Source organism: Dulcicalothrix desertica PCC 7102 (assembly GCF_003991905.1).
Lineage (GTDB): Bacteria > Cyanobacteriota > Cyanobacteriia > Cyanobacteriales > Nostocaceae > Dulcicalothrix > Dulcicalothrix desertica.
In genome coordinates this window covers 98,031-155,701 of the sequence record NZ_RSCL01000013.1, presented here as the reverse complement: position 1 = coordinate 155,701, position 57,671 = coordinate 98,031, and the positions used below count along the sequence as shown (strand labels likewise).

The following is a 57,671-nucleotide window of genomic DNA, read 5'->3' as shown; positions in this document are numbered from 1 at the left end:
ATAACTGTCATAAAAGTGTGTTTTTCTGATTTTCGCGCTCCAATGGCACTATACTAACGGACACCTATAACATCATTCAAAGCCCTTAACACCCTCATCGTTTCTACAAAAATTTATTATTGACGTACAAACACTTAATAAATTTGTAATTTTTATAACTTATATTGAATCAAGGCGCCTGTGTAAAAATGTATGTATAACAATCCTAGGCACTAGGTGTTGAATTCATCGTCTATAAGTATACGATGAATTCAAACGAACATGATAATCGTCATCATTTAAGTCAAAATTAAAAGTCAAAATTAAAAAATTTGGTTTAATCATGAAAAAAAGCATCGTTATTACTGGTATAGCATTTTTCATTGCTGGCATGGGTATGAAACCTTTAATCGTAGCCAATGCTAAAACTCCTGCGGTCAAACCAACTATTAACACGCAACAAACTAATACACCAGTTAATACACCAAAAATTACCCCTACTGCTTCTTCCAAGGTTGAATTAATTTCCGCAGGCGCTGAACCACGTCAAGAACTACGGATAAAGCCAGTTGTGGGCACAAGAGAACTCGCTGATATGAAGGTTAATGTTGACATGGTAATTTCTATTGAGGGTAAACCTTCACCAGCCTTTAAAATGCCTGCAACAATAATGAAAACTGATGTTGTGGTAACAAAGGTTGAACCAAATGGTGATGTGCATTATGAGTTTTCTTATAAAGACGTTGATATTCAAGGTGATACATCATTACCACCAGCAGCTATTAGCAAAATGCGTGGAGAAATTAAAAAACTGACTGGAATGAAAGGTACAGCAGTAGTTGATAGTCGTGGGCAAACCAAACAAACAAATCTTACCCTTCCCCAAGGTCTAGACAACAGCCTTAACCAATACATCGACCAATTCTCAAATTCTATGCAGCAACTGTCTACACCTTTTCCACTAGAAGCTGTAGGTGTTGGCGCCAAATGGCGTACGACCGAAAGTGTTAATGTCAGTGGAATGACAGTTAATCAAAGTGCATTGTACGAGTTGGTTAGCATTAAAGATAATCTTGCGACTTTCAACGTTACAATCGAACAGCAAGTACCAGGACAACAAAAATTAAACTTGCCGCAGGCGCCTGCTGGAGTGACGATGACTGTTAAGTCATATGACGGTAAAGGTCAGGGACAAGCGCAAATCAACATGAATAAATTAATGCCAGTTAGTTCTAATGTATCGATAACTGCGAACTCGTTGTGGGGAATGACACCTGCCAATAGTAAGAAAGAAATAACGATGAACCAGCAAATGTCAATCCAAATGACTATTGACTCAAAATAATTACACCCCTATTTCTTTAGAGTAGTTGAGCTTGGGTCATGAAATCGATAATATTTACGATTATCAGTCAACAACTTCAATCCAAAACACTAATCTAAATTATTAGGGGAGGGGTGTCTTAAATGTCCGACGTAGAAACCAATGAAACTCGTGAGGAGCGCATCAAGAACGAAATACTTGTTGATGCTGAAGACAAAGAAGACCGCGCGATGGGCTGGTATTATTACCTAGACGATTGCCTAAATTTTCCATTTAATGCTAAATGGGCAAAAAAGGGACGTAAAGGAACTGCACCAGAAAAGGATGTCGAAGTTTTAGCGATGGCAACCGAAGAAGAGTGCTTACGCGATATGCTCGTGGAAGTAGTCGAGGTTGGTGGTAAGGACGAGGACGTTGACATTGCGCGGTTAACTGATTTGAAGGTGCTTGATGCTGATGAAGATACTCAGGAAGCGCTAGATGACTGGTACTACTGGGTAGCAAAAGGTTACAAGTTCTAATTTAATAATTTATAGAAACCGGGTTTCTAGCAAAAACCCGGTTTCTTTTCGTGTAAATACAATTTATAATAAATATTAATTTATGTCATTTAATATTTTAAGTTTAGATGGGGGTGGAATTCGCGGAATTGTTGCGGCGAAAATGCTATCTATTATCGAAAAACAAATTGATAAACCATTAAATGAGTATTTTCAGCTAATTACTGGAACTTCTACTGGTTCTATATTAGCGGCAGCTATAGCAAGTGGGCGTAGTAGTCAAGAAATTGTTGATTTATATAAACAGCAAAGTTCGATTATTTTTCCTTATAGAAAGCGTTTTAGTCTTAAACGTTTACCTTTACTTTTTAAACATGGCATATCGGCGCCTAAGTACTCAGATAAAGGTTTAATTCAAGTTTTACAAGGTGTTTTTGGAGATACAACGCTTTTTGATATTACTTCGCCGTTATTATTAATAATATCTTTTGATACTATTGAGCGTTCGCCTATCTTTTTTAAAAGCTGGCGCCAAGATAAAGGTTATGGCAACGTGCCATTATGGGAAGTATGTGTTTGTTCGGCATCGGCGCCTACTTATTTTCCTGCACACAAACTTAACAGACGAATTGGTGGAACCGCGCAAGATGGATATAGTGATGCAATTATATTAGATGATGGCGCCGCTTCAGTCGATAATATCTATAACAACATGCAAATCAGTATTATCGACGGTACAGGAATTTCACAAACCCGCACAATTAAAAAATATATCGGCTCAACTCGCACCTGCACAATATACCCAGCTTGGGAAAAAGTTCCTGATAAAACTTCGATTTACTCAATCAAATCACAATACTCAGCTATTGATGGAGGAGTTGCGGCAAATAACCCCTCAAGTTGTGCAGTTGCAGAAGCATTAAGATTAGGATATTCCATTCAAGACATTCGCGTTCTTTCCATCGGAACAGGAGAACGCACACGCATAATTCCATTTGAACAAGCGCAACATTGGGGTTTAATACAATGGGCACAACCTTTAATTGGTATACTTTTTGACGGTTCATCTGAAATATACGAGTATATAACTAAGCAAATAGCTCATCAGCGTATACTCAGACTACAATTTAAACTCGATAGAGAACTTACAGGAAAACGTCTTAGCGACGATATCGACGACGTAAGTCCAGAAAATATTAGCAACTTGCTTGAAGCTGCCCAAGTTTATATGCAGCAACCTAACATACAAACATCACTACATAAATTTTTGAGCAATTAGCAACTTCCAAATCAAAAAATCTCCAAAATTCTATTGTGGGGTGGGCATCCTTGCCCGCCCTGACCCACCGGACGGGCGAGGACACCCATCCCACAAGATGGTTAATCTAATTTTTGGAAAACTCTTAGCAGTTGTGCGAAAAATTCTTCCATTCTGTACTCAAAAACAGTTTCCCAGAGTAAAGACCCGTTGTATCTTATTTCATACACACCAGAGCCTAACTCTCGGAAATCCGCAATTAATCCTTCACGTTTTGCATGACTTAGCCTTTTTATGGTGCAAGGTGTAATTTCCATGACTCTCTCCCGTTCTGTTCGTGTCAGAGCCTTCCAAGCTGCTTGCTTACAATCTTCATAAGCTCTAAGTGCTTTGCTAATCTCTTCCCATGAGTTAGCTGTTTGGAAAATTTGAATCAATAAATCAACTGACGCCAGTTGATTTACCTCAACCTCTACAGAGGATGTTAAAAATTCGTAATCATCGATTGAATCATCTTTTTCCTCTGGTTCAAAACTCCAAGCACCTTGAACATGTTCATCTTCATCACACTCGTGACTATAGTCCGAAGTTTCCGACTCCGTTAAATCAGGTTCTGCGGTTACTTGGTCAGCATCCCAAGATTCATACAAGTTTACAGGCGCCGTTTCTACTTCGTTATTAGGCGCCGAATATTCAGTTACTTCTAGCTCTTGGGTAACGTTATCTGATACAGAACTAGCTTCTTGTAGAAATTGATATTTAGATTCATAACGAATTACCACCGCATCAGAGATAATTGCTTGTGCAGTTCTACTTTCAGCGTTCATCATGAATTCCAATATGACTCCTATCGGTTGGTCATATATAGGACCAATTTGACAAGCGCGCTTTCCATCTATCAGTTGCCAAATAGTTGATGTATCTTCTTCTGTTTCTTCCCTTTTAGCTCGCGGTTTACGACACTGTTTCAAATAACCACGAACTTTGTCCTGAGTAATAGTAGCCAAGGTCTTCATCTGACTAATAACAGAACTATATTTCTTTAGGTTCCCAGCTATCTGAAACAGTGTATGTAGTTCAACTTGTGCTAACTCATATGGAAGAAAGTTGTTAAAAGCTGCTTCCAACTTTAGGTAACGCTTCTCTTCCCCCTCCCAACCTAACTTTTTTAACAATTCTTTATATTCTTTTCTAGCCAACGTTGCTTTTTGCTTTGCTAGCCAGAACGCATAATGTATAACACGCACGGTTGACGTATATAAGGCGCAGAAAGGATGCGGACAATCGTCAGCATTAGTCATGAAGTCGCTAAACTGTGCTGAAGATATAACAAGTTCGTCCAAACTGGTAGTGCTAAAACCTTGGAATTGTGTCATCATAGTATTTTGGAATTAATTCAAAGTGGCTGTACTAATCTTGCCGGACGTGTGCAGCCGCTTTATTTTGACAATATTTATTTTACTGCTAATTGTAGCTTATAGTTACATATAATTGTTAAATATTTTTGCGGAATTAAAAAAAGCACTGATATCCACCTTGAATGCTTTGCAAAGCACTTGTACTACTTCAACAGAGACGGTTAAGTTGTCGCTTTTGAGGCGTCTTACAAATATATGAGGCTGTTCTAGCTGCTGTATATATTGATGCGTAATCTTGTGTCCTAAGTTTTCAGTTACTTCTGATAGGTATCGGCGAGACATTTCACCCCGTAGTGCTTGTAGGGTTAACGCTTGCTGAGAAGTCCACTTCAAACTATAAATGTGGTCTATATCTATCATGACCATTTCATTTTTACTGTTGATAGTTGCCACCATTGTAATTTTTATACGTTGTTGCTAGCAGTACTAACCTAACATTGCTTAGGGGACATATGAACAGCAATGTGGTGTGAATCCCAGGTACTGCCCCTATAAGAAGTATGGGTGCTAGGGGGTTGTATCGGCACCGGAGCATAACAATTTACTGTTACTCTCAGTAGGACACGCTTACCAATTTGTTTAAACGAAGAAACACTATAGCTTTTAGATGCACTTATACTCCAAACGGTTAAAATGTAAACTTATGTCATGAGTCACGAACTTAAACGGAGTTTTCCTGCTTTCTTGGCATCTTAAAGATTTTGATGCTTGTTTAAAAGTAAAGTTCTAACCCGTTTTGAGTATAAACATCAAGGAGCAGACTTCAATGTTCGGCGCCTATCTCACATCTTGCAGCATTCAAGGGCAAGCCAAAAGAAACCGGGCATATGAACGATAAATTAAGGTTTTATAGCGAAATTTTTGTGACTGTTGCCCGGTTTCTAAGCCTGGTGCATTCCGGTGAGCTATGAACGTGCAACTGTACCACGTGTAACACCAAGTTGATTTTGTAACTTTAACTGGCGCCACAATTGCGAACCAGTTATTTTACCTTGTAACAACTGTTGATAGTTTTGTATTATTTGAGCCACCTCTTCGGGTTTTTCATTTACAAACTCAATCCGAAAACTTTGCAAACCAAGCTCAATTAATCGCTGTACGTACTCGGCGCCAGTTTGAGCAGTGGCATTAAATACCGTATTGCGACATCCTAAGTCAGCTTGGAGAATATGCTCGCTTCCGACTCTATCACGTAACTTAACCTCATGTTTTTCACATGGGCGCCCGCAATCACGAAAATCTTTGCCATCAGAAAGAAACGCGCAAAATACACAATGCTCCATATGGAACATAGGCATATGTTGATGTATAGTGACTTCGTACCAGTTAGGAGGTGAGGTTGTAAGTAAATCTTCTAACTGATTAATATTTAAGTCATAAGAAGCAGTTAACCGTTCTAAGCCAAAATTATTCTTGAAATAATCTGCTGTTAATGGGTTCGCGACATTAAGCGAAAAATCTCCTATACATCTATCATTGGCAAAGAATTGAAGATGGTCATAGTTACGTATTAAATACCCATCAGCATTACACGCACGTACCTGCTGTAAAATCCAGTTTTCCCCAGGTTTGGTAATTCGTGGTGGTGCAACAAAAATTGTCGTGGGTGTAGAGACGCGTTCACGCAGTGTCCCGCAGGGAATAATCGCGTCTCTACGGATATTATTGCTTTTAACGATTTCTACTGCTTCGCGATATTTTTTGGGGTCTTCAAACTCACAATATACCGTCTCAATTCCTGCATTGAGTGCAGTTTGTAGCTGTTCGAGGTTACGAACTAAGACAATTAGAGAAACAGAAGGTAGAGACGCGTTCACGTAGTGTCCCGCAGGGAATAATCGCGTCTCTACTTGTCGTGTAGGTAATAAATCTTTTAGCGAAGCATTTGCTTTTAATTGCCAGCGTTTCGGTTTTGCTCGTTGTTCTTCTAACTTTGCGACAATATCTCGACGCATTCGGTTTAATTCGCTGACTGGAACAATTACCTCACCTTTAAGATTATTCGTTAAATTACCCAACTTAAACGGTGTATTACCTAAACGTCCAAATTGTTCTTCTAATTTTTCTTGCGTTAACGGTTTATTGCGGGCAGTTTCTAATGGAACTGAAGATTCAACTAAAACTATATTACCTATTTCATCGCGACAAACGGCGCCTAAACAAACTCCACTTTCTCCATGAACTTCAATATCAAGGGGACGCTGGAACTGTGGTATATCTCCAGCATAACTTTGTCGTACCTGCTTATCTAATTCAGGGTCGCTAGTTTTCCATAGCTTATCCCCTATATAAATTCGGCGCCAGTTTATATTACCGCGTCCAAAGCTAATTACTGTATCTTTACCTTGTTGCTGTACAGCATATACTCGTCCACCTTCTTCTTTTACTTCTGGATGTCCGTTGTCAAATACAATACCGTCACCTGGTTTTAGTGGCGCCTCTAATTTAACTACTACTTCTTCGTTATTTACACGTTTAACTCTACCTAAATATACTCCGCGCTTCTTGCCAAATTTAGCATGTACTAACTCTTGATTGTTGATTCCACGGAACCAGCCTGTATATAAACCGCGCGAAAACGCCATTTCTAAATTATATTCTTCTTCTTTTGAAGTATTTTCTACTATTTCTTCTTCTGGTGCCTCCATTAATTTATCTAATGCTTCACGATAAACACGAGTAACGTTTGCTACATATTCAGGTGCTTTTAATCGTCCTTCAATTTTAAGACAGCTAGCTCCAGATTTAACTAAATCGGGTAAAACGCTTAAACCAGCTAAATCTTGTGGACTAAGTAAATATTTTTTATCTTTTAAATTTAATACTTCACCATCAACTACCATTTCATATGGCATTCTACAAGCTTGGGCACATTCTCCTCGGTTTGCAGAACGTCCTCCTAATGCTTCAGATGTTAAACATTGTCCTGAATATGCCACACATAAGGCGCCGTGAACGAATACCTCTAAAGGTAAAGTGGCACCGCGATATTGCATTCTATTCTGAATTTTGCTAATTTCTGATAGCGAACATTCGCGTGCGAGTACAACTAAATTACATCCTAATTCCTGGGCAAACTCTACACCAACTTCGCTGGTAATAGTCATTTGAGTCGAAGCATGAATAGGAAAGTCTTCGGAAATGTGGCGAATTAAACGACAAATACCAATGTCTTGAACGATTACCGCGTCTACACCTGCGCTAATAATTGTACGTAAATATTTCTCAGCTTCGCGTAACTCTTGGGGAAATATTAATGTGTTAAGAGTAACGTATCCTTTAACACCACGACTATGTAGAAACTCCATTAACTCAGGCAAGTCAGCTTCGGTAAAATTTTCTGCACGCATTCTAGCGTTGAACTTGTCTAAACCGAAGTATATTGCATCGGCGCCGTTTTCTACAGCAGCTTTCGCACACTCCCAGTTACCTGCTGGCGCCAGAAGTGAGGGACGATTTAAAGTATGCGCGTTTTGTTGGGTAATTTGGAGTTCGGCTTGCATGGGTTTGTAAGGAGGAGAGTGACACCTTACTAATGATATCGTTTAGAAAGCTGCAATTGTAGCACAGGCCGGAAAGCCTGTGCAGTGATGTATTTTATTTACCACAGAGACACAGAGAACACAGAGAGAAGAGAAGCAGAGAGATTTACGCTGCAAACTCGTAAAATCTAGATTTAATACATGAAAATTCTGAACTCAAATTATCTTGCGCCGATAGATGTATAATTTGGTCATAAAAGCGCAAGGTTAGCAAAGGCAGTATATAAATGCTTTAAGCTAAGTTTTGCCCGGAATTATGAGGTATTAATCATGTCTGCTGATACAGCTAATTATACCCTTGATAACAATATAGCTACACAGGTATTTGATTGGCAAAATTGCTGGTATCCAATTACTTTTGTGCAAGACTTGTTCAACAATCACAAACCTTATAGTTTTTCCCTGTACGATGAACCTTTGATTTTATTTAGAGATATAGAAGGAAAACTAGTTTGTTTAAAAGACCTTTGCCCACATCGTGCAGCAAAATTATCTGATGGGCAAATAATAGATGGTAGAGTTGAATGCTTATATCATGGTTGGCAGTTTGGCGCCTCGGGAGAATGTCTTCATATTCCTCAATTACAAGACAAAGCGACAATTCCTAAACAAGCTTGTGTAAAATCGTTTGATGTGGTGGAATCTCAAGGCATAGTTTGGGTATGGTTAGGTACAAAGCACGAAAATAACAAGAACCTCATTCCCAATGTACCTGAAGTTGAAAAACCTGGATTATTTGTTGTAGACACAGTAACTGACTTGCCCTATGACCAAAACTTTTTAGTAGAAAATTTTCTAGACCCTGCTCATGTTCCAATTAGTCATGATGGTACAGAGTTAGGAATGAAGCGCTCATTAGCGTCACCTTTGGAAATGGAAGTATTATCATCTTCATTAAATGGTTTTATTAGTCGATACAGACGACCTGGTGGTGCTTGGGCTTCAACAGAATTTATTGCTCCCTGTTTGGTAAAGTATAATTTTAACAATGAAGCGGCTGGAATATTTGGTGGATTTGCATTGTATGCTGTTCCTAATGGTCAAGGTCAATGTCGAGTTTTAGTTAGAAGATACGGTAATTTCTTCAAGTGGTCTTTTCAACTAAAACCTCGCTGGTTTGAGCATTTACGTCAAAATAAGCTTTTAGAAGAAGATTTACCTTTTATTGTCAAACAACAATCATATATTGAGCAAACAGGTAAAAGCCTTAAAGAAGTTTATTTACCTCTTAAAACTTCAGATATATTTGTTATCGAACATCGAAAATGGCTAGATAAATTTGGTCAAAATTTACCTTTTTACCAAGGTTATATGACAGCGAAACAAACTAGCAGTAAGCGCTTAGAACCGATGCCATTCGATAGATTTTCGCGCCATACTCAAATTTGTAGCTCTTGCTATCGTGCTTACCAAAGAATAAATATACTCAAGCAAGTTCTAATTACAGCAGCTATCATTTTGGCTGGTTTAGGGATAATAGCAGAAGACAGCATTATTAAAATAATAGTTGTTTCTAGCTCTATTTTAGCAGCAGCAATGGCAGCAGGCGCCCAAAAGCTAAAAACCCACTTTGAACGCACTTACAATCAGCATGATTAATTTTGGCAGATTGGCGCCTGCTCTACAATATCTCTCCCAAACTTCTCTCTGTGTTTCTGTGCCTATATGGTAAAAATAGTTACATAAATACACAAGCAGGGATGCCTGTGCCACAATTTGCATAAATGAATATAAAAAATATTTAAAGTATTTATTTAGTCTAAGTATTATCACAGGCAAATTTCCAATCAAGCGCTAAAATAACAAATGTAGTCAACGCGCGCGAAACCAGATTGAGTGAAACTTCCGTAAAAGTTATACCTGGGCAGAAACTTCAGCCTTTAGAAAAAAAGGGCTTAGAATTGGTATCTCGGTTGCAGTCAGGACGCGATGTAGTACTGGCTATCGATTTAACCGAGAGTGTAGGGTTGAATGATGAGGGTCGTATTCGACTCCGGCAAATTGTTGAAGATAGTTTAAAGCCAGGGGATACAGTTTATGTTGTCGCTTTCAGTACGGATGTTGTTATCTCTGAAGCCAGGACAGATGTAAAACCATTTGGAACTCCTATAAAATTTATCAATAAAGATAAAGAGAATATTGACAAAGTTTTAAATAAAATACCTTTTGTTTCAGACCCAAATCGTTATGGTACGGATATACAGCGCGCGGAGCTAATTATTTATCAAGGTGTTGCTCAACTTAATCAAAATCGTTTGCGGCAAAATCAACCAGTTAAACAGCAATCTGTAATTTGGATTAGTGATGCACCTCTGTTGACTTCACCGGGTATTACTTCTGATGTTTGGATAGAAACTCCCGCGTCGAGTCCTTTTCGGATAGCAAATTCAAAAGAAAGTCAAGAACGACAGGCTTGGACAAAAGATGCTTTGCCATTGATTAAGCGGTCAAAGCCTATTAAAACTGAGGATAATAAAAATTATAATCTTTCTGTTGTTGATATTGCCCCTACAGTGCAGGAATTTTGCACTCCGGCGCCTGGTGGTGAACAAACTTGTTTAGTAACACCTTATTTAATTAAGCAGTTGTGGTTTCCTGGGTTAATATTTTTGTTATTGTTAGCAGGTTTAGTGTTTGGGGCTATTAAATTTAGTCGTTTGTGGAAGAAGTGGGAGTTAGTAGTTGATTTTAAAGCGACAGGAGACTCCGAAGACCAGGTATGTCGATTATCTAATAATAAGCGGATAGCTATTGGTGAGTACGATAGCACCTGTGAAGATTCTATAGATTGCCCAGGAGCAAAAGTAAGAGGTTATTTAGAAAGAAAAGGTGAAAAATTATATCTGGCGCCAGAGTCAGCATCTATTTATTATAACGGTAAAGAAATTACATCACGAACTGCCATATCTAAGTCTCAATTCCGGATAAATTGTCCTGATGGTAAACGAGACTATGAGATTTCTATTAGAGTTAAAAAATAAATGATTAGGGAGCAACCTATGGTTCAAGCACCGGGCAATGACCTGCAATATCGTGGAATCAATCGCACTGTTTGTATAGGTTTAGGTGGCACTGGACGAGATGTATTGATGCGAATCCGACGGTTGGTAGTTGACCGTTATAACGATTTGAGTCATTTGCCAATTGTTAGTTTTGTTCATATCGACACAGATAAAGCTGCAACTCAAGTTAGTGGTATTCGTAGTGGAAGTAGTTATCGCGGTGTTGACCTTAGTTTCCGTGAAGCTGAGAAGGTAAGTGCTACTATGTCCACTAATGAAGTAACAATGTTTGTAGAAGGTTTATCACGACGTTCAGAATATACTCGTCACGGTCCCTACGACCATATTGGTAGATGGTTTCCTCCACAATTATTGCGAAATATTAAAGCTGTTGAAGAAGGTGCCAAAGGTATTCGACCTGTAGGTAGATTGGCTTTTTTCCATAATTATCAAAAAGTTAGAACGGCAATTGAAACCGCAGAAAGACTCACGCGCGGTCATGATTCTTTGATGCTAAAGCAAGGTTTAAGAGTTGACCCAGGACTAAATATTTTTGTTGTTGGCTCTTTGTGCGGTGGTACTGGGAGCGGTATGTTCTTAGATGTTGCTTACGCTCTTAGACATCTTTACGGTAGTGAAAGTGTTCAAATTGTTGGCTATTTTGTCGTTAGTCCTGAATTGTATGGCAACACTCCTAATATGGGCGCCAATACTTATGCTGCGCTGAAAGAATTAAATTACTATAGTACTCCGGGAACAAAATTTGAAGCTTGCTATGATATTGATAATTTAGCAATAGTTCAAGAAAAACGTCCTCCATTTGACTATACTTATTTAGTTTCTAGTCAAACAAAAGGTGAGTATCAAATACTGTCACAAGGCAAACTATGTAACGTCATTGCTTATAAAATCGCCTTAGACTTTTCTGGTGAACTGGCGCCAACCGTTAAAGGACAAAGAGACAATTTTCTGCAACATTTAATTCAGTGGGATAAGCACCCACGTCCAAATGGACAACGATATTTAACATTTGGATTAGCGGCAATTTACTTCCCTCGTGATATTATCGTTCAAATTGCTTTAACTTGGATTAATCTAGATTTAACAAAATTCTGGTTGAATGGTAAAGGTCAAAGTCCTGAACCTCAACATTTATTGGAAGAGTTTTTAACTAGAAATAGCTGGCAAAATGACCGAGCAAAAAGTTATGAAATTGCTAGTAAATTATCAGAATCTATAGAAGAATCTAATAAAATTTTTACTAAAACTATTACAGATTGGAAAAATAAATTAGAACAGGTAATTTCTCGATGTCAAAATCGGGAAGAACGCAACTCGCTTCGTGGACAATTACCAAGAGAATTTAGAGAGCAGTTTCGCAAAGTTCAACCAGGTGAAACTGAGAATGTACGTGGTACTTGGTTGACTAAATTGCAACAAAACCGTCCTAAAGTTACTCAGCAACTCATAGCACATATTTATGAGTTTTTGGCTCGCTTGCTTACTCCTAGTGAACCCAATTTTTCTATTAAGAATACTCGTAACTGGTTAGATGCTTTGCAATATGATTTGCGTAAGTACCAATCTTCATTACAAGAACAAATATCTGAATATGGCGGAATGAAACGTTTAGAAGATATAGAAAAACAGTGGCGTGATGCTGAAGAATTGATTCAGGAGATAGAAGACAAACCTAGTATACCATTTGTAAATAATAAAAATCACCAATCACAAGACGAAGCTAGAAAAGCTTTACGAACTGCTACAGAGAGTATCAAGCATAACTTTGAGTTAACTGTTTTGCAAGAAGTAGCAAAGATTATTGATGATTTACAACAAATACTTCAAGAAATAAGTACTAAAGTTGCTGCGTTTAATAATTTAGTCGAAAATTTGATGCGTGCTTATGAAAAACAAGAAAGCGATTTAAAACAATTGAACTTTGATGAAATGAGTGGTGAGGCAATATTTGAAAACGAGGATATTGCTCGTTGCTATGAAGTGATGTTACCAGAAAATGATATCAAGAGCCAATTAGTGCTAGCGAGTTCAGTAATTATAGAACCAACTGGGCAAGAAAAATCTTTGGTTTGTTTTATTGACGAACGCACCTCCTTGCAGCAGCTGAAAAAAGATATTGATATTAAAGTTGATAGTTTATTTGCTCCAAAAAGTATTAATATCGTCAACTCTGTTATTAAACGCTTTATGCAAAAATATTCACAAGGAGCGCGCTCGACACGTCTAGCACAAATTATGCAGGAAGCTGAACCATTGCTGCGTTTAAACCTAAGCGACCCATATTACCGCGATGACCTAGCTAAAAGTAGTAAGTTAATTGGTTTTAAAGATACAGATGAGTCTGAAGTACAACAATTTAAAACATTGCTAGATAAAGATTTAGGAATTCCAGCAAGTGTACTTAAACCAACCCAAGCTGGGGACGAAATTTTAATAGTAAACGAGTACGCAGGGTTTCCACTCAGACTTGTAGGTTCTTTAGAAAAAATGCGGAACCCGTACCTACGCGAACAAAATTCTGCAACATCTTTTCTTCACAACGACTATAGCGCCTCTTTTCCTGATATCATTCCTCCAGATGCCATGCAAATGGAAAAATTAGAAGATATTTTTTATCCTTGCCTAGCGCTTGGTTTATTGTCAGACAGTCAGGACAATAAAAAATGTGAATTCCAATTTTATGATACGTTGCGCGATAGTTATCATATAGCTGCTTTAAGTAAAGAATGGAACCAAGCTTTAGAAGAACTTGCTAACCGTTCGGATATGACTCAAGCTTTAGAAAAACTTTTGGATGAAGAAATTGCGGTTATCGAAAAACAACCTGAACTTTGGGATCAGGAGTATCTATTAAAATTGCGCGCTTTTATTAAGCAAATAGATGATTTAGCACCAGATAGTCCCAATTATCCTTTTAAGTCAACAGTCATTGGCAGTAATGACGCTAGCGCAAAGGAGGGTATAATTCCACGCTTTCGTAGAAAAATAGAAACACGATTAAAAACTTCTCAACCAGTAATTTCTGATTCAAAAAAGAATTATGGACAAGTTTTGCTTCCAGAAATAGTTAATGATTCAATTCAGGATTCAACTCATACAACTAGTACTATTGATAATAGAGCAAAACGTCGGCAAGAACTGGAACTTCTACAGAAAGATTTGTCAAATGGTATTATTACTCAGGATGAATACGAATCTGAACGCCAAAAAATATTGAAAGCATATCCCTTAACTTAATTCTTTTGGATGGGCGCCTGCTTGAATATGAATACAAGTACAAACACTTAAGGCATTATAATGGAAACAATACCACCATACTTAATTATTCTTATTATCATTCTTGTAATTTTACCATCTTGTATTACTATATACTTACGCTGGCAACTTTACCAAAATTTAATTGATTTAGAAAAACAAGTAAGAAGATTAATCGACCTAAACATAGCAGGAATTAAACCGCGAATAATAGAAAAGTTAGAAACAAGATTTGAGGTAGCAAGCCGAAACTTAGAGCAAGTTAATACAGGAGCATTAATAAATCAAATTTACAGTCAAGAAAAGTTAGGAAAAATTACTTACGACCAAATTGAATATTTGTGTAGATTATTGCCTAATTTACTGCTTGCATTCGGCTTATTGGGAACTTTTTTAGGTATCACAATTAATTTATCATCACTTAGCCAAACGCTTAATCAAACAAGTGCTAACAATATCAGTAATTTAGTACAGGAATTACAACAACCATTGCAAGGCATGAGTATTGCCTTTGTTACAAGCTTAACAGGGCTTTTTTTTAGTGCAGTAATTACAGTAATATCTTGGATTAAAAACACTAGCTTTGCCAAATATAGATTAATTAATTGCCTAGAAGATTATCTAGATAATATTTACCAACCACAATTACAAGGTGATACTCGACTTGACAAAATAGTTAATCGAATGGTTCAGCAGCAAGATGAGTTTTTAACTAACTTTGGCAAAACCGTTCGTGAAGCAGTTGAGTCATCTATGGGACGTGTCGCACAGCAAATGATTGAAGGGAACCGGGAAGCAACTAAGCTAGCAAAACAAGTTTATGAACAATTTTACAATGCCGCTGGAACTATTAATTCTGCTGCTACTAGATTTGACCAAGCAATGGAAGCGTTGAGTAAAAATTCTGAAGTATTTACACAAGCAGCAAAAACTTTTGAAAAAAGTGATTTTCCACAAAAATTATCAACAGCTACGACGCAGTTATCCACCACACAAGAAAAATTCACTCGTTCCGCAACAAGTCTAGCTGAAACAATGAGTGTGCTACTGTCTTGTATTCAAGAATTAAGCGACTTAGGTAAAGGTATTAAAACCTTAAATGAAACCTCTATTGATATACTAGTATTACATCAAAATAATCAACACTCACTTAAAGAGATTATTCCTCAGCTTAAGCAAGGCGCAAATAATTTATCTAGAACTTTAAATAAGATAGAAAAACTAGAGCAAAAAATTACCGATAAAGCAGATAGTTTGGAGAAAGTAGATACTTCTTTAGTACAGTTATTGCAAGTAGTAAGAAGCTATACAGAAGGTCTTAGTTTGGGTATTGAGTCTTTAACAGACCGCATCAATTCATCTGTTTCTCAGCAAATCATCTCTAATAATCAAAAGATTGATAAATTAACTAGTGAGCTTAAAGATATTGTAACCAAAAATAATATCCAATCTGTTGAAAATTATCAAAACATAGGCGCGCGCTTTATAGAAGGTATTGATAAACTCACTACAAATAATCGCACAATGTATCAAGAATTGGTTGCAACTCAAATTCAACAATGCATAAAACAGCTTCAGGAAATGAAACAATTAATTGCCCAATCTAAATAATTATGGCGAAAAATTTACGACAAGATACTGACATTGAAGACTTGAATATTTGGCCTGCTTTTACAGACTTAATGTCTAATGCCTTCATGATATTATTACTATTATTGTTAATAGCTCTGACCAAATATACAATATCTAATAGCGCAAATACAGGTACCCCACCAATTCTACTTATTCCAGATGAAAATTATAGATTTGACCCTGGTAGCGCGGTAGTTCCACGTGCAATGTTAGATTATATTAAAACTAAACTAGTCCCAAACATTAAAAAAACAACCAAAGATTACAATATAAATACAGTTGAAATTATTGGTCATACTGATGAACAACCTATTGGTACTAGTACAAGTAATTTAGATAATTATTTAGAAAGGGCAGCTAATCTCAAGGGTTCAATGAGCAACTTGAAAGCAGGTTCTAATGCTGACTTAGGGCTGATGCGTTCTCTTGCTGTAGTCCAAGAGCTACTAAGAATTCAACGAAAAGACAAAAGCATGGCAGGAATTAAGTTTCGCGCTTATTCCGCAGCACAATTAATTTTACCTAATGGTGACTTTGCCCCCATCCCACAACAACAGCGTCAGTCTGAAGCTAAACGGCGCCGTATCGAAATTCGCTTTACCCGTCTAGGTGAAGTGAAAGAAGTTAGGTAGGGTGGGCTTAAGCTACCTTACTATCAAAATATATCTTGCGACTGACTATTTTATCTTTCCTAAGTGGCAATGTTGTATTGTTGGCATGATTTCAACTTCGGAAGACGGTTATTACTACCCTTTGTATTTAAAGAGTTGTTACAGTAGAAGAGTAATTACTTTAAGCGCTTATACGGAATTGATAAGTAAATGAGGCTGCATCTAAAATAAGTTTTCTTTAAATATGTATATAGAGCTTGAAGTCTGATTTTTTAGTCAAGACGCTTCACACTTCATTGCTTTATTGTTTTATATTTTGCTCGCTAAATTTAGCTAGGGTTTATGTTGGGTTCCGCAAAGCCTCCACCCAACCTACGATTGTTTAACAAGTTTTATTTTTGATCAATTTCTCACTTATTTGACAGTGAAAAAGCTCTTTTTTACGGTAATAATTGCTTTACTTAGTTTAATTATGGTTTTAGTTACATCTTCATTACACGATAATATCAGTGCGCGTACTATCAATCAAATATATGTTTTTGGTGATAGTCTTTCGGATGTCGGAAATATGTATCGCGCAACGAATAGAAACTATCCACCGAATCCTCCCTATTTTCAAGGACGTTATTCTAATGGTCAGGTGTGGGTTGAGTATCTTGCCTCAAAGTTAACGCTTGATGCTAAACAAAGTGCAAATTTTGCTTTTGGTGGCGCCATGACGGGTAAGGTTAGTAATAATGGTATCCCTGGTTTACTAGGACAAGTTGAAAACTTTACTAAACAGGCAGATGTAAACGATAATGGACTATATATAATTTGGGCTGGTGCTAATGACTATATATATGGTATTGCTGATTCGACGGCGCCTGTTATAAACATTACTCAAGCCGTTGAGTCTTTACTGAAGGCAGGCGCCAAAAAAATCTTGGTTGCGGATTTACCAGATTTGGGTGATTTACCAGCGACTAAAAGCAGTGCTAGTTCTCAAAGTTTAAGTGCAGTCACAAAAGCACATAATCAGGGTTTAACCAAATCATTATCGCAACTGCGGCAAAAATTTGACTCTAATTCACAAATCATTGAGTTAGATGTAAGTTCACTCTATAGGGATGCAATTTCTAACCCATCTAAATATGGTTTTACAAATGTGACAAGTGCTTGCTTAAATCAAGGAGCAACTTGTAGTAATCCTAACCAATTTTTATTTTGGGATGGTATTCATCCAACAACTGCCGCACATCAAATTATTGCCGAAAAAGCCTTTACTGTTCTTAATACTCAAACTTCTCAATTACAATTAGGCGCCGTTTAACTCTTTGCTTTGTGTACTTTGTGTCCTTTGCCGCCTTATATTGGGAACGGGCAGGGATGCCCATTCCACAAAATTGCCCATTTCACAGGTGTTTAAAAGTATTCTACGCGGGCGTCGAAACCTCTATCGCGTAGTTGGTCACTTAGTCTTTCAGCTTCGCTACGTTCGTTAAATGAACCTGCATTTACATAGTCACCCAAACCAGATTTTGCTGCAAATGCTTGTGGTAATACTTGACGAACACGGTTTAATGTGTCGTTGGCAAATATAGGAATAACTACTACATAACGATTATTCCTTTCGGGTCGCTGTACTGCGGGTGGCGCCGGGTTGTTACTTAAACCTAGTGCTTGCCATGTATTAAAATCTACAAACCCTGTTGGCGCCAGTTGTCTTGCACGTTGGAACTGGGCAACTGCATCTCTGGTTGCTGGTCCATAAAACCCATCTGCATTACCTCCGAAAACTCCCCACTGCTGCAAGCGTTGCTGTACAATTATGACTCGCTGGCTGCGTTCTCCAAGACATATTTCACCACGCGCTGTTGAACAATCGTTATTGTTTGGGTTAGGGTTTGGATTGTTAGGGTTAACAAGAGCTTGAGATATTAATGTTAAGGTTTGTGTGTCGGCGATACCATTTGGAATAAGTCCATTATTGCGTTGAAAGTTAGAGACAGCATCGCGTGTTGTCGGGCCAAAAGTACCTGTTGGGTTGACAGGAAAGAAACCTAACTGGCGTAAATCTTCTTGTAATCTTCTAACAAGAAATCCTTTGTCACCATAATTTAAAGCGTTATCCAAAGGACCGCCAACACTGCCTGAACCACCACCAAAAGTTCCAGCAGTGCGAATAGCTTGAAGAGTTCCAGCACCAACTACTCCATCTGCACGCAAACCGTTCGCTTGCTGAAAACGAATTACTGCATTTTGAGTTTGTGGTCCGAAAGTAGTGGTTATTGGCCCGTTATAAAATCCTAAACGCGATAAATTACTTTGCAAGTTGCTGACTGCTTGTCCGCGACTGCCTAAACTTAATACTCCACTTGCTCGGTTACCACCACCTGTGTTACGAGTGTTACACTGTGAGCGTAATAGTTGCTGTGTTCTTGGACCGACTGAACCTACTGCTGGTAGTCTATTCGCACGTTGAAAGCGAGTAACTGCGTCTTGAGTTTGTGAACCAAAGTTACCTGTTACTGGGCCGTTGAAGTAACCTAATTGTTTTAAACATCTTTGAACGCTACTAACTTCTGTGCCTGAAGTTCCTCGTGATACGGCTAAACTTTGTCCTGCTATACTGACGACAAACAGTGACAGCATTACAGGTAAAAACCGCATCATTGCGTTAAAAGAAAGTTTACCCCAATTCCAAGATGCTAAACCAACTTGGATATTTGTGACTTCGACTTCTTTAGGCGCCTCATAAGCTGAAGCTAGATGCAGATAATTAGTATTTTCCATAATTTTACCAAAGTTTTAGCAAGTAAGTTTTTTCGGTTAAAGAAATTACCTGTTATGGCATATACCTTACAGGTGTGTCAAACACTTAGGTTTATATCAAAGTGGTGAGGCAGAGTAGTTGAAGTAGCTGTTGTGACTAGTCACTTTTGCTACGTTCGTTTATTAAATAGAATCACCTTGACTTAGCAGTATTCCGGTTTTCTACCCAAAATTTTTGCTACATCTGACGCAGCCACTACAAAAAAATCAAAAATACCAGAAATTAAAGCTTTTACGCCTTATTACCCCCGATAGCACACAACTATACACAAACCGTTTATAAATGGAAATATACCACTGACTTTCCTTACATGCGTCAATTTCCTAGATTAAATTTAAATAAAAAGCTGCTGTACTATGCTTATATTCTAAGTGATTTCGCAAGAAATTACTGAAATATTTATTGTAACTTTCAATACTTGTACTTAGAGTGGATACAAAAATGTCCACAATTTGTGGACATTGTACTGTGGACATTTTTCATCTATAAAAACGTTAGGCGCCAGAAACCAGGTTTCTTTAAGTAAGAGATACTTCTTTTTGGTTTTTAGTGGATGCGGAATTTACTTTGTCAAGTATAGATAACACCTCTTGTTCAAAAGCCACTTGTGCGCGGTTGGTTTTGCCACCTACATACAAGCGACCATCTTTTTGTAGTGCCCAAACTTGGGAGTGGGAGAAATAACTCATTGCGACACCTGTCATTAAAATTGCAAACCCGCTATAAACGAGGGGAATACCTGGGTCTGCTTTAATTTGCAATCCTGTACTGCCTACGACATCAAGTAGCTTTAATGTCACACCATTAATTTGTGTGGACATACCTGTTCGTAAGGTGTTAGCAAGTTGCCCTTTGCTGTCGTATATCAACACCATTCCCTGTAAATCTTTGGCAAGTAATGATACACCTTCGCTTAAGTCGGGTTTGATAGGTATCCATGTACCCCAAATTCTACCTTTGCCGTTGGTATTAAGCGGTGCCATTGGTAACTGAAATATTGGACTATTATTAACACGCACACGAACAGCAGCAATACCCCAGTCGGTTTGGTAAAGAGTTACTCCGTTGTGACGTAAAGGTTTGTTGACATATATTGTTTGATTATCAACTTCTTTACCTTGAGCATCTAATACCGACATTTTCGAGTAAAATTGGTCGATACCACCTGAAGGTGTGTAGTCAATCCAAAAACGGTCTACATGTACCGACCAATCTTTGGGAACTTGTGATGCTGCAAAAGGACCCGCATCAATGATATTTTTGATTTTGAATGTTTCACCGCTTGGTACCATTTCTTGGGCAACGAACCCTGTCATGGCGCCGAAAATAGAACCAAGTAAAGTTACAACTATTCCAATGTGAACTATAATGGGTCCAACTCGACCAACAATACCTTTGCGTGCATACAGTGTATTATCTTGTTGAAAGACTTTATATTGCTGATTTTGTAAAATCTCAGGTAATGAATTTAACGAAGCATCATCAAATTCTGCACTTAAAGCAAGTTTCTGAAATTGTTGAGGTCTTTCATAAAATTTCCATTTACGTGCTGACTTCAAAGCAGGTAGCTGACGGGTAAACGTACAAGCAACCAAACTAGTGCCAAATAATATAAGTAGCGCTAAAAACCACCATGTGCGGTAAACATGGTCTAAACCAATGAAAAGTAAGACTTTCCAAGTCAGAAATCCAAATAAAGCTGGATGTTCAGGATAATTTGTTTGATAAAATGCTAGCGACTGCCCTTGTTCTATAACAGTACCAAGGATACTAAAACCTGCAATTACAAGTAGCATCACAATGGCAAGTCTTAAATCGGTCAATATTGGTAATAAATCTTGTCTTATTGAACGTTTAAGAAGAGAAAACCAATTAAGTTCTTTTTCGGTTGTGTTATCAGCAGTCATGTGGTTAATATAAGCGATTATAAACTAAATAGGAATTCGGGAAAGTAAAGAAAATACGCCAAATGCTACTAACATTACACCACTGACAGGATTTATCCAACCCGACCAGCGTCGCAGTTCGAGTATCTTTTTTATAGAAGCAGTAAACGTGCCTGCTAAAATTAACGGCGCCACATAACCTAATGTATAGGAGAGTAATAAAACTCCACCCATAAATAAATCTTGTTGTTTTGCTACCCACCCTAGTAAACTTACTAACACTGGGGTACTACAAGGAGAAGCAACTAATCCAAAACTGAGACCAATACAATACGCGCGTACACCTTGAGGTAAATCTTGAGAGATCCAATCTGTACCACCAAAAGAGGGTAATTGTAAAGGTAAAGCTTCGAGGAGGTTTAACCCCATTAAAATAGCGATAATACTAACAATGATTGGTAGACCAATTCCAATTTGACCGTATACTCTCCCAAAACCTGCGGCAAATATACCTAGACCAGCAAGTGTGGTTGCCAAACCTAGAGAAAACCAAGTTGACTGAGAAAAAGCTTGTAAACGAGTTTTAGTTTCGTATCCGCCAATGTACCCGATTGTAATTGGTAGCATAGACAGCATACAAGGTGTAAGACTGGTGAGCAATCCAGCTAAAAATATTACACCAATACTGATAACACTCAAATGCGTCAGTTGGCTAGCGACAATACCGTTAGCAAAGCGTTCGAGTTGATAAAGTTGAGTAGAAAGAGTTTCCAGCATGGGTGTTGATTGAGTTAGGATGCTTACTCTGCTTGCATTCTAACGTGGAACGGGCAGGGATGCCCGTTCCATAACTTAATATATTTAGTATATTGTTATAAAAATAAATCAGTCACAGCAATACTAAACCCTTGTAAAACAACCTGAGTCCTAGCTGTTTCTCCTAGAGTCAATAATAAATGTTTATCTTTGGTAAAAATAATAATCCATTGATTTTCAGGATATATCAACCACACTTCTAAACAACTCGAATCTAAATATTCTTTGGCTTTAGCAAATAAATCTTCAGCGTTATCATCAGGAGAAGCAATTTCTGCAATTAATGGAAAACTTTGCGGTAAAAAGTCAGCATTGCCGTATTGCGTAAGTAAATCTTTATCTAAGTAAGAAACATCTGGACGACGACCTTGTTTATTCGTGCTGGATGTAACGGATAAAGTTCTTATATACATCCGTTACATCCGCTTTATCCGTTGCCAGTTCACCGTGAAGTTGTAATGCGTCTGCGTTTTTTAGTTCGTGTTAATTCTGGGTTGATAGGTACAACTTCAGCTTCGCTACTTTCGCGAGCAACACGAACTAGGAAAGCTGCGGCAAGTAAACTGGCTATCATTGAGTTACCACCGTAACTAAATAATGGTAAAGGTAAACCGGTAGTTGGCAAGGCGCCTGTAGTTACACCAATATGTAGTAATGACTGTCCAACCATAACTATAGTAATGCCAATTGCAATTAGTCGGTAAGTTTGGTTAGTTGCTTTGATTGCTACAATTAAACCCAAAGTGGCATATATAGCCAGTAATGATAGCAATACCATGCAGCCAACAAAGCCAAATTCTTCAGCAAATACAGAAAATATAAAGTCGGTATCTTGAATAGGTAGATAAAAAAGTTTTTGTTGCGATAACCCATACCCTGTTCCCGACTGTCCACCAGAACCAATTGCAAGTAAACTTTGCACCAGCTGATAACCGTTACCTGTGGCATCTGCCCAAGGGTCGATAAAAGACATTACCCGTTTACGTTGGTATTCACGGATGCTGATACTTAATGTGGCAAGTACAATTCCACCAAGTGCGGTGCTTCCTAAATATTTATAAGGTAGTCCGGCGCCGAGTGCAATTAACCATATAGTCATTCCACACAATGCAGCAGTACTAAGGTTTGGCTGGGCAAGTATACCTAAAACAACTAAACCAAACACACCTAGCCAAGTAAACCTCACACGCCATGTTAATTTGTCCCATTGTCCAAATAATCGAGCGCTTTGAATAACCAAAAAAGGTTTAATTAATTCAGATGGTTGAATTGGAACTGGACCGAGTAACCTACGTGCGGCGCCTAAGTCAGTTTTACCAAGTCCGGGAATTAGGGTGACGAAGATTAGCAGTAACATTAAGAAGATAAACCAGTGAGATATACCTGTTATCTTCTTAATTGGGGTATTAACAATAATATTGAATCCTAATACGCCAACAACTACCCAAATGAGTTGGCGCTTAAAGTAATACAATCCATCTTGGAACTTTGCGTCTGCTACTGGGTAAGACGCACTAAATAAAACTGCTAGTCCTACAAACAGCCAAACCATAGTCAGCCAGCGCAATAAACGCGCTTCAAGTGCCCAACTGTTTACGGAGTCATCTAAAAATGGTATCAGGCGACGAATTATCTTCACTATCGGTACACTGGGTGAAGTTACTAAGTATAAACAACAAACGATATTACTCGATTAAACCCAAATTTACCCACAATTCCATAAATTAGTTATGCAATAGTATTTATAGATACATCTACATCAAGTTCCTTACTTATAGAAATACAAAAATTTAATCTTCTATCTTGTGGAATGGGCATCGCAAGCCCCGTTCTTAACATAGAACAGTCCTACTCCTCATACACTTTCCGAGGTTAAGCTAGTAAGAGTATGTTTAACAATTTCTTCTCCTGTTAGTGCATTAACAGTTACTTCTTCCTCTATAATTGCTTTATACAACTTGTTCAACTCAAGAGCTTTGTTGAGATTTTTGATAAGATGTAGATACTTTTCGCAGGAATATAATGCTTATCAACTTCCTTAAACTCTATTTTTATATCTATAATTTCTCTGTTATTTTCTTGAGCAATTACAGAAGTATTACCTAAAGATTTTAAAATATCAATTTTTGACCTTTCTTCAAATCTAGATAATATAAGTACTAGTTCTTCTATCTTAATTTCAAAATCAGCAGACTCTTTATCTAAAGGTAATAATATAGTAAACTGTTTATCTTGCTTACTATTAGACCATAGAGATAAAACATACTCAACTTCTTTATATTTAACCCATCCCGAACACTCAAGATAAACTTCTATTTTATCTGGTGAGAGAGTATCTATTAATTGAGTATACAAGTCTGAAGATATCATTTTTATCATAGTTACTGATTTTAGTTATTTATGATTCTTCAATAATTTATATTTTGACATAAGGACGGGCAGGGATGCCCGTTCCACAAGATAGTTTCACAAGATAACAAAAAAAGAGGTCTTTTTAGACCTCTGGGTAACTCCCGATAGTAATTTCTTGTTGGAGAGTAAGTATATAAGTTATAGAAGACCTGTGTTTAAACCTTGTTTGCCAGTAGCAAGTTCGACTTTAACGATTCTGCCACCCATTTTTTGAATACGTTGCTGTTCTTTGAACCAGTTTTCGTAAGGAACTAGTTTTGTGAAGAAGGTATTTTGAAGTTCGCGTTGGGTTCTAATCCGGGTTTGGCTAGGTACACAAGCTGTAACTTTAAACATCCGCATGGTGATAGGTCTCCTGTATGAAGTGGAATATCTTTTTTATTTCAAAAATTATGAGTGTTGAATATTTGCCTACTCATTGCAAGACTGGGAATCAATCATCAATACTAGCTTGCCAAAACTCATTAAACAAAACTTACTCAATATCTCAGTTACTTCATGTATAGTTTTGTCTATCCACTCAGCACTCAGCACTCAGCACTTTTTACTCAATAAGCTCTCAGCCTTCTAGCACTCACAACTGATTCCCAGCCCTTAAATTACGCAGCTAATTTTTAGCTTCTGGCGCGCGTGTTACGACTATTAGCTCAAGCCAGAGCTGATGTAGTCTAAGTAAACGCCCATTTCTTTACCAGCGTCAGGACCTACCAAGCTAGCAGTCACTTCTTTGATTGATTGAATAGCTTGTACGGTGGCGCCTACGGGTACACCTAATGAGTTGTAGGTTTCTTTCAAACCGTTAAGTACGCGCTCATCTAAAATAGATGGGTCGCCAGCTAACATTGCGTATGTAGCATAACGGAGGTAGTAGTCTAAGTCGCGGATGCAAGCAGCATAACGACGTGTGGTGTACATGTTACCACCTGGACGGGTGATATCTGAGTACAACAACGATTTAGCAACAGCTTCTTTTACGATTGCAGCTGCGTTTGCGCTAATGGTGGTAGCTGCACGAACGCGAAGTTCGCCTGTTGCAAAGTAACCTTTGAGTTTGTCGATTGCAGATGAATCAAGGTACTTGCCTTGAACGTCTGAAGAATTGATTACTGAGGTAATTGCGTCTTGCATTGTTGTTATTTCCTTATTTCCAACCGTATTGCAATAATCCGGCGCCTAATTTTTAATCAAATCGAGTCCAAGTTTAAGATTAATCTGTTGCGATTAACCAAAACTATGACATAGCACCAATTACGTAGTCAAAGTAAGCGCCAGCTTCACCAGCATCTTCACCAGACATAAGTCCAGTTGCAACGCTCTTCATTGCTGCAACACCAGCAACAACAGCGTCAATGGGGGTTCCAAGTGACTTGTACATTTCGCGTACACCAACGATACCGATTTCTTCGATAGGTGTTACATCACCAGAAACGATTCCGTAGGTAACTAAGCGCAAGTAGTAGTCAAGGTCACGTAAGCAGGTAGCAGTCATTTCTTGACCGTATGCGTTTCCACCAGGAGAAACAACGTCAGGACGCTTTTGGAACAACTGGTCGCCAGCTTGCTTAACGATGCGCTCGCGGTTGTCGGTTAATGCTTGAGCGATACGTAGGCGCTTTTCTCCAGTGGTAACGAAAGATTTGATTCTATCTAATTCGCCAGGGCTGAGATAGCGTGCTTCTGCGTCTGCATTCACGATGGACTTCGTGACGATACTCATTTATGGATTCCTCCAATACTAGGTAAAACCAGATTTACGAGTTACTGGCACTGTTACAACGGTCGTGAATTTATCTCGTCGCTTTCGACGGCTTCGAGAATCCACTTGCGTAAATTCATCAACACAAGCAGTTAAACTCAACTACCTCTTATGGATTATTTTCAGGCATCCTGTTGAGTATTTATGACTCTTCTTAACACTTTGTAATATTTGCTTTCATGTTTGCTATTTTACACATTTTGTGCTTATTAAATGAAAGCTTTGTTAAGAAATGTTTTCATATTCAACACAAAATAGGCTGCTGCTTAATTGACAGTCAACAGCCTAATATTTAATCCCCCCAACAAGAATGTAAATTGGGGGGGATGAATTATTCAGCTTTAACGCTACCCAAGTAGTTACCAGCCTTTAAGGAAGGTACACGTTGGTAAGGAACAACATCCTCATTAAAGTACTGAGCGTATTCAGTCGAATCTACAAGCGCGTTAACCGTAGCAACTACACCTTGCTCACTCAATAGTTGGTTATATTGATTGATTTCGGCAATTGTTGCGGGTGTACGTCCTAGTATGTGACGGAACAGTAACTCTACTACCTTATTTTGTGGGAAGGTTGTACAGAAGCGTGCTTTATAAGCATCAGAGCTAGCTAAACCACGAACGAATTCACGTACCGAGATGGCGCCATTTTCGAGTTTGGATTCTAACTCAGCATTACGGAATTGTTGAGGAATTTCACTGCCGTGAATATCTAACAATTGTGCGTAAAGCGCATTTAGAGTTGTTGCAAAATCAGTTTGATTAACACCTGCTGTAAAGCGATAAATACGAACATTTTGACGTGCGCTTACAACTTGTGAAACCGGAGTAACTGTACGACCGACACCGCTATAAACAGGTTCGTTGCTTCTACGTCCTTGTGCCGCTAAATCTGCTATTGCTTTACCAGTCATGGGCATGGTTGACATGTCCATTTTTGACTCAGCTGGCTCAAAGCTTGGAACAACCACATCGTTGTTTTGTTTCGTGAGTTGGTTGTACAACCGCTCTGTGTTGGGGAAGTTCGCAGCAGGTAATGTTGGGAAGCGACGATACGGTACAGTGTCTTCACCAAATACATCTTGGTATTCAACGGTATTTAACATGGCGCTAATAAACGCTTTGATACCTTGTGTCGCCAAGATTTGGTTATATTTACGAATTTCCTGTTGGTTTTGCGGCGCCCGTCCTAAGAAGTGTTTGGTTCCTAGTTCGATAACCTTGGTATTGGGGTAAGGTGTATAAAATTCTTTTAAGTACAGGCTCGAACAACCCAAACCTTCGATGAATTCCTTGACGGTAATTTCACCATTACCTAAACGACTTTCTAAAACCTTAAATTCACGAGACGAAGCTACATAAGGTGCAATATCGCGCTCGAAAATTTGACGGTAAGCAGCACTAATAAGTGTTTGTACAGCTACTTTATCGCCAGTACCAGAGACAAGCTTGAAGATTTTGGTTTGTTCACGCTGCTTCGATACACCTTGGTTGGTACGGAAAGCAACATCAGGTGCTGTACGAGCTTCTGCTGGAGTACCCAGTTGCACAAACATTGGAACTTCTTCTTTGGTAATGCTGGGTGTAATATCTTCACGGATACTACCAACACGTAAGTTACGTCCAGATTGTCCAGCAGGTGTTAAATAGCGTTCGTATGGAACAGTATCTTCACCAAAAGCTTGTTGATACTCATCGGTATCAATAATTGCATCAACTAATGCGTAAAAACCTTTTTTCGCACAAATATCAAAGTACTTGTTGGTTTCAGATCGCCCATAAGTAGGACGACCGAGCAAACGACGGTGGATGTACTCAACCGATTTCATGACGTACAAATTAGTCCAGTACATCTTGCGGAAAACATCCGACTTCGCTAATGCGCGGATAAATTCCTTAATGCTAATTTCGCCGTTTTCTAGCTTAATTTCTGCGACCTTCTGACGCTGACCTTCGTAAACTTCGCGTCCGAAAACTTGTAAATAAGCAGCTTTGATAACTGCCTGTGTGGAGCTTTCAGAGAACTTAACGTTTGTACCAGCTTTTGATTTCTTACCACGAGTTCCTGGTAATTGGTCGAGTTTGAAGACTTTGGGCCCTAGTGTACCAGGCGCCACACCACGCGCTCCAGGATTACTATTTTGGTTATTAATCCCTGGTCCTTGGTTAATTAACAGACGCTTGGTATCTTTACCGAAGAACGCAGGACTGCTGCTGGGGTTGCGGGTTTCTTTCGGGAAAATGGCGCCGAATTGAATTTCCAAGGGGTCATTACCAGAACCATATGGATGTTGGTCGGGTAATGGCTGATTGTACGACGCAAACGTTGTTAAAAACTGAGGTATTTTTCTAAATGGTGCGCTGTAATTAAATAAATCTTGTTGTGGTCCCCAGTTACGGCATTCTTGAGCTTCTTGTCCCAAACCGCGTAGGTAAGGTACAGTTTCTTCACCGAAGTAATCTGAATACTCCTGCGAATCTACCAAAGCATCTACAAGTCCAGATAGTCCTTTTGAAGAAACTACTGAGAAATAGTTTTGCACTTCTTCGCGTGAAGAAGGACCACGACCAAGAATATGACGGAAAGCCAATTCTAAAGCACGACTATTAATGTAGGGGTCAAAGAAGTTTTTGCGGTAAAGCGGAGATTTACAAATACGACGTACAAACTCTTTCATCGAGATGTCGCCGTTCTTGACTTGTGACTCTAAATATGATAAAGACAAGCCATAAGCACGGGTAATATCACGTTCAAAGATTTGCCGATACGCAGCTTTGATAACGTCGTTCTTTTCAACCGCCGATAAACCAGTCTTCATTACGAACTTTTGGCGCCGTTCGGAAGCATTAAAGTAAATTTGTGGCAGTTCCAAACCTTGTTGGTCAGATGAAGAACGCTGACGAACTTTGGTTGAAGGTGTTGGTGCTTTGAATTCGCTAATCAAAACATCCATGTACTGCTTAACAATTTCGGTTGCTTCGGGGTCTTGGCGGAAATAGCTAAGTGAAGCTCCCTTTATTTCTTGCAGCGCTACAATAGTCGCTTCTGTAGAGCAAGCATTTTCAATAATTTCGCGTAAACCGCGTGTATTTACAGCGATTATATTAGGGTCGCCTGCAACAATTGCATAAGTCGCATAACGTAAGAACCAGCTTAAGTCACGTAGACTCTTCGCCATGTTCGACGGACCATAGCGAGCAACGTTTATTGGTCTAAAGCCTGGAGGTGTTGGACCAGTTGAAGCGGTATTAAAGATGGAACGTAAATTTTCAAAGAAACCACCACGACTTTCAACGTAGGTGACGTTTCCTAATTCCATTCCACGACGCACATCTACTATTGAGGCGCCTAGTGCTTCCGATACTGCCATCGCCACTTCTGGGTCTTTTGGCTTTTCTAAGAAAGCCATCGGTGTACCACCAACGAAAATTCGGTTAGCAGCGCGCGAGACGATAATCTCAGAATTATCTGTCAGAGTTTGAGCTATTTGCAAACGCTTGGCGCCAGATGCAAAGTAGCTCGCCAACTCCGAAAGTTCGCCTGTTCCCAAGAAACGGTCTTGCTGTTCAGCTTGGGAAATTGTCGATAATGCTACAGTTTGATATAGTTGCGGGCGCGCAACCGAGCTTCCACCACTCGCCTTAACACTCATCGGATTTCTAAAACTCCCATCAATATTTTTTTTGTGTTAAGTCTGATTACCTTGTACTTGACACAGTAATTAATTTATGCATCACTGTATGTCACTTAACAAAGCCATCAGAGAAAATTAACCCAGTCAGCTTATAGATTAGAACGTTTTGCGGTTCCACTGTGGATTTATTAAGAAGTATGTCGAACTTGTCACCTGAATGTATCAAGTTATGACAGTAACCACTCCATCTTATCTGAGAACTCGACTAAGTTTTGTAACGATAAGTAACAGATATGCAGTTCATTGAATTTACTGATAATGCATGTACTTATTTTTAATTTAAACGCAATTTCACCGCTATACAACCTTAAAAGTGGCAGTCAAAATCTTAAATCGCTTATAATTTTAGTAAGCAAGTGTGAATTTTCGGTGCTGTGAGTTTTCTCAGCTAATAGTTCCGGAAATACGGAGATAAGATTGTAGCTACTTATAGTTAGTACAGATAAGTACAAGCAAAAACTTCTGATAAATTATGCGTTTTAAGTATAAATTACTAGCCCTAGCTGCTCTATCTATCGCGCTTACACAAACTATTACTCCTGCAACAGCGTTACCAGAACAAAGCGTTAAATCATTTCTAAAATGGGCAAAAAATAGACCTTTGCCTACGCTACAACAAAATAGTGCCTATGGCGCCGTTAACAACCAACATCAGAACTACGTAAACACGGCGCCAAAAACTAAGAAAATCAACAAAACAAATGTAACAGCCAACAAAGATACAACGGTTAAATTCAGTAAATATAACGAAAAAGTATTAAAGTTAATCTTAAAAGTATACAGCAATTCTCGATAAAAACCCATAATTGTAGCACAGGCATCTTGCCTGTGCAATACATAGTTAATTTTTTACCACAGAGACACCTAAATTTCCTTATTTAAATAAGCACTTTCAACCAAAACAGGTATACACTTACTTACATTAAAAGCTGCTGCCAACTCTACATCTTGAGCAAACCTACGGTAAATTAACTCTTTACCTGAACTGCATTTTCTTAAATAACCTAATAAATCATCTTCACAACTTTTAAATGCTGCAACGGCTGCTTGAGCTTCTGGTGAAAAAGTACCCTTCAAATAACTTAAAATAGCTCCGGCGCCAACTAAATCTTCAAACGCAAAACGTAAACTATTATCTGCCCATCTTTCACCTGCGGGTATAACAGCTACCTTCCTAAACCTTTGAGCAAATTTTCCTACCGCTTCACAATTTCGGAAACAACCAGCTATTGTTAATGTATTTCCTGTTTCAAGTGTCAGGGTTGCACCATTAGGAGAAGGCAAAACCAATTTTGTACAAGCAGGAATATTTTGTAACGACGCAGGAGAAAGAGAATACTTCTCAGATTCTCGTTTACCTGCTAATTCTGCTTGTAAAGATTCTGCATAAAATTTTGCTTCGTCCTTCCATTTATAAGGATAAACGATGGCGCCGTTATTAGTCGCAATTTCAACACAGGTAGAAAACGACAATATATCAACAATGATAATAATATTACTGATTGGCGCCAGTTGATGGGCGCCCTGTAAACCCCATTCGCAACTTATATCAAATTCAGCTTGGTCGTAAATCATCCGTTATATCCGTTACATCCGTTACATCCGTTGCAAGCTCCATTCTTTAACTATATATATATGTTGAATCAAATATAACTGCTCAAAACGCCCAAGCACACGATAGACTCAGAGATGCAGCGATGTTGTTTATACTATGTCCGATACTCAAAAAGTTAGCGAGAAAGTTGCTAAACTCTACGATACATATCCGTTTCCGCCAGAACCAATACTAGATGAGGCGCCTCCAGGTTACAATTGGCGGTGGAATTGGTTGGCTGCTTATAATTTTTGTACCGGGATGAAACCGCAAAAACGAGATATTCGTATTCTCGATGCTGGTTGTGGGTCGGGTGTTGGAACTGAGTATTTAGTACATTTGAATACAGAAGCACAGGTTGTAGGGATAGATTTAAGTGCGGGAACACTGGAGATAGCTAGGGAACGTTGTCAACGTAGCGGTGCCAATCGTGTAGAATTTCATCAGCTAAGTTTATTTGATGTCGAACAGCTACCTGGGGAATTTGATTTAATAAATTGTGTTGGGGTTTTACATCATACCGATGACCCAATTCGAGGAATTCAAGCTTTAGCAAAAAAATTGGCGCCTGGTGGTTTGTTTCATATATTTGTATATGGGGAATTAGGACGTTGGGAAATCCAACTTATGCAACGTGCTGTTGCATTACTCCAAGGTGATAAACGTGGAGATTATAAAGATGGAGTCAAAGTGGGACGGCAAATTTTTGCTTCGCTTCCAGAAAATAATCGAATTGTGAAGCGAGATAAGGAACGGTGGTCATTAGAAAATCATCGTGATGAGAATTTCGCGGATATGTACGTACACCCCCAGGAGATTGACTATAACATTGATACGCTGTTTGAGCTTATTGATGCTTCGGGTTTGGAATTTGTCGGTTTTTCAAATCCTGGGTTTTGGGACTTGCAAGCGCTTTTGGGTAAATCACCTGAACTAATGGAGCGTGCAGAAAGTCTGACGGAGCGTCAACGTTATCGTTTGATTGAATTACTAAATCCTGAAACTAGTCATTACGAGTTTTTTCTGGCACGTCCACCTTTAAATAAAGCTAACTGGTCGTCAAATAGTACATTACTAAGTGCGATACCAGAAGTTAGCCCATGCATAGATGGGTTCCCAAGTCAAACAATATTTAACTATGATTACAAAATAGTAAATCTATCTAACGCAGAGTTAGCTTTTATGCAGGCTTGTGATAGCAGTAAAACTGTGGATGAAATTTTAAAATCTGTAGATTTTAATTTGGATGGAGTTCGGCGCCTTATTGAACAACAATTAATAATGATGGCGCCAATGTAGCTCGTAGATATGCAGAGGATAGAGAAAACTAAATGTAGATAATTATGATTAGTGAGTGCAGTGTATTCCTAGGAAATATCAAGTGTGATAGATAACTCAGTAAGTAGAGTCTACTGAAATTAGGTTCAGCAAGACACAAACGAGTGAAAACTAGGAGCTAAAATGTGAAGGGGAAGGATGAATATTTATCGCTTCTTGTAAAATAAGCCTTGAGAGCAGGTTATCATCCTGATTGGTTTCTAGTTTCGACTTTGTTCGTAACGGGCGCCAATTCTCGCAATATAGAGCATCTAATGGAGGCAATGTCCAGTTTTCAATCACTAAATGGTCAATCAGTTGCCTAAAACGGGTTACGTGGGGCGAATGGAGATCTTTTTGGAGTTAACAATTAAGTTAGTTGTTTTTTTCTAAAGTAATGTTACCCAATCGTGATATGATTTTACTGGCTGAGTGTGCAGTCAACATAACTAGAAAATACTGGTTTAAAGTCCCGTGAGCTTGTCAGAAGAAACAACCGAACCCACACCAACAATACGACAAGAAGCTCAATCCGGTATTGAGGACTCCGAGCCAGTTGGTTCTATGCAAGAGTTCTATCGACTCTATCAAGAGTTGCTAACGATTACTCTTGTGATAACGGGGATTATTTTCGTCTCTGTTTGGATTTTCTATTCTCTGAACATTGCCCTAAACTATTTGCTTGGGGCATGTGCCGGCTTAGTTTATATTAGAATGTTGGCGAAAGATGTTGAGGGATTGGGGCCAGAAAAACAGAAGCTAAGTAAAACGCGCTTCGCATTATTGGTAATAGTAATTCTGCTCGCATCGCGGTGGGATGAATTACAGGTAATGCCCATATTTTTGGGATTTCTGACTTATAAGGCAACTCTCATCTTCTATGTAATTCGGACGGCTTTTAACGCTGACTAGCGCTTTATACGCGGGATAACCGAAAAAGTAAATCTAGATTTTGCGGTTAGGTTTATATCTACCCGTAAGATTTGCCCCTGCTCTTAATTTAAGATGGGAGAAACATTTGATATAGGAAGAAAATGGTGAATTTTATCAACGTCTTCCATTCTCTTACCCTTGCCGAGTTAGAAGTTGGAAAACACTTTTACTGGGAATTGGGTGGATTAAAAGTACACGGGCAAGTATTTCTCACTTCTTGGTTTGTTATTGGTCTTCTCGTAATAGCATCGCTTGCTGCAACGAGAAATATCCAGAAAGTTCCTAGTGGTATCCAAAATTTAATGGAATATGCCCTAGAATTTATTCGGGACTTGACGAAAAACCAAATTGGTGAGAAAGAGTATCGCCCTTGGGTGCCTTTTATTGGCACATTATTTTTGTTTATTTTTGTCTCGAACTGGTCTGGTGCTTTAATACCTTGGAAGCTATTAAGATTGCCTGAAGGTGAATTAGCGGCGCCGACTAATGACATTAATACAACTGTTGCACTGGCATTGCTAACTTCTTTGGCGTATTTTTACGCTGGTTTTAGCAAGAAAGGTTTAGGATACTTCAGAAAGTATATTGAACCAACCCCAATCTTATTGCCAATCGCAATTCTGGAAGATTTCACCAAACCTCTTTCCCTAAGCTTCCGTCTTTTTGGCAACATTTTGGCGGATGAACTGGTGGTTGGAGTACTAGTTCTACTAGTTCCTTTGTTTGTTCCTCTGCCAGTAATGGCACTTGGATTATTTACTAGCGCCATTCAAGCGTTGGTATTCGCTACCTTAGCTGCTGCCTACATTCATGAGGCACTCGAAGGACATGGCGAAGAACATGAGGAACATTAAAGAGCGTCCAAAGAACATCATTTGATGTAATTTGAGATTGGATAACTAAAACAACCTGTTCATTTTTTTGTAATAACACCGAGGAAAACCAAAATGGATCCATTAGTTGCTGCTGCTTCTGTACTTGCTGCTGCTCTCGCTATCGGTTTAGCTGCAATTGGACCTGGTATTGGTCAAGGTAATGCTGCTGGACAAGCAGTTGAAGGTATTGCTCGTCAACCCGAAGCAGAAGGAAAAATTCGCGGTACATTGCTGTTAACCTTGGCGTTCATGGAATCGTTGACAATTTACGGTCTGGTTATCGCTCTAGTATTATTGTTTGCGAACCCATTCTCCGCGTAATACAAATTTTTAATGTAGAGACGCTGTATGTATAGTTAATAACTATCACCGTCTCTACAGTAATACGCCCCCAAATTTTGGATTTTATCAATAAAAATTGCCGTATAGTGCGCGGACGAGGCAAGAAATGTTTGATTTTGATGCAACCCTGCCTTTAATGGCATTACAATTCCTGCTTTTGGCGGCTTTACTAAACTCGATCTTCTATAAGCCTTTAACAAAGGCACTAGATGACCGCGATAACTACATTAGAACCAACAAGGTTGATGCTCGCGAGCGTTTGGATAAAGCCGAGCGAATAGCGAAAGATTACGAACTGCAACTTGCAGAAGCACGTAAGCAAGCACAAGCTGCAATAAATCAGGCGGAAGCAGATGCTCAATCAATTTATTCTAAGAGTATTGCAGAAGCTCAACAAGAAGTTCAAAAGCAGCGTGAAGAAGCATCACGCGAAATTGAAAGTCAAAAAGAGTCAGCGATGCGTTCTTTAGAACAACGAGTAGACTCTTTAAGTCAGCAAATTCTAGATAAATTATTGGGACAAACTGTTTAGACAAAGCGATATATTTTCTCATCGCCCTATCAGTCTCAAAAGCCCAAGCAAACAAGGGCGTAAGCATTGCCTTCCTTATATGTAGAAATATAAGGTGTGATTAGCAATTTTCTCCTTCTTTATATATTGGGGAGAAATCAACGTATTAGCAGTTAAGTACGCAGTTGTAGATGGGTATAATGGGCACCTTAATATTATTGGCGACAGAGGCGGTTGCCGGTCACGCCGAAGAAGGTGGTTTCGGTCTAAACCTAGACATTTTAGAAACCAATATAATTAACCTGGCAATTCTGGTTGGCGTACTAGTTGTATTTGGACGTAAGTTTCTTACTGATACTTTGAGCGCGCGTCGCACTAGTATTGAAATCGAAATAAAAGAAGCAGAAGGACGTGCCAAAGAAGCTGAGAAAGCATTATCAGAAGCGCAAAAGAATTTAACTCAAGCACAGCAAGAAGCGGAGCGAATCCGTTCTTTTGCTAGCGAAAATGCTCAAAAAGCTAAAGAAGCTATTTTGGCACGTGCCCAAGTCGATGTGCAACGTCTTAAAGATGCTGCTGCTGCTGATTTGACGAGCGAACAAGATAAAGCAATTGCACAACTACGCTCAAGAGTTGTTGCGCTGGCTCTTCAAAAAGCTGAGTCACAGCTAAAATCTGGAATTGCTGAAGATACACAGCACGCATTAATCGACCGCAGCATTGCGCTATTGGAGGTAAGTTAGATGAAAAGTACTGTTGCTACTGAAGAAATAGCTGCTCCTTATGCACAGGCATTAATGTCTGTAGCGCAATCTAATAACCTGACCGAAGCGTTTGGTGATGACGCACGGTCAATAGTCGGTTTACTTTCTGGAAGCGAAGACCTTCGTAACTTTTTTGACAACCCTTTCATTCAAATTGATACAAAGAAGTCTCTTGTTAATCGTCTATTGAGTGACGATACGAACGCCTTCATGAGGAATTTTTTGATGCTATTGGTTGATAGAAAGCGAATTTCTTTCCTTGAACCAATCATGAGGCAGTATTTATCACTGCTACGCGAATTAAATCAGACGGTTTTAGCTGAAGTAACTTCTGCAATTCCTTTAAGTGAAGCGCAAGAGCAAGCAGTAATCGAAAAAGTCGTTGCGATGACTAACGCGCGTTCTGTGGAGCTTGAGAAAAAAGTAAACAGCGATTTGATTGGTGGTGTCATCATCAAAGTTGGTTCGCAGGTAATTGATGCTTCTTTACGCGGTCAATTACGGCGCCTGTCTTTAAGTTTAGGTAGTTAGAAGTTAGGAGTTAGGAGTTAGGAGTTAGGAGTTATTACTCAGCACTCATAACTCAGCACTCATAACTTTTTCAGTTGTCTCTTTTCAAAGCTATAGAAACATGAGTATTTCAATTAAGCCTGACGAAATTAGCAGCATTATTCAGCAGCAAATCGAGCAATACGACAAAGAAGTCAAAGTTGCTAACGTTGGAACCGTACTTCAAATAGGTGACGGTGTTGCCCGCGTGTACGGTTTGGAAAAAGCAATGGCTGGTGAGTTGCTTGAGTTTGAAGACGGTACAATCGGTCTTGCGCTCAACTTAGAAGAAGACAACGTTGGTGCGGTATTAATGGGTGAAGGTCGCAACATCCAAGAAGGAAGTACCGTTACCGCTACAGGTCGTATCGCTCAAGTACCAGTAGGTGATGCGATTGTTGGACGTGTAGTTGACGCATTGGGTAATCCTATCGACGGTAAAGGTGAAATCAAGTCAACTGAAAGTCGCTTGATTGAATCGATGGCGCCTGGTATTATTGCACGTCGTTCGGTACACGAACCAATGCAAACAGGTATTACCGCTATTGACTCGATGATTCCCATCGGTCGTGGGCAGCGCGAGTTAATTATTGGTGACCGTCAAACTGGTAAAACAGCTGTTGCTATTGACACCATCCTGAACCAAAAAGGCGAAGATGTAATTTGTGTATACGTTGCCATCGGTCAAAAAGCTTCGACCGTAGCTAACGTTGTTCAAACATTACAAGAAAGAGGCGCCCTTGACTATACTATTATTGTTGCTGCTAGCGCATCCGAAGCAGCACCACTACAATTTTTGGCGCCATACACAGGAGCAGCAATTGCTGAGTACTTTATGTACCAAGGCAAAGCTACTCTAATTATTTATGACGATTTGTCGAAGCAAGCTGCTGCATACCGTCAAATGTCGTTGTTGCTCCGTCGTCCACCCGGTCGTGAAGCATATCCTGGTGACGTATTTTACATTCACTCCCGTTTATTAGAGCGCGCTGCGAAACTCAGCGATGAGCTTGGTAAAGGTAGCATGACAGCGTTACCTATCATTGAAACTCAAGCAGGTGACGTATCCGCATATATTCCTACCAACGTAATTTCGATTACCGACGGTCAAATTTTCTTATCGTCTGACTTATTTAACGCTGGTGTTCGTCCCGCTGTAAACCCAGGTATTTCAGTATCACGGGTAGGTTCAGCAGCACAAACCAAAGCGATGAAGAAAGTCGCAGGTAAAATTAAACTTGAACTAGCACAGTTCGACGACTTACAAGCGTTTGCACAATTTGCATCCGACTTAGATAAAACTACCCAAGACCAATTGGCACGTGGTGTACGCTTACGCGAACTTCTCAAACAGCCACAAAACTCGCCATTGTCCGTATCTGAGCAAGTAGCTATTCTTTACGCTGGTATTAACGGCTACTTAGACGATATCCCAGTTGAAAAAGTAGGCGCCTTCACAAAAGGTTTGCGCGAATACTTAAAGAACAGCAAACCAGCATACGCTCAAGCAGTACAAACTTCTAAGGTAATGGGTGACGCAGAAGAAGCAGCACTCAAAGAAGGTATTACTGAGTACAAGAAGACCTTCGCAGCATAGAAAATAGTGTTGAGTGCTGAGTGCTGAGTGCTGAGTAGAAAAATGCATAAAACTCAGCACTAAGCACTTTCAACGAGCGCACTCTACAAGCACTTAGGAGTTTAAGAATATGGCTAATTTAAAAGCGATACGCGACCGAATTCAATCGGTTAAAAATACCAAGAAGATTACCGAAGCGATGCGACTTGTTGCTGCTGCACGTGTACGACGCGCGCAAGAGCAAGTTCTTTCCACACGTCCATTTGCCGACAGATTAGCACAAGTACTTTACGGTTTACAAACTCGCTTGCGGTTTGAAGATGCAGATTTACCACTGCTCAAAAAACGCCAAGTTAAAACCGTTGGTGTATTAGTAATTTCTGGAGACCGTGGTTTGTGCGGTGGTTATAACTCCAGCGTCATCAAGCGTGCAGAAATTCGTGCTAAAGAACTTAAAGCAGAAGGGTTAGATTATAAATTTGTTATCGTTGGACGTAAAGCATCACAATACTTCCAACGTCGCGAATATCCAATTACTGCGACCTTCATGGGTTTAGAGCAAATTCCTACTGCGACTGAAGCTACTAATATTGCTGACGAACTACTTTCTTTGTTCTTGTCTCAAAGCGTAGACAGAATTGAGTTAGTTTACACAAAGTTTGTTTCATTGGTAAGTTCACGTCCAGTTGTACAAACATTGCTACCTCTTGACCCTCAAGGTTTAGAAGCAGCAGACGATGAAATTTTCCGCTTAACAACTCGTGGTGGTCAATTTGAAGTAACCCGCGAAAAAGTAACAACCGAAGTGCGTGCTTTCCCTCGTGACATGTTGTTCGAGCAAGACCCAGTACAAATTTTGGATTCCTTGTTGCCTTTGTACTTAAGCAACCAATTATTACGCGCGCTCCAAGAATCCGCAGCAAGCGAACTTGCAGCACGGATGACTGCTATGAGTAACGCAAGTGAGAACGCTGCTGAACTTATTGGTTCGTTGACATTAGGATACAACAAAGCTCGTCAAGCTGCTATTACCCAAGAAATTCTTGAGGTGGTTGGTGGCGCCGAAGCTTTAAATTAATGTACATTTTGTCATTAGTCACGTAGCGAAGAATCTCGCAAAGTCTCGATAGTGTCATTAGTCACGTAGCGAAGAATCTAATGTATGTGTCATTCTGAGCGAAGCGAAGAATCTCGCAAAGTCTTCATAGATAAAGAGATGCTTCACTGCGTTCAGCATGACATTTTTAGGAATTTTGCTACAAAATATGTTTCTAGGGCGCCAGATATAAGAATTGTTTAAGGCGCCTTAAGAATTGTTGGCAATTTTTGAAATCTTATACTACAATAAAAATATCTAAACAACACGGGTCTGTACTGGTTTCGACGGGGTAGCGAAAGCTGTTCGTTGATGCAGGTCGAGAGGGAGTGTCTCTCGTAAATAAAGGCTCAAAACAATAGATGCAAACAACATCGTAAAATTTGCTCGTAAGGATGCCCTAGTAGCAGCCTAAAAGCCTCTTTCAGGTCCGAGCGTTTCTAGTTTGACTCCGTTAAGAGCTAGAGACAACCCTCAACGGATGCGCTAACAAGTTTCCTCTGGTAGACTAGTTAGCAAAGAAATCACCAGAGCATCCTACCGTCTGGGATAATAGACGATTCCCGCCTTGAGGGTAAGAAAGGCTAAACCTGTGAATGATGCGGAAGTTAATACCTATTTCGGACGGCAGTTCGATTCTGCCCAGATCCATAAGTAAAACTAATAAGTCCACTGTATAATTTTAGATATACAGTGGACTTTAGTTTTATGGGTGAATCGACTATAGTTGTAAATTGTCAAAATTCGGAGTGCGGCAAAGAGTTCACAAAACGCTTGAGTGAATTTAAGCGAAGTAAAAAATTAGGAAGACCTCACTTTTGTTGTTTAAGTTGCCATGCAAAGTATAGAGGATTAGGGACTTCTCAGGTTCCAGTAATTCGTCAAACTTCCCACCTTAAAGAGATTATTCGAGTCGATGATTTTTCACCGTTTCGGTATCATCTCAAAATCATGAAAAAATCTGCAAAGCGAAGGAGTCACGAATGTTTAGTAACTTTGGCAGATTTAAAAGCTTTATGGGAGCAACAAAACGGTATTTGTCCTTATACCGGATGGAATTTAATAAATTTAGCTTCAACTACTGAGTGTGAAACTACACCTAGCACAATTTATCGAGCAAGTGTTGACAGAATTGATTCAAGGTCTTGTTACACGCCCGATAATATACAATTTATTGCTGTGATTGCGAACTTTGCCAAAAACGTTTTTACAGAGCAAGATTTAATTAATTTTTGCCATGATGTTTATCAATACAAAATTATTAGTAATAATACTGCTCATACATTAGAAAAGAATACTATTAATACATGTGTAAATACACGTAGAGATGAATTTTCGCCTTATCGTAAGCACTTGAGATTAGCGAAAACAAGAGTAAAAGCAAACGGGCGCCTGCTTAACATTACCCTTGAATATCTCAAAGACTTATGGGAGAAGCAAGAAGGTAGATGTCCTTACACAGGATGGGAATTAGAAAACTTTGAAACAACTTCACAATGGAAAAATCATCAACTAAATCCAAAAACCGCCAGTTTAGACAGAATTGATTCAAAATTAGGATATATAGAAGGAAATGTACAGTTTGTTAGCGTAATGGCAAATTATGCAAAGCTAGATTTTCAAGAAGCAGAGCTTTTAGAGTTTTGTAAAGCTGTATTTGATTACCGCTACCATTAGAAATTATTCCGTAGGATAGGCGTCTCGCCTGTCCTACATACCCGCCTTGGATTCAAATCCAAGGCTAATAGCTTAAGTCTACTAAAGTAGACTACGTATGCTTTTCAGCATGTACAACGAGAATTAGGTTGTCACAAAAATTGTATCTGTGATTTTTGAGAAATTTTTGGGAACTATATAACTGTGGGTGTTTTAGCCCTACGTGTGTAGTTACCTGTAAACCTATAAAATGACCACAGACATTGAGACAATCTTGCGTGATGCCCGCAATCAGTTAAATGAGCTTGGCGAAGCTGTTAAAAATTTAGCAACCACTTACCCTGATGTGTTTGATGACACAGGACTTGGTGAGAAACTGGAATCCTTTCGCCTTTGCCATCAAGAAACTGTGGATAGGTTACAGGCGCCAAGTTTATCTATCGCCATGATTGGCACAACATCTTCTGGTAAGTCAACTATCGTCAATGCTTTAATTGGTCGCAAAATTGCTCCTATAGAAGCAGGTGAGATGAGTGGTGGAGTTTTAACACTGCGTCATGCTCACGAGCGTAAATTAATAATTGAAGAAACAGAGGGTTCTGCTTGGGAAACAGGCGTTTGGTCAGATTTGGGTGACGAAGCTCTCTATGAAAAAATTCGCGATGGCGTGATGCGTCCTTATCATGACACCCGTGAGAAAAGAGACTGCATGGCGCCACGGGTAACTGCCTACATACCACTTTTACCAGTATCAGACGAAAATTTATTGGGATTACCACAAGGTGTGGGAGTTGAGTTGATTGATTTACCTGGTTTAAAGTCAATTCAAGACCGTGACAATATAAAAGTTATTCAGGAAAAAGTTCACAAAGCTTTCAGTGTCGTAGCTTTAGATTATTTACAGGTGGATGACAAACACAGAAAACGTTTGTTGGAAGAACTTAAAAAAGTTGTAGAGTAAAGCGATTTGGAGGTGTTATTAGAGAAGCTGCAACAGGCAAAATTGTACGTCATTTACTCGAAACTCCTGGTTTGACTAATAAATTGATGACCCTACCACTTAATCCTATATTAGGCGGCGCCGACTTAGTTACAGATTTGGTTGGTCATGGCATCACAATTGATAAGCTTGGAAAAATTCAGAATAAATTATCCTCTGTTTTAAACCTAACTCAGCTTGCTGCTGGCGCCAGTATTTTGAATATTGGTGTGAGCATCGCTGGTTTTGCCTACATGGGTTTCAAACTACACCAAATTCAAAATGCTCTAGATAATGTACAAAAATCTCTAGAAGCAGGTTTTAATCGAGTTGAAAAGCGTTTAGATAATTTATCCGGTCAGCTCGTATATCTCCATTTGCTCGTTGAAGGGTATGAATTGTTTGAATAAATCTATATACATTTTTGATTAAAGTTTGAATTAAATTATATAGTTTATCACAAGTACCCTTGATAAACATGATCATTGATAGATTAACTAGATCATCAAGGGGTGTTGTGATCACATTCTTGAGTTAATATAAGGTTTAACTTCGCGCGCGAGCCATAATCTCAGGCGCCTATCCTTCATTGGAATAAAATTATAGGAACTGCCCATGCAGTCGTTTGAACCAGGCTTTATCGAGCGCCAACCAATTACTCAAAATATATTGCGAACTATTCGCCTCATTGGTGAGTATAAAGGTAAGCAGGAATTATTCAACCAGCAATCACCGCAAGTCTTGGAAACATTACAGCAAGCTGCGATTATTCAGAGTACCGAATCATCTAACCGTATTGAAGGTGTCGAAGCTCCCCTCCAACGTATTAAGGCATTAGTCGCGCAAAAGACGACACCGCAAAACCGCTCTGAGCAAGAGATTGCTGGATATAGAGATGTTCTCAACACTATCCACGCTAGCTACGAGCATATGCCTTTTAATACAAGCTTAGTATTACAGCTACACAGAGATTTATATCAGTTTTTGCCAAGTGGTGGTGGTAAGTGGAAATCTTCTAATAATAATATTACAGAAACTCGACCAGATGGTTCGACAGTTGTACGTTTTGAAACAGTTACTGCTTTTATGACACCTGGCGCCATGACGCAGTTACACGAACGCTTCAACTATATAATGCAAGCAGAGCAAGTTGAGCCGTTACTTTTAATTCCTACCTACGTTTTAGATTTTCTTTGCATTCATCCGTTTCGAGACGGCAATGGTCGCATGGCTCGTTTATTAACTTTACTATTACTGTATCAAGCAGGTTACGAAGTCGGTCGCTATATCAGCTTGGAAAAAATTATTGAGCGAAGTAAGGAAAGTTATTACGACACCTTATATCAGTCTTCGTTAGGTTGGCATGAGGGACAGCACAGCTTACTGCCTTGGTGGGAATATTTTCTTGGTGTTATTTTAAGAGCTTACCGAGATTTTGAGCAACGTGTTGGTTTGTTGACATCAAGTAAAGGGGCAAAACGCGAGGTAGTGTTTGATGTAGTTGAGAGATTACCAAATCAATTTCAATATATAGATGTTGAGCGTGCGTGTCCCGGTGTTAGTCGTCCTACCATAAACCGCGCTCTGGCAGAACTTCGTCGCTTGGGCAAAATTCGTTGCATCAAGTCAGGTCGAGATGCAATTTGGAAAAAACATGATCAATGATAGATTAACTAGATCATCCAGGGTAGTTGTGATCATATTCTTTGTTCTAAAAATCTTGGAGATACTTTAAGAGGTTAGAACGAATTATCATCTATCTTTATAGTTCAAAAACTTATCTTAGCTTTAGCCAAGTAAATACATCATCTACACAAATTGTAAAATTTATACCTGGTAACACAGGTAAATTATCTTTAAGAGTTAACACACTAGGTAAAGCATCTGGTTGATAAACAATGATAGAACGTTCGCTTGGGTCAATCAACCATCCAAGTAGCGAGCCATTTCTTATACAATATAAAATATTACCTGTCACCTTAGTTTGACTTTGGTCTGGTGAAAGAATTTCAATTACCCAGTCTGGAGTAAAATCGATACCAGTACTAATAATATCGCCATTCTCATCAACTGGTAATCTGTCTGTAGCAACTACCGAAACATCAGGAACAACCGAACGATTACCAAATGTACAGCGTAATTCTGGAAAAGCCTCATAGTTGATAGCTGTTGCATCAATACCTGCAATTAACCGTTTCTGTAAAAGACTATGCTTGCCTCCACCCATTGGTTTTTGAGATATAGTGGTGTTTATGTACTCCCATGCGGGCGATTCGTCAATGTAAGGAAGTTGTAGAAATTCTTCCAAAGTCGTTTTTGGAATTGAAATGGCCTCCATAAACACCTTTTAGCATGGTACAACAATATTTTATCTTGATTTAATGAATTATATGATTTGTGTAAGTTTGCTGCATCTGGACAAAGGCGCCGTTTGGTAGAAACATGATCACTGATAGATTAACTAGATCATTAAGGGTGGTTATGATCATGTTCTTTTTTTACACGGTGTGGAGAGACGCGATTAATCGCGTCTCTACGTGGTGGTAATTTTTACTTATCTTTTGCGTAACTTCAAGATATTCCTCTGTAGAATAACAGAGACGAAAAATAAATATGTTGCTATATTTCGGGATAAACTGCGATGAATTTGGATTTTACAAGATTTTTTCAGGCTTGTAACCCCAGTAAGACGCTAGTCGTGGGAGATGCAGAGGATAGAAAGTATTATATTGATTTTTCTAAAGTTCGAGGCGCCAGAATAATCGAAGAGTTAGGACGAACTATCACCCGTCTCTCACCTGACCAACCTACTTGTCAATTGTTTACTGGACACATAGGCTGTGGTAAATCTACTGAACTCCTCCGCCTGAAAGCTGAGTTAGAGCAACAAGCGTTTCATGTAGTCTATTTTGAGTCCAGTCAAAGTCTTGACATGGCGGATGTAGATGTTACTGATATATTGTTAGCTATTGCCCGTGAGGTAAGTCAAAGTCTGGAAGCTATCAAAATCAACTTGAAACCAGGATACTTTAAAACTTTATTCACAGATATTAGTAATTTTTTACTAACGCCAATAGAAGTCTCTGAAATTCAATTTTCTGCTGGAATTGCAAATATTACGACTCGCACTAAAGATAGTCCTAAACTCAGAAACCAACTGCGACAATATTTAGAACCTCGCACCAACGGTATTATCGAATCTATAAATAACGAATTGCTCAAACCCGCACAAGATTTGCTCAAAAAGTACGGTAAGAAGGGACTGGTAGTAATAGTTGACAACCTTGACCGTGTTGATAACTCAATTAAACCATCAGGTTATTATCAACCTGAATATTTGTTTGTGGAACGTGGCGAACAGTTGAACCAGTTAAATTGCCATGTCCTTTATACAATACCTTTGGTATTAATTTTTTCTAATGCGCTAGGAAGACTAACCAACCGTTTCGGTGTAGACCCCAAAGTATTGCCAATGGTACCTGTACAACAGCGTGATGGTTCAGAATGTTATGAAGGAATTTTAAGATTACAACAGCTAGTAATGGCGCGCGCGTTTCCTGGTGTAGATTGGGGAATAAGTCAAAGTTTGATTACTGAAGTTTTTGATAGTCCTGATACTTTAAAGCAACTTTGTTTAGCTAGCGGTGGTCATGTTAGAAATTTATTAATGCTACTGTATCGTTGTTTACAGCGTGAAGACCCACCGATATCGCGCGAATGTTTGGATAGTGTAATTCGTCAGCGTCGCAATGAGTTAAGTTTGGCTATTAGTTTGCAAGAATGGGATTGGTTGCGTGATGTTTCTAAACACAAAGATTTGCGTGGTCAAGATGGATATCAAGTTTTGATACGCAATATGTTTGTGTTTGAGTACCGCGATTATGATGGTTCTTGGTTTGATGTTAATCCGATTTTAGCAGAAGCAAAAGAATTAGTTTTTGGATAATTTTTATATTAACTGCAAAGGACGCTTCATGACGCAAAGGAAAGAAATTTCTTCCTCGTCTTTCTTTGCGCTATGCAGCGTTCTTTGCGGTTCGTTTTAATCAAGATATAGTTATGACTAATATATATCAACCTGAAGATATCAACGCTGAAAACGAACAATCATTAAAAACTTTAGTGAGAACTATTAGACTTTCTCAAGGTCAGTTTTCTTTAGTTTTACTACGCTGTAATTATACAAATTTACAGCAACGTATAACTGCACGCTTACATGAACTCTCACCTATAAAAATCAGCGAATTGTCTCTTCAATCATCTGTCAAAACTCTTTACACCACTATTTTAGAAGGTATTGGAGACGAGGCGCCTTTTTCGTTGATGGTATCGGGGTTAGATGCAGTCGAAGACCTCGATAATCTTTTGACTTCAGCAAACCAAGTTAGAGAAGAGTTTAGAAAGAGTTTTGCATTTCCTTTACTTGTATGGGTCAATGACCAAGTTCTACAAAAGTTTATTAAATTGGCAACTGATTTAGAAAATTGGGCAACGGTTATTCAGTTTAATAGTACTACATCGGAGTTAGTCAGTTTGATACGTGACACTACAGATGATATCTTTGCTGGTAATTTTACCCCAAATGTAGAAATTTGCTGTGAAATAGAGTCAGCACAACAAGATTTACAATGGCGCCGCTCTGAAATGGCGCCGAATGATAAAGCTAGTTTACAATTTATTTTAGGTTATCGTGCGTATTTACATGAACAAGTAGACACTGCCTTAGAATTTTACAATCAAAGTTTAGATTATTGGCAAGAGCATAACTTAGAACGACAAGGAATTTTACTGATAAATATTGCTTTAGTTTACGAACTTAAAGCCGAAAAATCTCAAGTAGATTATATTAAATATCTTGAAGAAAGTAAAGATTATCTTCAAAAGGCTATTAATTGTTTTGAACAAGCACAGCGTTTTAATTTAGTTGCTAAATATATTACCAAATTGGGTGATGTGCTACGAAGCTTGCAAGCATGGGATAATTTACAGTGTCTTGCTCAAAAAGCTTTGGAATTGAATCAAAAGTATGGTAACGCACTACAAATTGCTAGAAACTACGGCTTTTTAGCTGAGGTAGCGCTTGAAAATTCACAATGGCATGATGCGATTTCACTAGGTGGACAAGCTTTAAGAGCATTATCTAACTCCAAAGAACATTTACACTACCGAAGCTTGTATAAGTTTATTATTGCGCGCGCTCATCAAGCTTTAGGAAAAATAGTAGAAGCTATTAAAAGTTTAGAAAAACTTCGTGTTGTTAGTAGTCCCGAAAATAATCCACAATTATATATTTCCATTTTAGAAACATTACGCGCGCTCTATTTTGAAGAAGGTAATTATTTAGAAGCTTTCCGAATTAAACAAGAACAAATTGCCATTGAACATCAGTATAGCTTACGAGCATTTATCGGCGCCACTTATTTACACCCCAAACGTTATTGTATTAATTCAATTACTAATAAAAAGCAGCAAGCGATAGTAGCACAAGAAATTGCTGCTGCTGGTCGGCAAAAAGATGTTGATAATCTCATCGAACGAATTAGTCGTAATGACCATAAACTAACTATCATTCATGGTCAGTCAGGTGTAGGTAAAAGTTCTATACTCAAAGCAGGATTAATACCAGCACTGAAACAGCAGTCAATTGGAGAACGAGATGTTTTACCGATTGTGGTCAGAGTTTATACTGACTGGATAGGAAATTTATGTAAGCATTTTCCAGATGATATAGATAATAACATAGAAGCGATTACTGCACAGTTACATAAAAACGCGGATAATAATTTACTCACAGTATTAATTTTTGACCAGTTTGAAGAATTTTTCTTTGCTTATCCTAATAAAAATCAACGACAATGCTTTTATGAGTTTATTGGCGCCTGTTTAAATATTAATTTTGTTAAAATTATTTTCTCTTTACGTGAAGATTATTTACATTATTTATTAGATTTAAATCGCACTATCAACCTTGATGCAATTAATAATAATATTCTAGATAAAAATATTCGTTACCATTTAGGATTATTTTCACGAGCAGAAGCCAAGGCAGTTGTTGAAAGCCTGACAGAACAAGCTAAATTATACTTAGAACCACAATTAATTGATGAATTAGTTAAAGACTTAGCATGTGAATACGATGAAGTCAGTCCAATTGAGTTGCAAATAGTTGGCGCCCAACTTCAAGCAGAAAAAATTACCACTTTAGAACAATATCGTCAGCTTGGAACTAAAAAGAAACTCGTTGAACGCTTTTTAGAACAAGTTATTAAACATTGCGGAGTAGACAATGAACGTTGCGCGCAATTAATTTTGTACATGCTTACTAATGAAAACGGTACTCGTCCTTTAAAAACACGTAGCGAACTAGAAACCGATTTAAAAACTTTTGATTTAATCTCAGATATTGAAATAGATTTAGTCTTAGAAGTTTTGGTTGGTTCTGGGTTAGTTTTGGAAGTACGCGAAGTTCCTGCTAACCGCTATCAATTAGTACATGATTACCTCGTGCGTTTTATTCGTCAACAGCAGGCGCCTGAACTTTTAGCAGCACTTGCAGCGGCAAGAGAAAAGCAAAAACTCACCGAAGAGCAACTTATCAAAGCACTACAAGAAAAAGAAAAAGCATTATATAAAGAGCAGCAAGAACGTAAACGTGCAGAAATTGCAGAAATAGAAGCCTTAGTATCGTTATCGCAAGCTTTATTTGTGACTCATGACCAGTTAGGCGCCTTAGTTGCTAGTCTCAAAGCAGGTGTACAATTACAACAAATTGATGTGGCATCATCTACCAAAAAGCGCGCGGTCGATAGAATTCGTCAAGTTGTTACCGAAGTTCAAGAACGAAACCGTTTGGAAGGTCATAGTAACTGGGTAACAAACGTAAGTTTTAGTCCCAATGGTAGAACAATTGCAACGGCAAGCGCTAACCGTAATATTATGGTTTGGAATTTAGATGGGACTTTACTAAATATCTTACAAGGACATGGAGATATTGTTTGGAGTGTTTGCTTTAGTCCAAATGGCAGTAAAATTGCCTCAGCAAGTGCTGACAACACCGTCAAAATTTGGAGTACAGATGGTACTTTATTGCATACTTTCAAAGGACACACCGACCAAGTTTTTAGTGTTTGTTTTAGTCCTAGTGGTAACGTTATTGTTTCTGCCAGCGCAGATAAAACTATCAAATTTTGGAGTATAAAAGGAACTTTACTACGAACGCTTCATGGGCACACCGACCAAGTTTTTAGCGTTTGCTTTAGTCCAGATGCCTCAATGGTTGCTTCCGCTGGCGCCGATAAAACAATTAGACTTTGGAGTACAGACGATATAAGTACTAAATTAATTAAAACTCTTACAGCACATACCTGTAGTGTTAACAGCGTTGTCTTCAGTCCTGACCGTAAAACTATTGTATCAGCAGGCGCCGACCATACAATTAGATTATGGAGCAAAACAGGTAACTTGCTCAAAACTCTCCACGGACATACCGCAAGCGTAAATAGCGTTAGTATTAGTCCAGACGGTAGAATCGTTTCAGGTAGTTCAGACTATACCGTTAAATTATGGAGTAAAAACGGTCAACTACTAAAATCCTTCCAAGGTCATAACGGCGAAGTCAACGGAGTTTGTTTTAACTGCGACCGTAACCTTATTATATCCGCAAGCGCCGACCGTACCGCAAGAATTTGGAGTGCAAAACCTCCAAAACCAAAATCATTTGAATTAGATGAACTAGTAGCATGTGGTCGTGACTGGACGCACGATTATTTAAATACTAATCCCAATGTGAGACAAACAGATTATATTTAAAATATTCCAAAAATTAAATTAATCATTCTTGTCTTGTGGAGCGGGCATCCTTGCCCGCCTGCTTCGGAATTGGACGGGGCAAGAGAAAGCCCATTTATACTTAGTTATATTTTATGAATAAAATTACACTTTTGCTTTCAATAATATTTTTAACCATGTGCCTTGTGAGAATTAACTAAAATATTAGTAAACTATCCGTTACATCCGTTTTAATCCGTTGCCAATCTTTTCACCACACTTAAAAACTCCTGCAATATCTTTGATAAAATTTCTTCTTTACGCCAAACTGCGGCAATTTCAAGCATCGGCGCCACATCAAGTGAACGATACACTACACTTACTTTATGCCGTGTTTCGGCGCCTGCTGCAACGAGAGAAATTCCCATTCCTGACTCCACAAAACTCAACATTACTTCTGGTGGACTTGCTTCTTGAACTATATTTGGTGTAAAACCTGCTTTTTGACATGCATTTATGATTTGAGCGTATAAATCTGGTTTGACGTGTTGAGGACAAATTATAAACGGTTCGTTTGCTAACGCTGAAAAAGTTATTACTTCTTGTTTTGTTAATGGGTGATTAAATGGAAGCGCAACTACTATCGGTTCGCATAACAAAGTTAATATTTCGACTTTCTGAAGTTCAACTGGTGGATGAATAAAACCAATATCAATTTTTTCATCAAGTAACGCGCGTACTTGCTCTTGAGAAGACATTTCCGTTAATGTTACCTTTGCATCTGGATAATTAGCGCGGAATTCTTGAATAATTTCAGGCAAAACTCGATTAAACGCACAAATAGAAAATCCAATTGTAATATTTTGGCGCCGCACCTCTACAGCTTTACGCGCAGATGAGAACGCACGTTCAGCTTGCGCTAATGTTAAACGCGCTTCGTCCAAAAACGCTGTTCCTGCATCAGTTAGCAATACACCACGTTTACTGCGTTCAAATAATTTAACCCCCAACTCATCTTCAAGCTGCTTTATTTGACGACTTAGCGGTGGTTGTTCCATGTACAAACGTTCTGCTGCGCGCCGAAAATTCAGTTCTTCAGCAACCGTGACAAAATACTTAAGTTGGCGTAGTTCCATATATTTAATTAGTGATACCTTTTGGGTATCAGTCTAGCTCAAAAAAGGTCTTAGACATAATAATTTAAAGCTTGCATAATCAGGGTTATAAGATAATGGTAGTGATATGAAGACAGTAGAACTACATGCATTGGGTATCAGTAACTTGAAAGTAAACGAACAACCTGTTCCTGTTCCGAAACCTGAAGAAGTATTAGTTAAAATCGAAGCTGTATCTCTTAACTATGTTGATTTGTTAGTTGTTAAAGGTTTACTTAATCCGAACTTAGAGCTACCTTATATACCTGTATGCGACGGCGCCGGAATTGTTGAAAGTGTTGGCGCCAATGTCACAGAATTTCAACCAGGTGATAAAGTAGCAACAACTTTTATACCAAATTGGATAAGTGATAAACCTACTAGTCAAACCACTGATTACTTGGCTCGTCAAGGATTAGGTAATGTCGCAGGGCAATTGAGCGAGTATAAAATATTTCAAGTTAACCAATTAATCAAAATACCTGTTAACCTTTCACTTGTAGAAGCATCTGCATTACCAATTGCTGGTTTAACAGCGTGGAATGCACTCAAATACGGCAACCTTCAAGCAGGTGATACAGTTTTGCTACATGGTACAGGTGGAGTGTCGATTTTTGCACTGCAATTTGTAAAAGCTTTAGGTGCCAAAGCAATTATTACATCAAGCAGTGATGAAAAGCTTGAAAGAACAAAAAACTTAGGCGCCTACTTTACCATAAACTATAAAACTACACCCGATTGGGAAAACATTATTTATAAATATACAGATGGAAAAGGTGTAGATATAGTTGTCGAAACCGTTGGCGGTAGCAATCTACAAAAATCACTTAATGTACTGCGGATGGGTGGTCATATTTCGGTAGTGGGTTTACTTGATGGCTTTGAGACTAGTATTAATACCTTAGCACTATTACATCAGCAAGCTACGATTAAAGGAATGGAAGTAGGTTCAACCAATGATTTTATAGCCATGAATCAAGCAATTGAAGCTTATAATATTCATCCTGTGATGATAAAGTTTTCACCTTACAACAGACTCAAGCTGCATTTGAATATTTAGACAATGGTAAACATTTTGGTAAAGTAGTGATTAAGCTTTCAGATTTTATATTATGATGCAGAAGTTTTTTTCTCCAGCTATCTTAACAGTATTTCTTTTCACCTCAATAGAAACAGTCGCCCAAAATTCCAATGTTAAAGCTCCGATTGAATTGCCTGCTAATTTTCAATATCCAAATGGAATCGCGCGCTCTTCTAAAGGAATGTTATATGTTGGTTCTGTGACAAGCGGTCAAATACTGCGTATTAACTCCCAAGGTAAAAGCGAGACTTTCTTCCCAGGAAGTAGTGAAATCTTTGCTGCTAATAGTTTACGGCTTGATGAGCAACGAGAAATTCTTTGGGGAGCTTCTTCTGATTTTCTTGGAATTAAGAACTCCAAGGGTGAAACAGTTAGGCGCCCACACCGCATTTTTGCAATTGATACCCGTACAGGTAAAGTACTGCGTGTTATTCAAATGCCTGATAGTGGTTTTGGGAATGATATAGCGCTTGATGATAATGGTGGTGTTTATCTTACCGACAGTTCACGTCCTCGTATTCATTATCTGGCGCCTGGAACAAGTAAGTTACAAGTTTGGGCAGAAAATCCACTATTTAATTCTAAGCAAATAGGACTTGCTGGTATTGCTCGCAGACCAGATGGTGTAGTCATTGTGGGTCTGTTCTCTACTGGAGAGCTTTTTAAAATTACACCTCAACCATTTGGAGTTGCTGTTGAAAAAATATCTCTAACACGCAAACTTGAAAACCCTGATGGAATGCAATTTGCTCCAGATGGAAAACTACTTGTAACTGAAGGTAGTGTAACAAGCGGTAACGGGCGCCTACTTAGTATTGATGTGCTTTCACCCACAAATACACCTCGGTCAATAGAAACTATAGCAGCAAATATGGAATCACCAGTCAATTTGACTGTTGCTGGTAATGATGTTTTGGTTACAGAGTCACGCATTCGCCATCGTCTTCTACCGGGACAAGAGAAAAATGTTCCAAGTCGCTTCTTTATTCGTCGTTTTAATTTGAGGAAGTAAATATGAAAACTAGAAAACTAGGTAATTTAACTGTTTCTAGCATTGGTTTAGGATGTATGGGAATGTCGGGAATGTATGGAAGTGCGGACGAACAGGAAGCTATCGCAACTATTCATAAAGCCATCGAATTAACACAAGGTGGCGCCGCTTTTCTTGATACAGCGGATGCATATGGTGTTGGGCATAATGAAGAGTTAATAGGTAAAGCAATTAAAGGTAAACGAGAACAAGTTATAATTGCAACAAAATTCGGGCTTGCTAGCACCAGTAAAGATGGTAAAGCAATGCCTGTAAATGGTAAACCCGAATATGTTCGACAAGCTTGTGAAGTTAGTTTACGTCGCTTGGGAATTGAGACTATCGATTTATATTACCAGCACCGCGTTGACCCGAATGTACCAATTGAAGACACTGTAGGAGCAATGGCTGAGTTAGTAAAAGAAGGCAAAGTTAAATATATAGGTTTATCCGAAGCATCAGCGAAAACTCTACATCGTGCAAGTAAAGTGCATCCTATTACTGCATTACAAAGCGAATATTCTTTATGGAGTCGGGATGTTGAAACTGAAATTCTACCTACTTGTAAAGAATTAGGTATTGGTTTTGTTCCTTGGAGTCCTTTGGGAAGAGGGTTTCTTACAGGACAAATTCAGAAATTTGAAGACTTAGCACCCGATGACTGGCGCCGTAATTCTCCCAGGTTCCAAGGTGACAATTTTCAACATAACTTAAATTTGGTTACTCTTGTGCAAAAAATCGCAGTTGAAAAAAATTGCTCTCCTGCACAGCTAGCACTAGCTTGGTTATTAGCACAAGATGAAAGTATTGTTCCTATCCCAGGAACTAAGCGCATTTCTTATCTACTGCAAAATTTGGGCGCCTTGGATGTTCTGTTAAGTAATGAAGATTTAGTGCGAATTAATACTATCGTACCAAAAGGTGCTTTTTCTGGTGAGCGTTACCCTGCACCGTTGATGCAAATGGTTAATATTTAATAATGATAATAATCGTCATTTATATATAATATAGCTAGTTTTCCTAGAGGATATTTTGAAAGTTGATTTATCCTCTAGGAATTTCGCAATGTAGGCAGCTTTTCTAAGAACCCTATTAGGCTTCTCTGCACGTGTTTCTGTAGTAACATAATTTACCTGTATTTTAGTGTTGGATTGACTGCACAGGCAGGATGCCTGTGCCACATATAGTATTTTTGTATTTGAAGCAGAAGAGTATTGATAAATCTGCTAATCAGCCCTTGCGCGCAGTGCTGGGGATGGGAAAACTGCCTGAAAACCTTGTTGTCGTTGACCAGGGTCTTCGGGGCCAGTATCCCATAAACTTTCATAGTAGAAAAAGGCGACACCCAAACCACGTTGCTGTGCGGCTTGTACTTGTGACTTAATTTGCTGCATTGGAATTCGCCGCGTCCGTAATCCTGCCATAATCCCAATACCTGTTGGTATATTTAGTTGTTGGGTTTCTACAATTTCTGGACGGGTAATTTTAGAAGTAAACGAACCTAAATCGTCACGATAGACTTGCATTACCAACTCGTCAACAATATTTAACCTTACCCAGTTCAACCAGTCTTGAAGTTGGAACTTGTAGGCAAAGTTGTAATAATTGGGCGAAACTGAAACAATCGCGTTTGGTTTGCGCGCTTTTACTGCTTGGTTAAGTTGCAGCATAAAAGCGGTAATTTTATCTGCACGCCAACGCATCCACGCTTGGTCTTGAGGGTTAGATGGAGGAGCTTTTCCAGTCTCTTGAGTATACAAAGATATTGTATATCTATCGTAACCAAATTCGTGAGGCAAACTCATGTGGTCATCGAACTGGATACCATCGGCATCATACTTAGTTACGATTTCTAACACGAGGTCACTAATAAACTTTTGTACTTCTGGGTGGAAGGGGTTGAGCCATGCCACCTCACCTGCTGCACTAATTGACGTTTGGCTTCCATCGCGTTTTCGTGTTAACCATTCGGGATGGTTTAAAGCTAACTCTGAAGTTTCAGGCGCCATAAAACCAAATTCAAACCAAGGAATAGCCAGTAACCCACGACGATGCGCTTGATTAATTACATCCGCAATAATATCGTGCCCTTCTGTACCCCTATATACAAATGGCTGAATTTCAGCGCGTTGTGCAACTTCGCTTGGGTACATTACATATCCAGAATTCCAAACAACCGGATAAACAGTATTAAAGTTTAATTTACGTAGTTTATCCATCGCTTCGCCAACTTTAGTCCTATCCCTTAAAATATCAAGGTCATTATTAGTCATCCACACACCCCGGATTTGCTGCCCTGGTCGTTGTACTCTTTGAACAGGTTGTGGTACTGGTTGAGGAATTGGTTGGGGAACGGGTTGTGGCTGTGGTACAGGTTGCGGTACAGGAACAGGTTGTGGAAACCCATCAGTTTCAGCAGGTGGAAACGGCTGAGTTTGAGGTATTGGAATAGGTATTGGAACGGGTTGAGGAAATTGCGGTTGTGGTGGAATTGGTTGTGGTGTCGGAAACTGTGGTTGTGGCGGAATTGGCATAGGCGCCGGAAATTGCGCCAACGCAGGAGCAAAAGTATCTAGTATTATTACTCCAACAAAAGTCAATAGAAACAAAATTGGTACAATTGACTTCAGCTTCAACCTAAGAAGAAAAATCGAACTAAGTTTTATTGATTTGAATGACATGTTAGTTACCCACGCACGCCATCGCATATTTTTGTGATGGAATCTACTCGCCATATAGTTTACAGTTAATGTATGTTTACTCCCACGAGCAATTGGCAATGCTTCTCTTTATGCCATACCGTGCGCTATCCGTGGTGTATCAAATAACTTGATACAACAAAAGAAGGCAAACTACTAACCCTGACGCACCTAATTCGCCAGTAGTGCCCACAACATTTTTATTTGTGACATGAAAATGGCAACGGATAACTGTAGGTTGGGTAAAAGCTTTGCGTAACCCAACGTATTTCCATTGAACATTTTCGGTAGGTTGGCGCCGTGTATACATAAGGATAAATATGATGAGGCGCCTCCGAATAGAAGTTTTTGGTGCATAAAAAATACAACTCAGACATAACAACGAATGAAAGGGTTAAACCAAACCCCCACAACAACTTACTACAACGCATCAAAACTAAGCATTATGATAAATCGTATTTACGCTACGTTAAGTATGACAATTCTAGCAACCGCGCTAGTTTCCACCACAGCAATAGCTGCACGACCCACTTCAGAAGTTATATCTAAAAATTGTAACGATGGTGTTCACACAACGTTAATTAGTTCACGCCCAGTAACACCTAGTTCTAACCTACCAATTACGGCGCCTTCGGGTGGTGGGACTGAAAAGAAAACTTGTGAAACTACTAATGCACCTGGCACAAATGAGCAAGGAGAAAATGGAACTAACCGTTGTACAACTTGCACCTACTCCAGTAGTGGACATGTGTCAGTAAAATGCATTTTTAAAAAAGCTAAAACTCCAAGTAATTAAAACTTTTGGCGCCTGTATATAGCCATACTTATAAACTTTGGTAAAAAGGCGCCAATATAAAACGTTTGTATCTTCTATTTTTATCCAGCAAAATTAATGATAATTTAAACTTATTAATTTTTTAATAGGAGACTAAAATGTCTGGGGTATCCATGCATTTGTACTGGTGGCATCTAGGAATTGTACTTTTCAATGTAATTGCTTTGTATCCAAGTACGGTACTTGCTCAAATTACCCCAGATGCGACTCTACCAAATAATTCACAAGTCACACTGTCCAATAAAACTTTCAATATCACAGGAGGAAGCACTGTTGCAAGTAATCTGCTCCATAGCTTTAAAGATTTTTCTATACTTTACGGTAATGGCGCCATCTTTAATAATGCTGTAAATATTCAAAACATTATTGTTCGAGTTACGGGAAATTCTATCTCTAATATTGATGGCTTAATCAAAACTAACGGGGGTGCCAACTTATTCCTCATGAACCCCAATGGTATTATTTTTGGTAAGAATGCTCAACTAGAGATTGGTGGTTCTTTTCTTGCCACATCCGCCAACAGTATCAAATTTGGCGACGGTTTTGAATTTAGTGCTGTTAACACTGAGTCTAAATCTTTACTCACTATAACGGCGCCTGTTGGTTTGCAGTTTGGAACTAATCCTGGAGCAATTGTTGTTCAGGGGAATGGATATAATTTGTCAACCCAGCAAGCAATATTTTCTCCATTAATGAGAGGTAGCAGTACAAATGGTTTACAAGTGTCACCAGGAAATACTTTAGCATTAGTAGGTGGGAATATAGATTTACTTGGTGCTACTTTATACTCTGAACAAGGGCAGATTGAATTAGGCAGTGTAAATAACGGGCAAGTTAATCTAACTTCAACTCCTCAAGGTTTTGCTCTAAATTATCAAGGAGTCAAAAATTTTGGTGATATTCATTTATCACAGCAAGCATTAGTTGATGCGAGTGGGGGTGGCACAATTAATGTGCAGGGTAATAATGTATCTTTAGCCGATGGTTCATCA

General features: G+C 38.8%; 50 protein-coding genes and 1 other RNA gene (2 of these 51 cut by a window edge). 32 read left to right on the top strand and 19 right to left on the bottom strand.

Annotated elements, in window-relative coordinates:
- Window positions 1-11, bottom strand: partial view of a ribokinase gene (gene rbsK / locus DSM106972_RS26190; protein ID WP_127083450.1) — the start only. The gene continues 916 nt to the left of window position 1, outside the view; only the first 11 of its 927 coding nucleotides appear in the window; the start codon lies at window positions 9-11; its stop codon lies beyond the left edge, outside the window.
- Window positions 12-322: 311 nt separating this feature from the next.
- On the opposite strand from rbsK, the gene DSM106972_RS26185 reads away from it, so the two are divergent.
- The 3 genes from DSM106972_RS26185 to DSM106972_RS26175 all read left to right on the top strand — a co-directional run bounded on the left by DSM106972_RS26185 (window position 323) and on the right by DSM106972_RS26175 (window position 3,082).
- Window positions 323-1,324 (top strand): DUF6263 family protein, encoded by a 1,002-nt coding sequence (locus DSM106972_RS26185; RefSeq protein WP_127083449.1) that lies wholly within the window; start codon window positions 323-325, stop codon window positions 1,322-1,324.
- 122 nt (window positions 1,325-1,446) lie between these two features.
- Entirely contained in the window at window positions 1,447-1,824 is a 378-nt protein-coding gene (locus DSM106972_RS26180) for a calcium-binding protein (RefSeq protein ID WP_073621235.1), read from the top strand.
- A gap of 82 nt (window positions 1,825-1,906) precedes the next feature.
- Entirely contained in the window at window positions 1,907-3,082 is a 1,176-nt protein-coding gene (locus DSM106972_RS26175) for a patatin-like phospholipase family protein (RefSeq protein WP_127083448.1), read from the top strand.
- Between the two features lie 101 nt (window positions 3,083-3,183).
- Here the strand turns inward: DSM106972_RS26175 and DSM106972_RS26170 are convergent, their stop codons facing one another.
- The 3 genes from DSM106972_RS26170 to DSM106972_RS26160 all read right to left on the bottom strand — a co-directional run bounded on the left by DSM106972_RS26170 (window position 3,184) and on the right by DSM106972_RS26160 (window position 7,982).
- Window positions 3,184-4,440: an Alr2735 family protein gene (locus DSM106972_RS26170; RefSeq protein ID WP_127083447.1), complete on the bottom strand. Its 1,257-nt coding sequence runs from the start codon at window positions 4,438-4,440 to the stop codon at window positions 3,184-3,186.
- Between the two features lie 102 nt (window positions 4,441-4,542).
- Window positions 4,543-4,875 (bottom strand): hypothetical protein, encoded by a 333-nt coding sequence (locus DSM106972_RS26165; RefSeq protein WP_127083446.1) that lies wholly within the window; start codon window positions 4,873-4,875, stop codon window positions 4,543-4,545.
- A gap of 509 nt (window positions 4,876-5,384) precedes the next feature.
- A complete protein-coding gene (locus tag DSM106972_RS26160) occupies window positions 5,385-7,982 on the bottom strand; it encodes a U32 family peptidase (RefSeq protein WP_127083445.1) in 2,598 nt (865 codons plus the stop codon).
- 309 nt (window positions 7,983-8,291) lie between these two features.
- Here DSM106972_RS26160 and DSM106972_RS26155 point away from each other — a divergent pair, with 309 nt between their 5' ends.
- From DSM106972_RS26155 to DSM106972_RS26130, 6 genes are all read left to right on the top strand, one after another.
- Entirely contained in the window at window positions 8,292-9,620 is a 1,329-nt protein-coding gene (locus DSM106972_RS26155; protein ID WP_127083444.1) for an aromatic ring-hydroxylating dioxygenase subunit alpha, read from the top strand.
- Window positions 9,621-9,853: 233 nt separating this feature from the next.
- Window positions 9,854-11,002: a VWA domain-containing protein gene (locus DSM106972_RS26150; RefSeq protein ID WP_127083443.1), complete on the top strand. Its 1,149-nt coding sequence runs from the start codon at window positions 9,854-9,856 to the stop codon at window positions 11,000-11,002.
- Between the two features lie 18 nt (window positions 11,003-11,020).
- Window positions 11,021-14,281, top strand: a complete 3,261-nt coding sequence (locus tag DSM106972_RS26145) for a tubulin-like doman-containing protein (protein WP_127083442.1) — start codon at window positions 11,021-11,023, stop codon at window positions 14,279-14,281.
- Between the two features lie 60 nt (window positions 14,282-14,341).
- Entirely contained in the window at window positions 14,342-15,910 is a 1,569-nt protein-coding gene (locus DSM106972_RS26140; RefSeq protein WP_127083441.1) for a hypothetical protein, read from the top strand.
- 2 nt (window positions 15,911-15,912) lie between these two features.
- Window positions 15,913-16,563: an OmpA family protein gene (locus DSM106972_RS26135; protein WP_127083440.1), complete on the top strand. Its 651-nt coding sequence runs from the start codon at window positions 15,913-15,915 to the stop codon at window positions 16,561-16,563.
- A 451-nt stretch (window positions 16,564-17,014) separates the two neighbouring features.
- Window positions 17,015-17,854: an SGNH/GDSL hydrolase family protein gene (locus DSM106972_RS26130; protein ID WP_127083439.1), complete on the top strand. Its 840-nt coding sequence runs from the start codon at window positions 17,015-17,017 to the stop codon at window positions 17,852-17,854.
- Between the two features lie 92 nt (window positions 17,855-17,946).
- On the opposite strand, the gene DSM106972_RS26125 is transcribed toward DSM106972_RS26130, so the two are convergent.
- The 10 genes from DSM106972_RS26125 to DSM106972_RS26080 all read right to left on the bottom strand — a co-directional run bounded on the left by DSM106972_RS26125 (window position 17,947) and on the right by DSM106972_RS26080 (window position 29,879).
- Window positions 17,947-19,317, bottom strand: coding sequence for a peptidoglycan-binding domain-containing protein (locus DSM106972_RS26125; RefSeq protein ID WP_127083438.1), 1,371 nt, complete (start codon window positions 19,315-19,317; stop codon window positions 17,947-17,949).
- A gap of 558 nt (window positions 19,318-19,875) precedes the next feature.
- Window positions 19,876-21,264, bottom strand: a complete 1,389-nt coding sequence (locus DSM106972_RS26120; protein ID WP_127083437.1) for a cytochrome c biogenesis protein — start codon at window positions 21,262-21,264, stop codon at window positions 19,876-19,878.
- A gap of 24 nt (window positions 21,265-21,288) precedes the next feature.
- On the bottom strand, window positions 21,289-22,020 hold the full coding sequence (locus tag DSM106972_RS26115) for a cytochrome c biogenesis protein CcdA (protein ID WP_127083436.1): 732 nt from the start codon (window positions 22,018-22,020) through the stop codon (window positions 21,289-21,291).
- Between the two features lie 95 nt (window positions 22,021-22,115).
- Window positions 22,116-22,472, bottom strand: a complete 357-nt coding sequence (locus DSM106972_RS26110; RefSeq protein ID WP_233787272.1) for a Uma2 family endonuclease — start codon at window positions 22,470-22,472, stop codon at window positions 22,116-22,118.
- A gap of 29 nt (window positions 22,473-22,501) precedes the next feature.
- Entirely contained in the window at window positions 22,502-23,698 is a 1,197-nt protein-coding gene (locus DSM106972_RS26105) for an FtsW/RodA/SpoVE family cell cycle protein (RefSeq protein WP_127083435.1), read from the bottom strand.
- A gap of 323 nt (window positions 23,699-24,021) precedes the next feature.
- Window positions 24,022-24,438 carry a hypothetical protein gene (locus DSM106972_RS26100; protein WP_127083434.1) on the bottom strand — a complete coding sequence of 139 codons (417 nt, stop codon included), beginning with the start codon at window positions 24,436-24,438 and terminating at the stop codon, window positions 24,022-24,024.
- A gap of 171 nt (window positions 24,439-24,609) precedes the next feature.
- On the bottom strand, window positions 24,610-24,813 hold the full coding sequence (locus DSM106972_RS26095; RefSeq protein ID WP_026093335.1) for a phycobilisome linker polypeptide: 204 nt from the start codon (window positions 24,811-24,813) through the stop codon (window positions 24,610-24,612).
- A 300-nt stretch (window positions 24,814-25,113) separates the two neighbouring features.
- On the bottom strand, window positions 25,114-25,599 hold the full coding sequence (apcB, locus tag DSM106972_RS26090; protein WP_019493631.1) for an allophycocyanin subunit beta: 486 nt from the start codon (window positions 25,597-25,599) through the stop codon (window positions 25,114-25,116).
- Window positions 25,600-25,702: 103 nt separating this feature from the next.
- Window positions 25,703-26,188, bottom strand: coding sequence for an allophycocyanin subunit alpha (gene apcA, locus DSM106972_RS26085; RefSeq protein WP_127083433.1), 486 nt, complete (start codon window positions 26,186-26,188; stop codon window positions 25,703-25,705).
- A 370-nt stretch (window positions 26,189-26,558) separates the two neighbouring features.
- Complete coding sequence (locus DSM106972_RS26080; RefSeq protein WP_127083432.1) at window positions 26,559-29,879, bottom strand: phycobilisome rod-core linker polypeptide; 3,321 nt, start codon at window positions 29,877-29,879, stop codon at window positions 26,559-26,561.
- Between the two features lie 514 nt (window positions 29,880-30,393).
- Between DSM106972_RS26080 and DSM106972_RS26075 the strand changes: the two genes are divergently transcribed.
- Window positions 30,394-30,717, top strand: a complete 324-nt coding sequence (locus tag DSM106972_RS26075) for a hypothetical protein (RefSeq protein WP_127083431.1) — start codon at window positions 30,394-30,396, stop codon at window positions 30,715-30,717.
- Between the two features lie 68 nt (window positions 30,718-30,785).
- On the opposite strand, the gene DSM106972_RS26070 is transcribed toward DSM106972_RS26075, so the two are convergent.
- Window positions 30,786-31,496 (bottom strand): 2-phosphosulfolactate phosphatase, encoded by a 711-nt coding sequence (locus DSM106972_RS26070; protein WP_127083430.1) that lies wholly within the window; start codon window positions 31,494-31,496, stop codon window positions 30,786-30,788.
- 136 nt (window positions 31,497-31,632) lie between these two features.
- Between DSM106972_RS26070 and DSM106972_RS26065 the strand changes: the two genes are divergently transcribed.
- The 15 genes from DSM106972_RS26065 (at window position 31,633) to DSM106972_RS26000 (ending at window position 43,778) form a co-directional block, all read left to right on the top strand.
- Window positions 31,633-32,814, top strand: coding sequence for a class I SAM-dependent methyltransferase (locus DSM106972_RS26065; protein ID WP_127083429.1), 1,182 nt, complete (start codon window positions 31,633-31,635; stop codon window positions 32,812-32,814).
- 209 nt (window positions 32,815-33,023) lie between these two features.
- A complete protein-coding gene (locus tag DSM106972_RS54990) occupies window positions 33,024-33,158 on the top strand; it encodes a hypothetical protein (protein WP_267901158.1) in 135 nt (44 codons plus the stop codon).
- A gap of 148 nt (window positions 33,159-33,306) precedes the next feature.
- A complete protein-coding gene (locus DSM106972_RS26060; RefSeq protein WP_127083428.1) occupies window positions 33,307-33,744 on the top strand; it encodes an ATP synthase subunit I in 438 nt (145 codons plus the stop codon).
- Between the two features lie 122 nt (window positions 33,745-33,866).
- Window positions 33,867-34,619: a F0F1 ATP synthase subunit A gene (gene atpB, locus DSM106972_RS26055; protein WP_019493625.1), complete on the top strand. Its 753-nt coding sequence runs from the start codon at window positions 33,867-33,869 to the stop codon at window positions 34,617-34,619.
- A 93-nt stretch (window positions 34,620-34,712) separates the two neighbouring features.
- Window positions 34,713-34,961, top strand: a complete 249-nt coding sequence (gene atpE / locus DSM106972_RS26050; protein ID WP_127083427.1) for an ATP synthase F0 subunit C — start codon at window positions 34,713-34,715, stop codon at window positions 34,959-34,961.
- A gap of 127 nt (window positions 34,962-35,088) precedes the next feature.
- Window positions 35,089-35,514, top strand: coding sequence for a F0F1 ATP synthase subunit B' (locus DSM106972_RS26045; RefSeq protein ID WP_127083426.1), 426 nt, complete (start codon window positions 35,089-35,091; stop codon window positions 35,512-35,514).
- Between the two features lie 170 nt (window positions 35,515-35,684).
- Window positions 35,685-36,236 carry a F0F1 ATP synthase subunit B gene (locus tag DSM106972_RS26040; RefSeq protein WP_127083425.1) on the top strand — a complete coding sequence of 184 codons (552 nt, stop codon included), beginning with the start codon at window positions 35,685-35,687 and terminating at the stop codon, window positions 36,234-36,236.
- Window positions 36,237-36,788 carry an ATP synthase F1 subunit delta gene (gene atpH / locus DSM106972_RS26035; protein WP_127083424.1) on the top strand — a complete coding sequence of 184 codons (552 nt, stop codon included), beginning with the start codon at window positions 36,237-36,239 and terminating at the stop codon, window positions 36,786-36,788. It abuts the gene before it with no gap.
- A gap of 100 nt (window positions 36,789-36,888) precedes the next feature.
- Entirely contained in the window at window positions 36,889-38,403 is a 1,515-nt protein-coding gene (gene atpA, locus DSM106972_RS26030; protein WP_019493620.1) for a F0F1 ATP synthase subunit alpha, read from the top strand.
- Window positions 38,404-38,512: 109 nt separating this feature from the next.
- Window positions 38,513-39,460, top strand: a complete 948-nt coding sequence (locus DSM106972_RS26025) for a F0F1 ATP synthase subunit gamma (protein WP_073622049.1) — start codon at window positions 38,513-38,515, stop codon at window positions 39,458-39,460.
- Between the two features lie 287 nt (window positions 39,461-39,747).
- Window positions 39,748-40,132: a transfer-messenger RNA gene (gene ssrA, locus DSM106972_RS26020) on the top strand.
- A gap of 54 nt (window positions 40,133-40,186) precedes the next feature.
- On the top strand, window positions 40,187-41,155 hold the full coding sequence (locus DSM106972_RS26015; protein WP_127083423.1) for a hypothetical protein: 969 nt from the start codon (window positions 40,187-40,189) through the stop codon (window positions 41,153-41,155).
- A gap of 229 nt (window positions 41,156-41,384) precedes the next feature.
- Complete coding sequence (locus DSM106972_RS26010; RefSeq protein WP_127083422.1) at window positions 41,385-42,095, top strand: dynamin family protein; 711 nt, start codon at window positions 41,385-41,387, stop codon at window positions 42,093-42,095.
- A gap of 86 nt (window positions 42,096-42,181) precedes the next feature.
- Entirely contained in the window at window positions 42,182-42,523 is a 342-nt protein-coding gene (locus DSM106972_RS26005) for a hypothetical protein (RefSeq protein WP_127083421.1), read from the top strand.
- Window positions 42,524-42,728: 205 nt separating this feature from the next.
- Window positions 42,729-43,778: a Fic family protein gene (locus tag DSM106972_RS26000; protein WP_127083420.1), complete on the top strand. Its 1,050-nt coding sequence runs from the start codon at window positions 42,729-42,731 to the stop codon at window positions 43,776-43,778.
- Between the two features lie 112 nt (window positions 43,779-43,890).
- Here DSM106972_RS26000 and DSM106972_RS25995 read toward each other — a convergent pair whose 3' ends face one another.
- Complete coding sequence (locus DSM106972_RS25995; RefSeq protein WP_127083419.1) at window positions 43,891-44,451, bottom strand: Uma2 family endonuclease; 561 nt, start codon at window positions 44,449-44,451, stop codon at window positions 43,891-43,893.
- Window positions 44,452-44,754: 303 nt separating this feature from the next.
- Here DSM106972_RS25995 and DSM106972_RS25990 point away from each other — a divergent pair, with 303 nt between their 5' ends.
- Window positions 44,755-46,059, top strand: a complete 1,305-nt coding sequence (locus DSM106972_RS25990; protein WP_127083418.1) for a P-loop NTPase fold protein — start codon at window positions 44,755-44,757, stop codon at window positions 46,057-46,059.
- A gap of 113 nt (window positions 46,060-46,172) precedes the next feature.
- On the top strand, window positions 46,173-49,922 hold the full coding sequence (locus DSM106972_RS25985) for an nSTAND1 domain-containing NTPase (protein WP_127083417.1): 3,750 nt from the start codon (window positions 46,173-46,175) through the stop codon (window positions 49,920-49,922).
- A gap of 209 nt (window positions 49,923-50,131) precedes the next feature.
- On the opposite strand, the gene DSM106972_RS25980 is transcribed toward DSM106972_RS25985, so the two are convergent.
- Window positions 50,132-51,016, bottom strand: coding sequence for a LysR substrate-binding domain-containing protein (locus DSM106972_RS25980; RefSeq protein ID WP_127083416.1), 885 nt, complete (start codon window positions 51,014-51,016; stop codon window positions 50,132-50,134).
- A 106-nt stretch (window positions 51,017-51,122) separates the two neighbouring features.
- Here DSM106972_RS25980 and DSM106972_RS25975 point away from each other — a divergent pair, with 106 nt between their 5' ends.
- From DSM106972_RS25975 to DSM106972_RS25965, 3 genes are read left to right on the top strand one after another with little or no spacing between them, the layout of a single operon-like run.
- Window positions 51,123-52,094, top strand: a complete 972-nt coding sequence (locus tag DSM106972_RS25975) for a zinc-dependent alcohol dehydrogenase family protein (protein WP_233787273.1) — start codon at window positions 51,123-51,125, stop codon at window positions 52,092-52,094.
- 52 nt (window positions 52,095-52,146) lie between these two features.
- Window positions 52,147-53,127 carry an SMP-30/gluconolactonase/LRE family protein gene (locus DSM106972_RS25970; protein WP_127083415.1) on the top strand — a complete coding sequence of 327 codons (981 nt, stop codon included), beginning with the start codon at window positions 52,147-52,149 and terminating at the stop codon, window positions 53,125-53,127.
- 2 nt (window positions 53,128-53,129) lie between these two features.
- Entirely contained in the window at window positions 53,130-54,122 is a 993-nt protein-coding gene (locus DSM106972_RS25965; protein WP_127083414.1) for an aldo/keto reductase, read from the top strand.
- 249 nt (window positions 54,123-54,371) lie between these two features.
- Here the strand turns inward: DSM106972_RS25965 and DSM106972_RS25960 are convergent, their stop codons facing one another.
- Window positions 54,372-55,826, bottom strand: coding sequence for a glycoside hydrolase family 10-like protein (locus DSM106972_RS25960; protein WP_186538542.1), 1,455 nt, complete (start codon window positions 55,824-55,826; stop codon window positions 54,372-54,374).
- Window positions 55,827-56,015: 189 nt separating this feature from the next.
- Window positions 56,016-56,201, bottom strand: coding sequence for a hypothetical protein (locus tag DSM106972_RS25955; RefSeq protein ID WP_148129251.1), 186 nt, complete (start codon window positions 56,199-56,201; stop codon window positions 56,016-56,018).
- 88 nt (window positions 56,202-56,289) lie between these two features.
- On the opposite strand from DSM106972_RS25955, the gene DSM106972_RS25950 reads away from it, so the two are divergent.
- A complete protein-coding gene (locus DSM106972_RS25950; RefSeq protein WP_127083600.1) occupies window positions 56,290-56,640 on the top strand; it encodes a hypothetical protein in 351 nt (116 codons plus the stop codon).
- A gap of 137 nt (window positions 56,641-56,777) precedes the next feature.
- Window positions 56,778-57,671 carry the beginning of a two-partner secretion domain-containing protein gene (locus DSM106972_RS25945; protein WP_127083412.1) on the top strand. 1,575 nt of this gene lie beyond the right edge of the window, so 894 of the gene's 2,469 nt are visible here — the first part of the coding sequence; it begins with the start codon at window positions 56,778-56,780; the stop codon falls past the right edge of the window.

Excerpts from the sequence above, each read along its gene's own strand:
- DSM106972_RS26185 (WP_127083449.1), top strand. The coding sequence starts at position 323 with ATGAAAAAAAGCATCGTTATTACTGGTATAGCATTTTTCATTGCTGGC.
- DSM106972_RS26180 (WP_073621235.1), top strand. The coding sequence starts at position 1,447 with ATGTCCGACGTAGAAACCAATGAAACTCGTGAGGAGCGCATCAAGAAC.
- DSM106972_RS26175 (WP_127083448.1), top strand. The coding sequence starts at position 1,907 with ATGTCATTTAATATTTTAAGTTTAGATGGGGGTGGAATTCGCGGAATT.
- DSM106972_RS26170 (WP_127083447.1), bottom strand. The coding sequence starts at position 4,440 with ATGATGACACAATTCCAAGGTTTTAGCACTACCAGTTTGGACGAACTT.
- DSM106972_RS26165 (WP_127083446.1), bottom strand. The coding sequence starts at position 4,875 with ATGGTGGCAACTATCAACAGTAAAAATGAAATGGTCATGATAGATATA.
- DSM106972_RS26160 (WP_127083445.1), bottom strand. The coding sequence starts at position 7,982 with ATGCAAGCCGAACTCCAAATTACCCAACAAAACGCGCATACTTTAAAT.
- DSM106972_RS26155 (WP_127083444.1), top strand. The coding sequence starts at position 8,292 with ATGTCTGCTGATACAGCTAATTATACCCTTGATAACAATATAGCTACA.
- DSM106972_RS26145 (WP_127083442.1), top strand. The coding sequence starts at position 11,021 with ATGGTTCAAGCACCGGGCAATGACCTGCAATATCGTGGAATCAATCGC.
- DSM106972_RS26140 (WP_127083441.1), top strand. The coding sequence starts at position 14,342 with ATGGAAACAATACCACCATACTTAATTATTCTTATTATCATTCTTGTA.
- DSM106972_RS26135 (WP_127083440.1), top strand. The coding sequence starts at position 15,913 with ATGGCGAAAAATTTACGACAAGATACTGACATTGAAGACTTGAATATT.
- DSM106972_RS26130 (WP_127083439.1), top strand. The coding sequence starts at position 17,015 with ATGGTTTTAGTTACATCTTCATTACACGATAATATCAGTGCGCGTACT.
- DSM106972_RS26125 (WP_127083438.1), bottom strand. The coding sequence starts at position 19,317 with ATGGAAAATACTAATTATCTGCATCTAGCTTCAGCTTATGAGGCGCCT.
- DSM106972_RS26120 (WP_127083437.1), bottom strand. The coding sequence starts at position 21,264 with ATGACTGCTGATAACACAACCGAAAAAGAACTTAATTGGTTTTCTCTT.
- DSM106972_RS26115 (WP_127083436.1), bottom strand. The coding sequence starts at position 22,020 with ATGCTGGAAACTCTTTCTACTCAACTTTATCAACTCGAACGCTTTGCT.
- DSM106972_RS26110 (WP_233787272.1), bottom strand. The coding sequence starts at position 22,472 with ATGTATATAAGAACTTTATCCGTTACATCCAGCACGAATAAACAAGGT.
- DSM106972_RS26100 (WP_127083434.1), bottom strand. The coding sequence starts at position 24,438 with ATGATAAAAATGATATCTTCAGACTTGTATACTCAATTAATAGATACT.
- DSM106972_RS26095 (WP_026093335.1), bottom strand. The coding sequence starts at position 24,813 with ATGCGGATGTTTAAAGTTACAGCTTGTGTACCTAGCCAAACCCGGATT.
- apcB (WP_019493631.1), bottom strand. The coding sequence starts at position 25,599 with ATGCAAGACGCAATTACCTCAGTAATCAATTCTTCAGACGTTCAAGGC.
- apcA (WP_127083433.1), bottom strand. The coding sequence starts at position 26,188 with ATGAGTATCGTCACGAAGTCCATCGTGAATGCAGACGCAGAAGCACGC.
- DSM106972_RS26080 (WP_127083432.1), bottom strand. The coding sequence starts at position 29,879 with ATGAGTGTTAAGGCGAGTGGTGGAAGCTCGGTTGCGCGCCCGCAACTA.
- DSM106972_RS26075 (WP_127083431.1), top strand. The coding sequence starts at position 30,394 with ATGCGTTTTAAGTATAAATTACTAGCCCTAGCTGCTCTATCTATCGCG.
- DSM106972_RS26070 (WP_127083430.1), bottom strand. The coding sequence starts at position 31,496 with ATGATTTACGACCAAGCTGAATTTGATATAAGTTGCGAATGGGGTTTA.
- DSM106972_RS26065 (WP_127083429.1), top strand. The coding sequence starts at position 31,633 with ATGTCCGATACTCAAAAAGTTAGCGAGAAAGTTGCTAAACTCTACGAT.
- atpB (WP_019493625.1), top strand. The coding sequence starts at position 33,867 with ATGGTGAATTTTATCAACGTCTTCCATTCTCTTACCCTTGCCGAGTTA.
- atpE (WP_127083427.1), top strand. The coding sequence starts at position 34,713 with ATGGATCCATTAGTTGCTGCTGCTTCTGTACTTGCTGCTGCTCTCGCT.
- DSM106972_RS26045 (WP_127083426.1), top strand. The coding sequence starts at position 35,089 with ATGTTTGATTTTGATGCAACCCTGCCTTTAATGGCATTACAATTCCTG.
- DSM106972_RS26040 (WP_127083425.1), top strand. The coding sequence starts at position 35,685 with ATGGGTATAATGGGCACCTTAATATTATTGGCGACAGAGGCGGTTGCC.
- atpH (WP_127083424.1), top strand. The coding sequence starts at position 36,237 with ATGAAAAGTACTGTTGCTACTGAAGAAATAGCTGCTCCTTATGCACAG.
- atpA (WP_019493620.1), top strand. The coding sequence starts at position 36,889 with ATGAGTATTTCAATTAAGCCTGACGAAATTAGCAGCATTATTCAGCAG.
- DSM106972_RS26025 (WP_073622049.1), top strand. The coding sequence starts at position 38,513 with ATGGCTAATTTAAAAGCGATACGCGACCGAATTCAATCGGTTAAAAAT.
- DSM106972_RS26015 (WP_127083423.1), top strand. The coding sequence starts at position 40,187 with ATGGGTGAATCGACTATAGTTGTAAATTGTCAAAATTCGGAGTGCGGC.
- DSM106972_RS26010 (WP_127083422.1), top strand. The coding sequence starts at position 41,385 with ATGACCACAGACATTGAGACAATCTTGCGTGATGCCCGCAATCAGTTA.
- DSM106972_RS26005 (WP_127083421.1), top strand. The coding sequence starts at position 42,182 with ATGACCCTACCACTTAATCCTATATTAGGCGGCGCCGACTTAGTTACA.
- DSM106972_RS26000 (WP_127083420.1), top strand. The coding sequence starts at position 42,729 with ATGCAGTCGTTTGAACCAGGCTTTATCGAGCGCCAACCAATTACTCAA.
- DSM106972_RS25995 (WP_127083419.1), bottom strand. The coding sequence starts at position 44,451 with ATGGAGGCCATTTCAATTCCAAAAACGACTTTGGAAGAATTTCTACAA.
- DSM106972_RS25990 (WP_127083418.1), top strand. The coding sequence starts at position 44,755 with ATGAATTTGGATTTTACAAGATTTTTTCAGGCTTGTAACCCCAGTAAG.
- DSM106972_RS25985 (WP_127083417.1), top strand. The coding sequence starts at position 46,173 with ATGACTAATATATATCAACCTGAAGATATCAACGCTGAAAACGAACAA.
- DSM106972_RS25980 (WP_127083416.1), bottom strand. The coding sequence starts at position 51,016 with ATGGAACTACGCCAACTTAAGTATTTTGTCACGGTTGCTGAAGAACTG.
- DSM106972_RS25975 (WP_233787273.1), top strand. The coding sequence starts at position 51,123 with ATGAAGACAGTAGAACTACATGCATTGGGTATCAGTAACTTGAAAGTA.
- DSM106972_RS25970 (WP_127083415.1), top strand. The coding sequence starts at position 52,147 with ATGATGCAGAAGTTTTTTTCTCCAGCTATCTTAACAGTATTTCTTTTC.
- DSM106972_RS25965 (WP_127083414.1), top strand. The coding sequence starts at position 53,130 with ATGAAAACTAGAAAACTAGGTAATTTAACTGTTTCTAGCATTGGTTTA.
- DSM106972_RS25960 (WP_186538542.1), bottom strand. The coding sequence starts at position 55,826 with ATGTCATTCAAATCAATAAAACTTAGTTCGATTTTTCTTCTTAGGTTG.
- DSM106972_RS25955 (WP_148129251.1), bottom strand. The coding sequence starts at position 56,201 with ATGCACCAAAAACTTCTATTCGGAGGCGCCTCATCATATTTATCCTTA.
- DSM106972_RS25950 (WP_127083600.1), top strand. The coding sequence starts at position 56,290 with ATGATAAATCGTATTTACGCTACGTTAAGTATGACAATTCTAGCAACC.